The sequence below is a fragment of the Chromobacterium sp. Ag138 genome (assembly GCF_055181315.1).
Genome location: NZ_JBUPWA010000001.1, coordinates 1620614 through 1674243, shown reverse-complemented (window position 1 = coordinate 1674243; position 53630 = coordinate 1620614). Strand labels below are relative to the sequence as shown.

Annotated in this window: 59 protein-coding genes (1 of these 59 cut by a window edge); 19 read left to right on the top strand and 40 right to left on the bottom strand. The window is 65.6% G+C overall.

Annotated features, from left to right (window positions below):
- Positions 1 to 365: the 3' portion of a transcription elongation factor GreB gene (gene greB / locus ACY3GB_RS07485; protein ID WP_463088203.1), read on the top strand. The gene continues 190 nt to the left of window position 1, outside the view; the window shows 365 of its 555 coding nt (coding positions 191-555); its start codon lies beyond the left edge, outside the window; its stop codon occupies positions 363 to 365.
- Between the two features lie 69 nt (positions 366 to 434).
- Here the strand turns inward: greB and ACY3GB_RS07480 are convergent, their stop codons facing one another.
- The 10 genes from ACY3GB_RS07480 to minC all read right to left on the bottom strand — a co-directional run bounded on the left by ACY3GB_RS07480 (position 435) and on the right by minC (position 9833).
- Entirely contained in the window at positions 435 to 893 is a 459-nt protein-coding gene (locus ACY3GB_RS07480) for a MarR family winged helix-turn-helix transcriptional regulator (protein WP_463088202.1), read from the bottom strand.
- A 56-nt stretch (positions 894 to 949) separates the two neighbouring features.
- Positions 950 to 1582, bottom strand: a complete 633-nt coding sequence (locus ACY3GB_RS07475) for a hypothetical protein (protein ID WP_463088201.1) — start codon at positions 1580 to 1582, stop codon at positions 950 to 952.
- A gap of 233 nt (positions 1583 to 1815) precedes the next feature.
- Entirely contained in the window at positions 1816 to 3831 is a 2016-nt protein-coding gene (locus tag ACY3GB_RS07470) for a M3 family metallopeptidase (protein WP_463088200.1), read from the bottom strand.
- Positions 3832 to 3867: 36 nt separating this feature from the next.
- On the bottom strand, positions 3868 to 4455 hold the full coding sequence (locus tag ACY3GB_RS07465; protein ID WP_463088199.1) for a pyridoxamine 5'-phosphate oxidase family protein: 588 nt from the start codon (positions 4453 to 4455) through the stop codon (positions 3868 to 3870).
- A gap of 74 nt (positions 4456 to 4529) precedes the next feature.
- Positions 4530 to 6554 (bottom strand): M3 family metallopeptidase, encoded by a 2025-nt coding sequence (locus ACY3GB_RS07460; protein WP_463088198.1) that lies wholly within the window; start codon positions 6552 to 6554, stop codon positions 4530 to 4532.
- An 86-nt stretch (positions 6555 to 6640) separates the two neighbouring features.
- Complete coding sequence (locus tag ACY3GB_RS07455; protein ID WP_463088197.1) at positions 6641 to 7006, bottom strand: VOC family protein; 366 nt, start codon at positions 7004 to 7006, stop codon at positions 6641 to 6643.
- A 71-nt stretch (positions 7007 to 7077) separates the two neighbouring features.
- A complete protein-coding gene (locus ACY3GB_RS07450) occupies positions 7078 to 8016 on the bottom strand; it encodes a LysR substrate-binding domain-containing protein (protein WP_021478630.1) in 939 nt (312 codons plus the stop codon).
- 3 nt (positions 8017 to 8019) lie between these two features.
- Complete coding sequence (gene minE, locus ACY3GB_RS07445; protein WP_011136924.1) at positions 8020 to 8277, bottom strand: cell division topological specificity factor MinE; 258 nt, start codon at positions 8275 to 8277, stop codon at positions 8020 to 8022.
- A 3-nt stretch (positions 8278 to 8280) separates the two neighbouring features.
- The gene (gene minD / locus ACY3GB_RS07440) at positions 8281 to 9093 is read right to left on the bottom strand and encodes a septum site-determining protein MinD (RefSeq protein ID WP_463088196.1); all 813 of its coding nucleotides are present in this window, start codon (positions 9091 to 9093) and stop codon (positions 8281 to 8283) included.
- Between the two features lie 20 nt (positions 9094 to 9113).
- Entirely contained in the window at positions 9114 to 9833 is a 720-nt protein-coding gene (gene minC, locus ACY3GB_RS07435; RefSeq protein WP_231161896.1) for a septum site-determining protein MinC, read from the bottom strand.
- A gap of 410 nt (positions 9834 to 10243) precedes the next feature.
- Here minC and ACY3GB_RS07430 point away from each other — a divergent pair, with 410 nt between their 5' ends.
- Entirely contained in the window at positions 10244 to 10816 is a 573-nt protein-coding gene (locus tag ACY3GB_RS07430) for a phasin family protein (RefSeq protein ID WP_463088195.1), read from the top strand.
- A gap of 52 nt (positions 10817 to 10868) precedes the next feature.
- Here the strand turns inward: ACY3GB_RS07430 and ACY3GB_RS07425 are convergent, their stop codons facing one another.
- Together ACY3GB_RS07425 and ppa are read right to left on the bottom strand one after the other, a co-directional pair.
- On the bottom strand, positions 10869 to 11591 hold the full coding sequence (locus tag ACY3GB_RS07425; RefSeq protein WP_463088194.1) for a hypothetical protein: 723 nt from the start codon (positions 11589 to 11591) through the stop codon (positions 10869 to 10871).
- 165 nt (positions 11592 to 11756) lie between these two features.
- Positions 11757 to 12284 (bottom strand): inorganic diphosphatase, encoded by a 528-nt coding sequence (gene ppa, locus ACY3GB_RS07420; RefSeq protein ID WP_463088193.1) that lies wholly within the window; start codon positions 12282 to 12284, stop codon positions 11757 to 11759.
- Between the two features lie 127 nt (positions 12285 to 12411).
- Between ppa and coq7 the strand changes: the two genes are divergently transcribed.
- The 7 genes from coq7 to ACY3GB_RS07385 all read left to right on the top strand — a co-directional run bounded on the left by coq7 (position 12412) and on the right by ACY3GB_RS07385 (position 18144).
- Positions 12412 to 13032 carry a 2-polyprenyl-3-methyl-6-methoxy-1,4-benzoquinone monooxygenase gene (gene coq7, locus ACY3GB_RS07415; protein WP_463088192.1) on the top strand — a complete coding sequence of 207 codons (621 nt, stop codon included), beginning with the start codon at positions 12412 to 12414 and terminating at the stop codon, positions 13030 to 13032.
- 189 nt (positions 13033 to 13221) lie between these two features.
- Entirely contained in the window at positions 13222 to 14997 is a 1776-nt protein-coding gene (gene frdA, locus ACY3GB_RS07410; RefSeq protein ID WP_463088191.1) for a fumarate reductase (quinol) flavoprotein subunit, read from the top strand.
- Positions 14994 to 15740, top strand: coding sequence for a succinate dehydrogenase/fumarate reductase iron-sulfur subunit (locus ACY3GB_RS07405; protein ID WP_463088190.1), 747 nt, complete (start codon positions 14994 to 14996; stop codon positions 15738 to 15740). The genes frdA and ACY3GB_RS07405 overlap by 4 nt, the downstream gene beginning before the upstream one ends.
- Positions 15737 to 16135 carry a fumarate reductase subunit C gene (locus tag ACY3GB_RS07400; protein ID WP_463088189.1) on the top strand — a complete coding sequence of 133 codons (399 nt, stop codon included), beginning with the start codon at positions 15737 to 15739 and terminating at the stop codon, positions 16133 to 16135. Before ACY3GB_RS07405 ends, ACY3GB_RS07400 begins: the two co-directional genes overlap by 4 nt.
- Positions 16132 to 16494 (top strand): fumarate reductase subunit FrdD, encoded by a 363-nt coding sequence (gene frdD, locus ACY3GB_RS07395; protein ID WP_463088188.1) that lies wholly within the window; start codon positions 16132 to 16134, stop codon positions 16492 to 16494. The genes ACY3GB_RS07400 and frdD overlap by 4 nt, the downstream gene beginning before the upstream one ends.
- A 191-nt stretch (positions 16495 to 16685) precedes the next feature.
- The gene (locus ACY3GB_RS07390) at positions 16686 to 17309 is read left to right on the top strand and encodes a hypothetical protein (protein WP_463088187.1); all 624 of its coding nucleotides are present in this window, start codon (positions 16686 to 16688) and stop codon (positions 17307 to 17309) included.
- A gap of 175 nt (positions 17310 to 17484) precedes the next feature.
- Positions 17485 to 18144, top strand: coding sequence for a hypothetical protein (locus tag ACY3GB_RS07385; protein ID WP_463088186.1), 660 nt, complete (start codon positions 17485 to 17487; stop codon positions 18142 to 18144).
- An 84-nt stretch (positions 18145 to 18228) separates the two neighbouring features.
- Here the strand turns inward: ACY3GB_RS07385 and ACY3GB_RS07380 are convergent, their stop codons facing one another.
- From ACY3GB_RS07380 to ACY3GB_RS07370, 3 genes are all read right to left on the bottom strand, one after another.
- Entirely contained in the window at positions 18229 to 19257 is a 1029-nt protein-coding gene (locus tag ACY3GB_RS07380; protein WP_463088185.1) for a DUF475 domain-containing protein, read from the bottom strand.
- A 109-nt stretch (positions 19258 to 19366) separates the two neighbouring features.
- Positions 19367 to 20575, bottom strand: a complete 1209-nt coding sequence (locus ACY3GB_RS07375; RefSeq protein WP_463088184.1) for a DUF1615 domain-containing protein — start codon at positions 20573 to 20575, stop codon at positions 19367 to 19369.
- A 101-nt stretch (positions 20576 to 20676) separates the two neighbouring features.
- Complete coding sequence (locus ACY3GB_RS07370; RefSeq protein WP_463088183.1) at positions 20677 to 21321, bottom strand: M23 family metallopeptidase; 645 nt, start codon at positions 21319 to 21321, stop codon at positions 20677 to 20679.
- A gap of 174 nt (positions 21322 to 21495) precedes the next feature.
- Between ACY3GB_RS07370 and ACY3GB_RS07365 the strand changes: the two genes are divergently transcribed.
- Entirely contained in the window at positions 21496 to 22149 is a 654-nt protein-coding gene (locus ACY3GB_RS07365; protein WP_463088182.1) for a substrate-binding periplasmic protein, read from the top strand.
- Positions 22150 to 22197: 48 nt separating this feature from the next.
- Here the strand turns inward: ACY3GB_RS07365 and ettA are convergent, their stop codons facing one another.
- The 9 genes from ettA to gpmI all read right to left on the bottom strand — a co-directional run bounded on the left by ettA (position 22198) and on the right by gpmI (position 33350).
- Complete coding sequence (gene ettA, locus ACY3GB_RS07360) at positions 22198 to 23865, bottom strand: energy-dependent translational throttle protein EttA (protein WP_463090922.1); 1668 nt, start codon at positions 23863 to 23865, stop codon at positions 22198 to 22200.
- Between the two features lie 99 nt (positions 23866 to 23964).
- A complete protein-coding gene (locus ACY3GB_RS07355; RefSeq protein ID WP_463088181.1) occupies positions 23965 to 24390 on the bottom strand; it encodes a BLUF domain-containing protein in 426 nt (141 codons plus the stop codon).
- Between the two features lie 108 nt (positions 24391 to 24498).
- Positions 24499 to 24978, bottom strand: a complete 480-nt coding sequence (locus ACY3GB_RS07350; RefSeq protein WP_463088180.1) for a DUF456 domain-containing protein — start codon at positions 24976 to 24978, stop codon at positions 24499 to 24501.
- 4 nt (positions 24979 to 24982) lie between these two features.
- Complete coding sequence (gene ppk1 / locus ACY3GB_RS07345; protein ID WP_463088179.1) at positions 24983 to 27061, bottom strand: polyphosphate kinase 1; 2079 nt, start codon at positions 27059 to 27061, stop codon at positions 24983 to 24985.
- 69 nt (positions 27062 to 27130) lie between these two features.
- Positions 27131 to 27403 (bottom strand): oxidative damage protection protein, encoded by a 273-nt coding sequence (locus ACY3GB_RS07340; protein WP_021475089.1) that lies wholly within the window; start codon positions 27401 to 27403, stop codon positions 27131 to 27133.
- Between the two features lie 98 nt (positions 27404 to 27501).
- A complete protein-coding gene (gene argA / locus ACY3GB_RS07335; RefSeq protein ID WP_463088178.1) occupies positions 27502 to 28809 on the bottom strand; it encodes an amino-acid N-acetyltransferase in 1308 nt (435 codons plus the stop codon).
- Positions 28810 to 28954: 145 nt separating this feature from the next.
- Positions 28955 to 30370: a S41 family peptidase gene (locus tag ACY3GB_RS07330; RefSeq protein WP_463088177.1), complete on the bottom strand. Its 1416-nt coding sequence runs from the start codon at positions 30368 to 30370 to the stop codon at positions 28955 to 28957.
- A 43-nt stretch (positions 30371 to 30413) separates the two neighbouring features.
- Entirely contained in the window at positions 30414 to 31754 is a 1341-nt protein-coding gene (locus ACY3GB_RS07325; RefSeq protein ID WP_463088176.1) for a murein hydrolase activator EnvC family protein, read from the bottom strand.
- A gap of 72 nt (positions 31755 to 31826) precedes the next feature.
- The gene (gpmI, locus tag ACY3GB_RS07320) at positions 31827 to 33350 is read right to left on the bottom strand and encodes a 2,3-bisphosphoglycerate-independent phosphoglycerate mutase (RefSeq protein WP_463088175.1); all 1524 of its coding nucleotides are present in this window, start codon (positions 33348 to 33350) and stop codon (positions 31827 to 31829) included.
- Between the two features lie 108 nt (positions 33351 to 33458).
- On the opposite strand from gpmI, the gene ACY3GB_RS07315 reads away from it, so the two are divergent.
- Complete coding sequence (locus ACY3GB_RS07315; RefSeq protein WP_021475094.1) at positions 33459 to 33755, top strand: ArsR/SmtB family transcription factor; 297 nt, start codon at positions 33459 to 33461, stop codon at positions 33753 to 33755.
- A 65-nt stretch (positions 33756 to 33820) separates the two neighbouring features.
- On the opposite strand, the gene ACY3GB_RS07310 is transcribed toward ACY3GB_RS07315, so the two are convergent.
- Positions 33821 to 34279: a DUF4442 domain-containing protein gene (locus ACY3GB_RS07310; RefSeq protein WP_463088174.1), complete on the bottom strand. Its 459-nt coding sequence runs from the start codon at positions 34277 to 34279 to the stop codon at positions 33821 to 33823.
- Between the two features lie 277 nt (positions 34280 to 34556).
- On the opposite strand from ACY3GB_RS07310, the gene ACY3GB_RS07305 reads away from it, so the two are divergent.
- The 7 genes from ACY3GB_RS07305 to trhA all read left to right on the top strand — a co-directional run bounded on the left by ACY3GB_RS07305 (position 34557) and on the right by trhA (position 39043).
- The gene (locus tag ACY3GB_RS07305; protein ID WP_463088173.1) at positions 34557 to 35171 is read left to right on the top strand and encodes a MotA/TolQ/ExbB proton channel family protein; all 615 of its coding nucleotides are present in this window, start codon (positions 34557 to 34559) and stop codon (positions 35169 to 35171) included.
- A gap of 2 nt (positions 35172 to 35173) precedes the next feature.
- On the top strand, positions 35174 to 35590 hold the full coding sequence (locus ACY3GB_RS07300; RefSeq protein ID WP_021475097.1) for an ExbD/TolR family protein: 417 nt from the start codon (positions 35174 to 35176) through the stop codon (positions 35588 to 35590).
- Positions 35591 to 35603: 13 nt separating this feature from the next.
- Positions 35604 to 36623: a tetraacyldisaccharide 4'-kinase gene (gene lpxK, locus ACY3GB_RS07295; protein ID WP_463088172.1), complete on the top strand. Its 1020-nt coding sequence runs from the start codon at positions 35604 to 35606 to the stop codon at positions 36621 to 36623.
- Entirely contained in the window at positions 36613 to 36795 is a 183-nt protein-coding gene (locus ACY3GB_RS07290) for a Trm112 family protein (RefSeq protein WP_046155690.1), read from the top strand. The genes lpxK and ACY3GB_RS07290 overlap by 11 nt, the downstream gene beginning before the upstream one ends.
- On the top strand, positions 36792 to 37547 hold the full coding sequence (kdsB, locus tag ACY3GB_RS07285) for a 3-deoxy-manno-octulosonate cytidylyltransferase (RefSeq protein ID WP_463088171.1): 756 nt from the start codon (positions 36792 to 36794) through the stop codon (positions 37545 to 37547). Before ACY3GB_RS07290 ends, kdsB begins: the two co-directional genes overlap by 4 nt.
- Before the next feature lie 58 nt (positions 37548 to 37605).
- On the top strand, positions 37606 to 38262 hold the full coding sequence (gene adk / locus ACY3GB_RS07280) for an adenylate kinase (protein WP_463088170.1): 657 nt from the start codon (positions 37606 to 37608) through the stop codon (positions 38260 to 38262).
- 163 nt (positions 38263 to 38425) lie between these two features.
- Positions 38426 to 39043 (top strand): PAQR family membrane homeostasis protein TrhA, encoded by a 618-nt coding sequence (gene trhA, locus ACY3GB_RS07275; RefSeq protein ID WP_463088169.1) that lies wholly within the window; start codon positions 38426 to 38428, stop codon positions 39041 to 39043.
- 61 nt (positions 39044 to 39104) lie between these two features.
- Here the strand turns inward: trhA and ACY3GB_RS07270 are convergent, their stop codons facing one another.
- The 15 genes from ACY3GB_RS07270 to ACY3GB_RS07200 form a co-directional block, all read right to left on the bottom strand.
- Positions 39105 to 40697: a DUF3369 domain-containing protein gene (locus ACY3GB_RS07270; protein WP_463088168.1), complete on the bottom strand. Its 1593-nt coding sequence runs from the start codon at positions 40695 to 40697 to the stop codon at positions 39105 to 39107.
- On the bottom strand, positions 40694 to 42205 hold the full coding sequence (locus ACY3GB_RS07265) for a sensor histidine kinase (protein WP_346561807.1): 1512 nt from the start codon (positions 42203 to 42205) through the stop codon (positions 40694 to 40696). Before ACY3GB_RS07265 ends, ACY3GB_RS07270 begins: the two co-directional genes overlap by 4 nt.
- A gap of 138 nt (positions 42206 to 42343) precedes the next feature.
- Positions 42344 to 43267, bottom strand: a complete 924-nt coding sequence (locus tag ACY3GB_RS07260) for a DMT family transporter (protein ID WP_463088167.1) — start codon at positions 43265 to 43267, stop codon at positions 42344 to 42346.
- A 68-nt stretch (positions 43268 to 43335) separates the two neighbouring features.
- Positions 43336 to 44802 carry an NAD(P)H-hydrate dehydratase gene (locus ACY3GB_RS07255; RefSeq protein ID WP_463088166.1) on the bottom strand — a complete coding sequence of 489 codons (1467 nt, stop codon included), beginning with the start codon at positions 44800 to 44802 and terminating at the stop codon, positions 43336 to 43338.
- 2 nt (positions 44803 to 44804) lie between these two features.
- A complete protein-coding gene (locus ACY3GB_RS07250; RefSeq protein ID WP_463088165.1) occupies positions 44805 to 45410 on the bottom strand; it encodes a flavin prenyltransferase UbiX in 606 nt (201 codons plus the stop codon).
- A 54-nt stretch (positions 45411 to 45464) separates the two neighbouring features.
- Positions 45465 to 46307, bottom strand: a complete 843-nt coding sequence (gene rapZ / locus ACY3GB_RS07245) for an RNase adapter RapZ (RefSeq protein WP_463088164.1) — start codon at positions 46305 to 46307, stop codon at positions 45465 to 45467.
- Entirely contained in the window at positions 46288 to 47244 is a 957-nt protein-coding gene (gene hprK, locus ACY3GB_RS07240; RefSeq protein WP_021476575.1) for an HPr(Ser) kinase/phosphatase, read from the bottom strand. The genes rapZ and hprK overlap by 20 nt, the downstream gene beginning before the upstream one ends.
- Complete coding sequence (gene ptsN, locus ACY3GB_RS07235) at positions 47237 to 47698, bottom strand: PTS IIA-like nitrogen regulatory protein PtsN (protein ID WP_231152062.1); 462 nt, start codon at positions 47696 to 47698, stop codon at positions 47237 to 47239. The genes hprK and ptsN overlap by 8 nt, the downstream gene beginning before the upstream one ends.
- A gap of 124 nt (positions 47699 to 47822) precedes the next feature.
- Positions 47823 to 48155: a ribosome hibernation-promoting factor, HPF/YfiA family gene (gene hpf, locus ACY3GB_RS07230; protein ID WP_463088163.1), complete on the bottom strand. Its 333-nt coding sequence runs from the start codon at positions 48153 to 48155 to the stop codon at positions 47823 to 47825.
- A 67-nt stretch (positions 48156 to 48222) separates the two neighbouring features.
- A complete protein-coding gene (locus ACY3GB_RS07225; RefSeq protein ID WP_463088162.1) occupies positions 48223 to 49623 on the bottom strand; it encodes an RNA polymerase factor sigma-54 in 1401 nt (466 codons plus the stop codon).
- A gap of 3 nt (positions 49624 to 49626) precedes the next feature.
- Positions 49627 to 50355, bottom strand: coding sequence for an LPS export ABC transporter ATP-binding protein (lptB, locus tag ACY3GB_RS07220; RefSeq protein ID WP_046155702.1), 729 nt, complete (start codon positions 50353 to 50355; stop codon positions 49627 to 49629).
- Positions 50352 to 50909, bottom strand: coding sequence for a lipopolysaccharide transport periplasmic protein LptA (gene lptA, locus ACY3GB_RS07215; protein ID WP_463088161.1), 558 nt, complete (start codon positions 50907 to 50909; stop codon positions 50352 to 50354). Before lptA ends, lptB begins: the two co-directional genes overlap by 4 nt.
- Positions 50899 to 51468 (bottom strand): LPS export ABC transporter periplasmic protein LptC, encoded by a 570-nt coding sequence (gene lptC, locus ACY3GB_RS07210; RefSeq protein ID WP_463088160.1) that lies wholly within the window; start codon positions 51466 to 51468, stop codon positions 50899 to 50901. The genes lptA and lptC overlap by 11 nt, the downstream gene beginning before the upstream one ends.
- A complete protein-coding gene (locus tag ACY3GB_RS07205) occupies positions 51465 to 51989 on the bottom strand; it encodes a KdsC family phosphatase (RefSeq protein ID WP_463088159.1) in 525 nt (174 codons plus the stop codon). Before ACY3GB_RS07205 ends, lptC begins: the two co-directional genes overlap by 4 nt.
- A 46-nt stretch (positions 51990 to 52035) precedes the next feature.
- A complete protein-coding gene (locus tag ACY3GB_RS07200; protein ID WP_463088158.1) occupies positions 52036 to 53013 on the bottom strand; it encodes a KpsF/GutQ family sugar-phosphate isomerase in 978 nt (325 codons plus the stop codon).
- 110 nt (positions 53014 to 53123) lie between these two features.
- Here ACY3GB_RS07200 and ACY3GB_RS07195 point away from each other — a divergent pair.
- A partial coding sequence (locus tag ACY3GB_RS07195; protein WP_463088157.1) for a cation:proton antiporter domain-containing protein occupies positions 53124 to 53630 on the top strand: 507 nt, incomplete at its 3' end.

Sequence of the window (53630 nt, the reverse complement as noted above, 5' to 3'; positions counted from 1 at the left end):
GCGACCGCTCGGAAAACGGCGATTACCTGTACGGCAAGCGCCGGCTGCGCGAGATAGACCGCCGCATCCGTTTCCTGACCAAGCGGCTGGAGATCGCCGAGGTGGTGGACCCGGAAGCGCGCGAAGCCACCGACCAGGTGTTTTTCTCCGCCACCGTGCTGATCCAGCGCGGGGACGGCAACGAGCAGCGCCTGTCCATCGTCGGCGTCGATGAGATCGATCTGGCGCGCGGCCGCATCAGCTGGATCTCGCCGATCGCGCGGGCGCTGCTGAAGTCGCGCGAGGGCGACACCGTGCTGTTCCGCGGGCCTGACGGCGACGAGGATATCGAAGTGCTGGAGGTCAGTTACGTTCGCCTGGACTGAGGCGGAAGGCGGATGAAAAACAGCGGCCCGGAATATTCCGGGCCGTTTCTGTTTGGGCGGCGGGCGGGATCAGGGCTGCATATGTTCGGACAGCTTGCCGTTGATCATGAACCAGTCGCGGGTGGCCTTGTCGCCGCAATCGTCGAAAGCGTTCTGCAGCACCCTCTGCTGCTCGCGGTGGAGGGTTTCCTCCAGCCTGAGGCCTTCCTCGCTCAGCGTCAGCTGCTTGACGCGCTTGTCGTGCGGCGCCGGCTGGCTGAGGACCAGCTCCATTTCCATCAGCTGGCGCAGCGGGATGTTGATCGCCTGCTTGGTGACGCCGAGGAAGGACAACAGGTCCTTGACCGACAATTTGGGATAGCGCGCGACGAAGAACAGGATGCGGTGGTGGACGCGGGCCAGGCCGCGCCGGGCCAGCATTTCGTCCGGTTTGGCGGTCAATGCCTTGTACGCGTAGTAGAAAATCTCGATCGCTGCCCGGGTGTCCAGACCGGTTTCCGCCTCCTTGCTTGCAACAGACTGGCTCATGTCGTGTCCTGTTCAGGTTGATGGGCGCCGGCGGCCGCCGGCATGGATAAGTGGCTTCAGCGCTGGCGAATCACCACGTTGACGCTGGAAAGCGGGTGGGAGCTGATTTCGCCGACCGCGACGGATACCCAGGTGTCGTCCTTGTGCGCGACCAGGTAGCGGTCGGTCTTGTGATAGACGATGAAGGACGAGTTTTGGGCGGTCTGCCACAGGTTGGGATCGTTGGCGCAGGGCTTGTCGCAGACGAAATCCAGCGTGTAGCTGCTCTGGCGCAGCTGGCTCTGGTAGGCGGCCCACACCTGCATCGTGCTCTGGGTGTCCGGGTGTTCGTAAAGATCCTTGTAGACCTGGCCGCGCAGCAGCTCTGACTTGACGACGCGGATCGAGCCGTCGTTGTTCAGGTTGGGGCGGCTCAGGAATACGGTCTGTTCGTCCAGCTCCTTGTAGCTGTGGCGGTATTCATCCAGCTTGGCGGGCAGCGGCGACGCGACCGGCGACGGCTGGCTCAGACGCAGCCTGGGCGTGGTGGACTGGTCGCCGGTCTGGTTGGAGCCGATGGCGCCGCCGACGCTTTTGACCGTGTCGACGGCCTGGTTGACCGAATTGAGCACCGAACCCAGGTCGAAGGCCTGGGCCTGGCTAGAGGATAAAGCTGAAAGAGCGAGGCAGGCTGCGGCAAAGCGGCGCATGCGTGTCTCCATCGAGTAGGTTGGTCATGGATGCGTCAGTATCCTGGCAGCGCCTGAATAGATCAATGACATTTTCATTTCCATGCCGCAGGGAGGGGGATGAGTGTTGCGGCGCGGCTGCGGGACTGGGCTTGTTAGCGCTAATCCTGGCGTCGCGCCCTCCGGCGAGGCCGATTCAAGGCGGGATGCCGGACTGGCGCAAGCTTCCTGGCGCCAGTCCGGCTGCGCGCGCCCTAGCTTGCCAGCCCTCTTTTTTTCAGCATGGCCTGCGCCGATGGTTCCCGTCCGCTGAAAGCCTGGAAGGCCTGCTTGGGATCGCGGGCGTTGCCGGCGCTGTAGATGTGGCGGCGCAGCGCGTCGGCTAGCCCGGCGTCGAACAGGTCGCCGCTTTCCTCGAAGCGGGCGAAGGCCTCGGCCTCCAGCACTTCCGCCCACAGGTAGACGTAGTAGCCGGCCGCGTAGCCGCCGTTGAACAGGTGATTGAAGTGGGGCAGGGAATGGGCAAGCCCGGCTTCAGCCGGCAGGCCGTAATGCTGGCACAGCTCGGCTTCGAAGGCGGCAGGGTCGTCGACGCCGTCGGCTTCCTGGTGCAGCGCCAGGTCCAGCAAGGCCGATATCGTGTAGCGCACGGTGGCGTAGCCCTGCTGGAAGTTTTGCGCGGCCAATATCTTGGCTGCCAGCGCCGGCGGGATGGCCGCGCCGGTTTCCGCGTGGCGGGCGTGTTTGTCCAATATCTCCGGCGCCAGCGCCCAGTTCTCCATCAACTGCGACGGCAACTCCACGTAGTCGCGCGGCACCTGGGTGCCGGACAGGCGCTGGTAGTCGACGTCCGACAGCAGGCCGTGCAGCGCGTGGCCGAATTCGTGGAACAGCGTGCGCACATCGTCCAGACCCAGCAGGGTCGGCTCGCCCCGCGAGAAATTGGTGTTGTTGACCACGATGGGCAGCGAGACGCCGCTATGGCGGCCCTGGGCGCGGTAGACGCTCATCCAGGCGCCGCCCTTCTTGCCGGGGCGCGCGAAGTTGTCACTGAGGAACACGCCGATGACGGTGCCGTCGCGAAGCACCTCCCAGCCGCGGACATCCGGGTGGTAGCGCGGCAGATCTCCGCGCTCGGCGAAGCTCAGGCCGAACAGACGGCCGGCGGCGTCGAACATCGCGGCGATCATGTTGTCCAGGCTGAAGTAGGGCTTGATCTCGGCATCGTCCAGCGCGTAGCGCTCCAGCCTGACCTTCTCCGCTAGATGCCGCCAGTCCCAAGGCGCGATGTCGCCGGGCAGGCCTTCGCGCCTGGCCGTTTCCTGCAGCAGCGCCTTCTCCCGCGCGAACTGGCTGAGCGCTGCCTCCCAGGTTGGCTCCAGCAGCCGGTACACCGCTTGCGGCGCGCCGGCCATGCGGTCGCTCAGCGCGTAATCGGCGTAGTTGGCGTAGCCGAGCAGGCGGGCCTGGCGCTGGCGCAGTCGCAGGATGCGGCTGATCAGCGGACGGTTGTCTTGCGCCGGCGTCGTGCCGCGCGAAGTCCAGGCGCGCCACAGCGCCTCGCGCAGGTCGGCGCGGCTGGAATGGGTGAGAAAGGCGACCGCGCTGGAGCGCGCCAGCGTGATGGCATGGCCGTCCAGGCCGCGCTCGCGCGCGGCAAGTGCCGATGCGTCGCGCAGCCAGCCGGGCAGGCCGGCGAGATCGTCCTCGTTTCGCAGCGGGAGCGCGTATTCCATTTCATCTGCCAGCACATTCTGGCCGAATTCGGCCGACAGCGACGCCAGCTCGGCGACGCAATCGGCGAATTCGCGCCGCGCTTCGCCTTGCAGCCGGGCGCCGGCCAGCGTGAAGTCCAGATGCCAGCGCTGCAGCAGTCGGCGCTGTTCCTCGCTCAACTCCCAGCCTGGAGCCGCGCGCATCGCCTCGTCCAGTCGGGAGAACAGTTGCGTGCCCAGGAAAATGGCGCTGTGGTGGGCGGCCAGCCGCGGCGCCAGCTCGCGCTCGACTGCGCGCAGTTCCGGGCTGGAGTGCGAACTGCACAGATTGTGCAGCACCAGCGTCACGCGTTTCAGCGGCAGCGCCGCGGCGTCGATCGCCTCCGCGGTGTTGGCGAAGCTGACGGGGCCGGTCTGCGCAGCGATGGCGGAGATGGCCCGCCGGTGTTCCGCCATCAATTGCTCCAACGCCGGCGCGAAATGCTCGGCGCGGATAAGGTCGAACGGGGGCAGCTGGTACGGCGTGCGCCAGTCCTGCAGCAGCGGGTTGCTCATGATGGATCCTCTATTGTTTTTGTCGGCGGGGCGGGCTCACGGTACCAGAATGGTTTCGGTCCAACTTCCGTTTTCCCATCGGTGCAAGCGCCGGTCGTGCAGCCGATCGGCTGGAGATGCCCGGCAGATTTCCAGCAGCTTGGGTTTTAGCAGCAAGCAGGATACGGCGGGCGGGGCTGCGGCATCGTTTTCCAGCTCAGCATCCAGCGCGGCGAGTTCATCCAACAGCGTCTGCCGCGACGGCAGCGGGGCGCTTTGCGGCCGCACGCGCTGGTGGTAGAGATCGGCCAGACGGCTGGAGCGGGGCTTGGCCAGCCAATCCCGCCGCACGGCCTCGGTTTGCTCCAGTTCGGCGTCGCCGCGCAGCCGGTATTGAACCATGCTGGTCGGCCAGAAGCCGGACAACTCCCATTTGCCGTTCATCCGCCAGTGGCGGATCTTGGGGCTGTCGGCGTTGACCAGCAGAGCGATGCCGTTCGCATCCAGGCTGCGCAGCGTGACGATGCGCGAGGCTGGCTGGCCTTCTTCATCCATCGTGATCAGCGTGGCGAAATGGGCGCAAGGGTCGTTTTGCTCGATAGCGGTTTTATGCAGCGCATCGAGCCGGTCAATAGGAGTGGTCATGGCGATGTCTGTCATGGCGGGCGAGAAGAGAAAAGGCCAGCCCGGGAAAGGGGGCTGGCCGGGGCATGGCTGGCTTACAGCAGGCCGCGGTTTTTCAGCATCGCTTCCGCTTGCGGGTCGCGGCCGCGGAAGGCGCGGAAAGCCGCGCGCTGCTCGCGGGCGTCGCCGGCGCTGTAGATGTGGCGGTACAGCTTGTCCGCCAGCGCCGGATCGAACGGGTCGCCGGCTTCCTCGAACGCGGCGAAGGCTTCGGCTTCCAGCACTTCCGCCCACATATAGACGTAGTAGCCGGCGGCGTAGGCGTCGTCGGAGAAGATGTGGCCGAAGTGCGGCGGGCGGTGGTTCATGCCGGCCGCCGGCGGGACGCCGAGGCGCTCGCGCTCGTCAGCCTCGAAAGCGGCGATGTCGACGCCCTCGGCGTCGGCGCGCTCGTGCAGCGCCAGGTCGATCAGCGTCGACGCCGCGTAGCGCACCGTCTCGAAGCCCTGGTTGAAGTGGCGCGCCGCCTTGATCTTGGCGACTAGTTCCGCCGGGATGGCCGCGCCGGTTTCCGCGTGGATGGCGTGCTTTTCCAGCACTTCCGGCACCAGCGCCCAGTTTTCCATCAATTGCGACGGAAGCTCCACGTAGTCCCATGGGCAGTTGGGGCTGGCCAGCAGCCGGTATTCCACATTGGACAGCAGGCCGTGCAGGCCGTGGCCGAACTCGTGGAACAGCGTGCGCACGTCGTCGAAGCTCAGCAGGGTCTGGCCGTGGCCGGCCTTGGCGAAGTTGTTGTTGTTGACGACGATGGGCAGCGCCTCGCCGCCGTTGCGGGCCTGGTAGCGATAGACGCTCATCCAAGCGCCGCCGCGCTTGCTCTGGCGGGCGTAGTTGTCGCCTAGGAACAGGCCGATCACCTTGCCGCCGCGGCTGACGTCCCAGGCGCGCACGTCCGGGTGATAGAGCTTGAGATCATGGCGCTCGGCGAAGCTGAGGCCGAACAGGCGGCCGGCGACGTCGAACATCGCGGCGACCATATTGTCCAGGCCGAAGTAGGGCTTGATCTCGGCGTCGTCCAGCGCGTAGCGGGCGATGCGCACCTTCTCCGCCAGGTAAAACCAGTCCCAGGGCTGGATGTCGGCCGGCTCGCCGAGCTTGGCGGCCTCTTCGCGCAGCATCGCTTTTTCCGCTTCGAAGCGGGCCTTGGCCGGCTCCCACACCTGGTCCATCAGCGCGTGCACCGCGGCCGGCGTGCCGGCCATGCGGTTGGCGATCGCGTAGTCGGCGAAGCTGGCGTAGCCCAGCAGCTTGGCCTGTTCGACGCGCAGGGCCAGGATCTGCTTGGCCAGCGGCCGGTTGTCGCGCTCGGCGTGCTCGCCGCGGCCGGTCCAGGCGTGCCAGGCGGTTTCGCGCAGGTCGCGGCGGGCGGAGAAGGTGAGGAAGGGCACGATGGACGAGCGCGACAGCGTGATGGCCCAGCCTGGCAGCTTGCGCGCTTCGGCCGCGGCGCGGGCGGCGTCCAGCAGGAAGGGCGGCAGGCCGGCGAGGTCCGCCTCGCCCAATTGCAGCGCGTATTCGCTTTCGTCGGCCAGCACGTTCTGGCTGAAGGCGGTGGTCAGCTCGGCCAGCCGGGATACGATTTCGGCGTAGCGGCCGCGGTCATCGCCCTGCAGTTTGGCGCCGGCGCGGACGAAGTTGCGGTGGATCAGGTCCAGCAGACGGCCTTGCTCTTCGCTGAGGCCGAGGCTGTCGCGCTGGGCGTGGACCTGGTCCAGCCGGGCGAAAAAGCCCTCGTGCATGTAGACGCGGCTGTGGTGGTCGGCCAGCTTCGGCGCCATGCGGCGCTCCACTTCCTGCAGTTCGGCCGAGGTTTCCGACGCGGTCTGGTTGTCCAGCAGCAACTGGGCGCGTTCCAGCTTCAGACCGCTGCGGTCGAAGGCGGCGGCGGTGTTGTCGAAGCTTGCCGGCTCGGCCAGCGCCGCCAGCGCGTCGATCTGGGACAGGTGCTCGGCGAACAGGCTATCGAATGCCGGTTCGAAATGCTCGGGGCGGATCTGTTCGAACGGGGGCAGCTGGTGCGGGGTGGTCCAGTCTTGCAGCAGGGGATTGGCGTTCATAGCGCTCTTCTCGCTTGGGTTGGCGTTGGGTCCATGACTTTAGCATTGTTTCTGGTCGGAACAAACCAGTCCATGCCGGCGGAATGTCACAGGTTCTGCGCGATGCGCCACTGCACGCCGGATGGATCGGTCAGGCTGAATTCCAGCATTCGCCATGATTGCTGCTGCAGGTCTCCCATTTCGATCCGGTATTGCTCGGCGATGCCGCGGCGCTTCAGCTCCGCATGCCAGGCCAAAGCGTCTTCGACCAGCAGATGCATCATGCAATTGGCGGCGAATGCCGGATGGCGGCAGTCCTGCAGCAGGAAGCTGCAATCGCCGTGGGCGAAGTAGGCGATGCCGTCGCCGACGAATTTCCTCTCGAAGCCGATGTCCTGGTAGAAGGCCTGGGACAGGGCGAAATCGCGGCTGGGGATGAAGGCTTTCAGTTCGACGGCATTCAGGTTCCGCACGCAACGCTCCCGATATGAAAAACCCGCCTCGGCGGCGCCGGGCGGGTCATCGGGCAACGGCAATGGCGGGCTCAAGCCAGCTTGGGCTCGCCTTCCAGCATCACCACGTCGGGCAGGCCGGAGCGGAACACCGCCTGCCGCAGCGTCTCTATCGCCTTCTTGCGGAAGAACTGCTTGCGGGTCACCAGCAGCACGCGGCGCTGTGGAGCCGGCGCGTCGAAGGGGACGATGGACAGCAGCGATTCGTCGCCGGCGCCGACCGAGGTGGCCGGCATCACGGTGACGCCCATGCCGCTGGCCACCATGTGGCGTATGGTGTTCAGCGAGCTGCCCTGCAGCGCGCTGGCCAGGTTGTTGCCGTGGTTCTGCCGGCTGGACAGTTCGCTGCAGGTTTGCAGAACTTGGTCGCGGAAGCAATTGCCCTGGGTCAGCAGCAACACGCTTTCCTCGGCCAGCTGGCAGGGGTCGATGACCTGCTGCTTTTCCCAGGGATGGCCTTTGGGCGTGGCGACGACGAAGGGCTCGTCGTACAGCGGCCAGGCTTCGATGCCGGTTTCCTCGAAAGGATCGGCGACGATGATGGCGTCGACCTCGCCGCGCTTGAGCATTTCCGCCAGCCGGGAGGTGTAGTTCTCCTCCAGGATCAGCGGCATGTCGGGCGCCAGGATGCGCAGCGCCGGAATTAGCTTGGGCAGCAGATAGGGGCTGATCGTGAAGATCACGCCCAGCTTCAGCGGTCCGGCCAGCTCGTTCTGGTGCTCGCCGGCCAGGCGCTTGACTGCCTCGGCCTCTTCCAGCACGCGCTGGGACTGCTCGATGATGCGTTCGCCTATTTCGGTGACGGCCACTTCCTGGCCGCCGCGTTCAAACAGGGTGATGCCCAGCTCGTCTTCCAGCTTCTTGATGGCGATCGACAGCGTCGGCTGGCTGACGAAGCAGCTCTGGGCCGCGCGGCCGAAGTGGCGCTCGCGCGCCACCGCCACGATATAGCGCAGTTCGGTCAGCGTCATGGCTTAGCGTTGGTGTTCCGGCAGCACGATGTTGACCTCCAGGACTTCGTAGTCGTCCTGGCGCTCCACCTGCACCTTGATGTCTTCCAGGTTGACGGACACGTACTTGGAGATCACTTCCATCAGCTCGCGCTGCAGCGCGGGGAGGTAGTCGGGCGCGTGGCGGCCGTTGCGCTCGTGCGCGAGGATGATCTGCAGGCGTTCGCGGGCGATGGCGGCGGATTTCTGGCGCTTGCCGAAAATCATATCGATCAATGACATGGCTTAACCTCCGAACAGGCGCTTGAGGATGCCCACCTTGGGGGTATCCAGGAAGCGCATCGGGCGTTCTTCGCCCAGGAAGCGCGAGATCACGTCGCCGTAGGCTTCGGCCACGTCGCTGCCTTTCAGGTGGATGGCGGGGGTGCCGGAGTTGGACGCCTGCAGCACGCTTTGCGACTCGGGAATGACGCCGATCAGCGGCACGCGCAGGATCTCCTTCACGTCGTCGACCGACAGCATCTCGCCCTTGTCGACGCGGCCCGGCGAATAGCGGGTGATCAGCAGGTGCTCCTTGACCGGCTCGCGGCCTTCCTCGGCGCGCTTGGATTTGGACGACAGGATGCCGAGGATGCGATCGGAGTCGCGCACCGACGACACTTCCGGGTTGGTGACGATCAGCGCCTCGTCGGCGAAGTAGAGCGACATCAGCGCGCCCTTCTCGATGCCGGCCGGGGAGTCGCAGACGATGTAGTCGAAGCCGGCTTCTTCCAGCTCCTTCAGCACTTTTTCCACGCCCTCCAGCGTCAGCGCGTCCTTGTCGCGGGTTTGCGAGGCGGGGAGGATGTAGAGGTTGTCGCAGTGCTTGTCCTTGATCAGCGTCTGGTTCAGGGTGGACTCGCCGTTGACCACGTTGATCAGGTCGTACACCACGCGGCGTTCGCAACCCATGATCAGGTCCAGGTTGCGCAGGCCGACGTCGAAGTCGATCACGGCAGTCTTGTGGCCGCGCAGTGCCAGGCCGGAGGCGAAGCTCGCGCTGGTGGTGGTTTTGCCTACGCCACCCTTGCCGGATGTCACAACGATGATTTTTGCCACGGGGCTTTCCTTTGGATGTGTTACTCGCCGAGCGCGGTCATCACCAGCCGCTCGTTCTCAAGATAGATTTGGGTGGGCTTGCCCAGAATGCTGTCCGGCAAGGCCTGCTCGATCGTGCGGTACACGCCGGCGATGGACACTAGTTCGGCTTCCATGCTGCGGGCGAAGATGCGGGCGGCGTGGTTGCCGCGCGCGCCTGCCAGGGCGCGGCCGCGCAAAGGTGCATAAACGTGTATGTTGCCGTCGGCGATGACTTCGGCGCCGGCGCTGACCATCGCCAGCACCACCAGATCACCGCCCTTGGCGTAGATCTGCTGGCCGGCGCGCACCGGGCGGTCGACGATCATGGTCGCGGCGGCGGGCGGCGCAACTGTTTCGACGGCCGGCTTGGCCGCCGGTTCCGCGGCGGCCTGCGCCGAGCGCGGCTGGGCGGCGCTGTTGGCGAAGGCGAGGCCGAAACGGCTGGCCATGGCGGCCAGCGCGTTGTCCGGATGGCGCAGCGCCACCGCGCGGATGCCGCGGCGGCTGAGCAGAGGCAGCAGGCGGCCCAAGTCCAGCTCGGCCGGGTTGGGCAGCGCCTCCACGTCGAGGACGAAGGCCTCGGCGGGGGCGTCGCTGGTGTCGCCGAAACGCGCGTCCAGCGCCTGGCTCAGTTCGTCCAGGTTGTCGGTGCGCAGCAAGAGCGCCAGCAAGTCCAGGCTGGCGGATTTAATGTCGAAGGCGTTGGCCACGGGGCTCATTGGGCTAGCTTTAATTTTGGTAGATAGATTTCTTCTATGGCGCGAGTGTACTGGCTTGGGCGCGGCCTTTCAATGGCGGCGATCCTCTGGCGGGCGATGTCGTGGCGGAGGCCAGACAGGGGCGGGCCGGCGTTTGGTCCGGGATGCGGCCATGGCTGTTGCGGCGCGAAAATTCCGCGATGGAGTCTTGCCTCGGCGGACAGGTGTTGCCTTGTCATGAATATGGAATAATCGCGTGATAAAACCGTGGCGAAATAGCCATTTAGTGTATTGTGCGTTGCGTCAAATTCTTGACTGGGCGAGTTGTCCGGCGTTAAAGTGGAATTGTTGCAATGCAGCATTCGCGGAACAGCGGTGTTGTCGCTGCCGTACCGAGTCGTTGTCTATCCGACATACTAGGAGCCGATCACATGTTTACCACTACGCAGGAACTCTCCGCCCTCGGCCAGTCGCAGTTCGACAAGGCCGTTCGTCTGTCCTCCATCGTCCTGGCCGGCGCCGAGCGTTTCGCCAGCCTGCAGCTGGACCTGTCCCGCAAGCTGCTGAACGACAATGCCGAGACCTTCAAGGCGCTGAGCGAAGTGAAGGACGCCAAGGCGCTGGGCGAACTGCAGACCAGCCTGGCGCAGCCGGCGCTGGACCAGGCCTTCTCGGCCGCCCGCAACGTCTACGACGCCGCGCTGACCACCCAGAACGAGCTGAGCAGCTTCGTCGAAGAGCAGATCGCCGAAAACAGCAAGGCGCTGCAATCCGGCCTGGATCGCCTGTCCAAGAACGCGCCGGCAGGCTCCGACATCGCCGTCGCCGCGCTGAAGACGCTGCTGAACACCTCTACCGCCGCGTTTGAGAGCGTGTCCAAGACCGCGAAGAAAGTGGGCGCGGAAATCGCCGAAGCCGGCGTGGAAGCCGCCACCAATTCCGCGAAGGCCGCCAGCGCCGCCGTTTCCCGCAGCAGCAAGAAGACCACCACTAGCGCCGTCTGATTCCGCGCTCTGGTCAAGTCCCTCCCGCCGACGGCATGCCGCGGCGGGTTTTTCATTTCCGGGCGTGGTCCCGGTTTTGCCCGTGGGCGGCGAGTTTATCTTGCAACTCGGCCCAGTCGCTGCCGTTCGGCAGCGCCAGCAGGATGGTCCTGGCCAGGTTGGAGGCGTAATGGACTGCGGTCTCGGGGAGAGGGTCGGAGTAGGGCGGTAGCAGGCCGACGCGTTCGGCCAGATAGGCTTCCGCCAATTCGCGCAGCTTGCCCGCCAGCGCCCACTGCTTTTGCAATATCGTTTCCCATTCCAGCGTGCGCGGCTGGCTGTCTGGTTCGGATATGGAGGCGAGCCCGGCATGCATCAGGCCGTCGAAGGCGCGTTGGCAGAAGCGCGCGCTGTGCACGGGGCCGCTGGACAGCCAGCAGCCGGGTTGGGGCGCCAGCGCGTCGAGCGCCAGGCGGGCGGCGCTGTCAGGGAGCGGCGGGTCGCCCACCAGCAGGATGAAGCCGAATTCGGCGCCTGCCGGCGCCCAGCAGCCGGCCAGCTCCACGAAGGAAAGACCGGCATCGCGGCAGCGGGCGGCGCGCTGCGCCAGCGCCTGGTCGCCATCGCGGCCCAGATCCAGCCAGCAGTCGGCGAACTCCAGGCCCGCCCAGTCGGCGGGCAGCCGGCCGGATTGATCGCCTTCCGGCGCAGCCGCCAGTCCTTGCGCGGCGAGGCGGCGCAAGAACCAGGGAAGATGGGGGGCTTGTCCCCCGATGCGGTAGGAAACGGCCATCATTCGGATACCACGGACCACCATGAAGCGAGGTTGCATGGGAAGCGTGGCAGATAACACGGGCCACGGCAAACCATTATCCCGTGGAAGATGAATGTTGTGCAATGCAGCATCCGTCGGGCGATAAAAAAACCGGCCATGAGGCCGGTTTGTTCCGCGGGGAACGGCTTACTTGCCGAAGCGCTCGATGCCTTCGACCAGCTCGGTCTTGGCGTCTTCCAGCGTGCCCCAGCCCTGGATCTTGACCCATTTGCCCTTTTCCAGATCTTTGTAGTGCTCGAAGAAGTGCACCATCTGCGCGCGCAGCAGTTCCGGCAGGTCTTCCAGTTTCTGGATGGATTTGTACATCGGGCACAGCTTTTCGACCGGAACGGCGACCAGCTTGGCGTCCACGCCGCCGTCGTCTTCCATCTTGATCAGGCCCAGCGCGCGACAGCGCACCACCACGCCCGGCGGCAGCGGGAACGGCGTCACCACCAGCACGTCGACCGGATCGCCGTCGCCGGCCAGGGTTTGCGGCACGAAGCCGTAGTTGGCCGGATACATCATGGAGGTGCCCATGAAGCGGTCAACCACCAGCGTGTTCCAGTCCTTGTCGAATTCGTACTTGATCGGAGCGGCGTTGGCGGAAATTTCGATGACGACGTTGAAGTCGCCCGGCATGTCCTTGCCCGGGCCGATGCTTGCGAGGTTCATTGCGCGCAATCCTTCGTGTTGAGTAATAAATGGGTTTAACCGGCCGATTATATCAGCTGCTGCCGGAGCTGTGCCCGCGAGGTATAATCGTCCGTTTGACGCCATTCACGCGAGGAAGAACGCGCCGATGCTGGACAAGCTGATCACCGAACTGGACAAGGGCCTGCGCACATTGTGCGCGCCGGCGCATAGCGCCCGCGCGCATCCGGACCAGGGCGTCGACGAGGCCGAGCTTTCCGCCGCCGAGAAGCGCCACGCGCTCGGGCTGATGCGGGTCAACCATTGCGGCGAAGTGTGCGCGCAGGCCCTGTATCAGGGCCAGGCGCTGACGGCGCGCGATCCGTCCGCGCGCGAGGCGCTGAGGCAGGCCGCGCAGGAAGAGGTGGAGCACCTAGCCTGGACCGAGCGCCGCATCCGCGAACTCGGCGGCCGCCCCAGCCTGCTCAACCCGCTGTGGTATACCGGCTCGCTGGCGCTGGGCGTGGCGGCCGGCGTCCTGGGCGACAAGTGGAACCTGGGCTTTCTGCAGGAAACCGAGCGCCAGGTCGGCGCGCATCTGGACAGCCACCTGAGCGCCTTGCCGGAGGACGACGCCAGGAGCCGCGCCATCGTCAGCCAGATGCGTGACGACGAGCTGCAGCATGCCGAGATGGCGCATGAGCTGGGGGCCGCCGAGCTGCCGGCGCCCTTGAAGGCGGCGATGAGGCTGTCGGCCAAGGTGATGACCGGCAGCAGCTACCGCATCTGATCCACCCCGGTTTCCCTCCCAAACCCGCGGCCATCCGGCGCGGGTTTTGTTTTGCCACTTGTTGACCGGAGTCATGGCGCGGGCGCGCCGCCAGGCCGCGTGTCGCAGTCGCTTGACCAAGGTCTAGGGCTTATCTTTCATCCTCGCCTAGCCTGCTGGAAACGTTTTGATTCCAGCAGGAGGCAGCAGATGAAAACCTATCAGGCCGACATCGCGATCGTCGGCGCCGGCGGAGCCGGATTGCGGGCGGCGATCGCCGCGGCGCAGGCCGATCCCGGGCTCAAGATCGCGCTGGTGTCCAAGGTGTACCCGATGCGCAGCCACACGGTGGCGGCCGAGGGCGGCTCGGCGGCGGTCAAGCAGGACCATGACAGCTTCGACGCACATTTCCACGACACGGTAGCCGGCGGCGACTGGCTGTGCGAGCAGGACGTGGTGGAGTATTTCGTCCGCCAGTGTCCGCAGGAAATGGTGCAGCTGGAGCACTGGGGCTGTCCATGGAGCCGCAAGGACGACGGCAGCGTCAATGTGCGGGCCTTCGGCGGCATGAAGATAGAACGCACCTGGTTCGCCGCCGACAAGACCGGCTTCCACATGCTGCACACCTTGTTCCAGACCTCCATCCAGTTTCCCAACATCCAGCGTTTCGACGAATACTTCTGCGCCGACCTGATCGTCGAGGACGGCCAGGCGCGCGGCGTGCTGGCCATCGAGATCGCCAGCGGCGAAAGCCTGCTGATCGAGGCCGGCGCGGTGGTGATGGCCACCGGCGGCGCCGGGCGAGTGTTCCGCGAAAACACCAACGGCGGCATCGTCACCGGCGACGGCATGGCGCTGGCCTATCGCCACGGCGTGCCGCTCAGGGACATGGAATTCGTGCAATACCACCCCACCTGCATGCCGCGCACCGGCCTGTTGTTCACCGAAGCCTGCCGCGGAGAGGGCGGCCTCCTGGTCAACAAGGACGGCTACCGCTATCTGCAGGACTATGGCCTGGGGCCGGCCGAGGACAAGCCGCGCAACAAGTTCATGGAGCTGGGCCCGCGCGACCGTCTGAGCCAGGCCTTCTGGTACGAGCAGCAGAAGGGCCGCACCGTGGAGGGGCCGTGGGGCTCGGTGGTGTATCTGGACCTGCGCCATCTGGGCCACGCCAAGCTGCGCGAGCGCTTGCCGCAAATCTGCGAGCTGGCCGAGGAATTCCTCGGCATCGATCCGGCCAAGGAGCCGATCCCGGTGCGTCCGGCGGTCCACTACACGATGGGCGGCATTCTGGTGGATGGCCATTGCGCCGCGCCGCTGCCAGGGCTGTACGCGGCCGGCGAGTGTTCCAGCGTCGGCATCCACGGCGCCAACCGGCTGGGCTCCAACTCTTTGGCCGAGCTGTCGGTGTTCGGCAAGGTGGCTGGCGTCGAGGCCGCCCGTTTCGCCCGCGGCAGCAAGCCGGCCAGCCGCGAGCGGTTGCTGAAACAGGCGGAAGCGGCCGAAGCGCGGCTGCACGCGCTGCGCGCCAGGCAAGGCGCCGAACGCATCGCCGATTTGCGGCGCGAAATGGCGGAAACCATGGAGGCCGGTTGCGGCATCTACCGGATGGAAGACAGCATGCGCGCCACCTGCGACAAGCTGGCCGAACTCAAGCAGCGCTTTAACAACGTCAATGTGGAAGACAAGTCCAGCGTGTGGAACAGCGACTGGCTGCTGGCCATCGAGCTGGGCTACCAGCTGGACGTGGCGGAGGCGATGGCGCATTCGGCGCTTAACCGCAAAGAGTCGCGCGGCGCCCACCAGCGGCTGGACGGCTACGAGCAACGCGACGACGCCAACTTCCTCAAGCATAGCTTGGCGGTTTATCAGCCGGACGCCGCGCCGCGCATCGAATACGGCGCAGTGAGGATCACCGCCTCCCAGCCCGGCGTGCGCGCTTACGGCGCGGCGGGCGAAGCCGCGGAAAAAGGAGAGCGGGCATGACGGACCAGACGATCAAGATCGAGGTGATGCGCTATCGGCCCGAGCAGGACAAGGAGCCGTGGCTGCAAAGCTTCGAGGTGCCGTACAGCGACGACATGTCGGTGCTGCAGGGCTTGCAACACATCCGCGATTATCTGGACGGCAGCCTGGCGTTCAGATGGTCGTGCCGCCAGGCCATCTGCGGCAGCTGCGGCATGATGGTGGACGGCGTGCCTAAGCTCGCCTGCAAGACCTTCCTGCGCGACTACCCGGGCAAAGTGAGGATAGAGGCCCTGAACCACTTCCCGATCGAGCGCGATCTGGTGGTGGTGCTGGACGACTTCATCGAGAAACTCGAAAGCATCACGCCCTACATCGTGCCCAAGGAAGACAAGCCGCTGTCCGAGGGCGAGTACCAACAGACGCCGGCGCAGATGGATTGGTACGCCCAGTTCAGCGGCTGCATCAACTGCCTGCTGTGCTACGCCGCCTGTCCGCAATACGGCCTGAACTCTGACTTCCTCGGCCCAGGCGCCATCGCGCTCTTGCACCGCTACAACCAGGACAGCCGCGACGGCGCGTCCGAGCGGCGCATGGCGCTGCTGGCGGCGCAGGAGGGCGTGTTCAACTGCACTGCGGTGGGCTACTGCTCGGAAGTCTGTCCCAAGGCGGTGGACCCGGCCAATGCGGTGAACCTGAACAAGACGGCGGTGGCCAAGGATTATTTCCTGCGCTTCGTCCGTCCCAAGGGAGGTTGCAAATGAGCAAGCGCAAGCCTTATGTCCGGCCCATGGACGGCTGGTGGAAGCAGAACCCTTACTTCATTGAGTACATGGTCCACGAGGGCACGGCGCTGTTCGTCGCCGCCTACGCCTTCGTGTTGCTGTTTGGCTTGTGGCGGCTGAGCCAGGGCGAGGCGGCGTGGCACGGCTTCGTCGCGGCGTTGCAAAGCCCGCCGGCGCTGCTGTTCCACCTGATCCTGCTCGCGATGATCGGCTATCACGGCTACACCTGGTTCAAGATCATGCCGCGCACTTTGCCGCCGGTGATTGTCGGCGGCAAGCGGGTGTCCTCGGCGGCCATCACCGCCGGCGGTTTCGCCGCCGCTTTGCTGGCCAGTCTGGCCTTGCTGGGCGTGGTGTGGGGGATTTCGCAATGAAAAACCGGCAATTGAAACGTTCCCATGCGCCCATTTTCTGGGGCTTGTTCGGCGCCGGCGGCATGCTGGCGGCGCTGTTCGGGCCGATGCTGGTTTTGCTCACCGGTTTCGCCGCGCCGCTGGGCTGGCTGCCGGCCAGGGCGGCCAGTTACCAGGGCATGCTGGCGTTGGCGCAGAACCTGATCGGCAAGGCTGTGCTGTGGGGGCTGATCAGTCTGCTGCTGTGGCATGCGGCGCACCGCATTTACCACAGCCTGCACGATGTTGGCGTCCATGGCGGCCCGCTGGCCAAGGCGCTGACCTACGGGGTGGCGGCAGCGGGCACGCTGGCGGCGCTGGCATTGCTGGCGCGGATTTGATCGAGGCGCAGGGATTAAGTAGCAATACTTAACTGACCGGGTTGAGGCGGCCTGCCTACCATCCTGTGTTTATAGTGAAGCAAGGTATATGTATTCATCATTTATAATATACTGGTGCTTCCTATTTCCGGATGGCGGCGCGGCTTTGTCGGCCGGAACGAGGGCATGGCACTGGTTGAGAGGAGAGTGCCATGTCCATCAGCGCCATCAGCAACCCCTTCTCGTCCATTGGCTACGCGCCTGCGATCAATCCGCTGTCCCCTCCGCTGGCCCAAAATGGCGCTGATGCGTCCCCGACCGTTGGCGCTTCTGCCAGGGACGGCCAATCTGGCGGCGGCTTCGGCCAAAGCGTCATGCTCGCTTTGCAAATGAGCGGGATCAAGGTGTCGGCCTCGAGCGCCGCGGGAGAGTCCGGGCCCGGCGCGGTAGGCGGGGCATCCGGTGAAACCCTGGCCGGCGCGGCCCAGCAGGCGCTTCATACTTTTGTCCACGCGGTATACCAGGCGGTGCAGGCCGAGAGTTTTTCCAGCGGCGATTCCGGCGGAGGGCTGGGCTCGCCATCCGACGGGTATGGCGCGTTTCAGGACAACCTGCAGAAGCTGCTGCAGGATGTCGGCAACGGCGTGCAGAGCAGCGCCACGCAGAACCTGGCTGCCGCGTTTCGCGATCTGCAGCATTCGCTGGGCGGCTCGGCCGCCACCTCCATGTCGCGGCAGGGCTCATTGCATGACTTCCTGCAAAATCTGGTCACCCTGCAAAACAGTCCGCTGAACACGTCGGGAGCCTTGGGTTCTCTGGTCAATACTTCTGTCTGAGTTTGGCGGTGGCGGGAGCGATGCGGATCAAGCTTTCGCAATGGATATCTTTATGTTTTCCTTTAATTAACAAAGATTTGCACTTTGATGCTGTGCGTCGGCCTGGATGCCGATATACCGATATCAGCGCAGGCTGGGCGTGGACCATCCGGTTCTTCCTTGGAAGGAGAGCGTCATGTCAGTTAGTTCTCTCGGCAATAGCTCCATTTCTTTGCAGTACACGCAAGTGGACATACAGGAAAGCTTCTCTTCGGATTCGGGACAGTCGGCGGGCGGCGGCGCCGTCCAGGGCGGCGGCCATCATCACCGGGGAGGCGGCGGCCAGTTCGCGCAGAGCGTGCTGCAGGCCTTGCAGCAGTCGGGCTTGCTGCAGCAGGCGCCGGCCAGCGCCTCCAGCGATGGCAGCGGAGCATCCGACAGCGGCAGCGAGGGCGCTGCGGGCGCGGCCGGCGGTAGCCAGCAGGCGATACATACCTTCATGCATTCCTTGTTCCAGGCCTTGCAGCAGGAGGGGGCGTCCGCTTCTGGCGGAGCCTCTGCCAGCAGCGACGGCGCGGACAGCAGCGGGCAGGATCAGGTGACCGAGGGATACGGCGGCTTGCAGAACAATTTGCAGCAACTGCTGAAAGACTTCGCCAACGGCACGCAAAACAACGCCACCTCGGGCATCCAGTCCGCGTTCCAGAGCTTGCAGCAGGCGCTGGGGCTGACCGCGGGGCAGTCTGGGCAGTCGTCTTCGTTGCAGGCCTTCCTGCAAAACCTGGCCAAGGATCTGCAGCAGAATCAGCCCGGTGCCAATGCCGGCGTCGGCGCTTTGCTGAGCACTTCTGCCTGACCAGGTTGCCCCGCGCGGGGCGCCGGGTCGGGATGGAAAAAGGCCGGGGGAAGCCCCGGCCTTTTTCCTGTCCGCCTCAGCGGCTCAGCGCTTGTTGCGCGAAGGCAGGCTGGTCAGCACGCCCAAGCCGATGATGGCGACGCTGATCAGACCGGTGGCCACTTCGCCCAGCTCCACGCGCAGGGCGGCGGCGAACATGATGGCCACCAGTGCGGCGATCGCCCAGAACGCCGAAACTTCCAGGTATTTGAACTGGCCCATCACGTCGCGCTCCACCAGGTAGAGGGTCAGCGAGCGCACGAACATCGCGCCTATCCCCAGGCCGGCGGCGATCAGCCAGAAATCGTTGGTGATGGCGAAGGCGGCGATCACGCCGTCCATCGAGAAGCTGGCGTCCAGTACTTCCAGGTAGACGAAGCCGATCAGGCCGTTTTTGGCCGCGGCGGTCTGGATGTCGACGCCGCCGAACAGCTGCTTGAACATGTGCAGCACCATGAACGCCACATAGCCCCAGAAGCAGCTGCTGATGAAAGCCATCCGTTGGCCGGCCGGCAGCAGCGCGGCGATGGCGGCCACCGCGACGATGGTCACCAGAGACTGGGCATTCTCCACGCTGCCCAGCTTGGCCAGCAGCGGCTCGATGCCGGGCAGCCAGTGCTCGTCCTTCTCGTGCTTGACGAAATATTCGATCACCACCATCAGCAGGAAGGTGGCGCCGAAGCCCATGATCATCAGGTGGCTGTCGTGCATGATCTGCTGGTAGCGCTCCGGCTGCTCGGTGGCCACTGCGAAGGCCTCGGCCAGCGACACGCCGCCGGCGGTGGAGACGATCAGCAGCGGGAACAGCACGCGCATGCCGAACACGGCCACCGCGATGCCGACAGTCATGAAGATCCGCCGCCAGCGATGGCTCATCGCCTTGAGCACGGTGGCGTTGACCACCGCGTTGTCGAAGGAGACGCTGGTTTCCAGCACCGCCAGCACCGCGGCGGTCAGCAGGAAGGCGCCGGCCTGCTCGATGCCGCCGCGCGCGTGGCCGTACCAGGCGACGGCGGCCAGCACGACAATGCCGAAGAGCAGCGAGCCGCGAAAATAGGAAAAAGTGGAACGCATGGGGTTAACCTGAGCAAGTGCGGGGTCGCCGCTATTTTTTTGAATGTATGAACGGCCGGAAGGACCGGCCGTTGCGTGGGCATTATATGACGACGTCAGCGCTTGCGCATCAGCGCGCGCCGGCCGCGCGGGCCAGGCATTGGCGGTAGCGGCCGTCCACCCGTTTGGCGAACCATTCCGTGGTCAGCTTGCGGCTGATCTTGGGGCTTTTCAGGTCGATCTGCGGCATCCGCTCGCGCGGCAGCGCGCGGCCGGCCTGCCTGTCCGCCTGGGCGAACACCTGCCGGTAAAGCGGGGTTTGCCCGAAGCCGGCGGTCTTTTCCAGCCGCAGGTCGCGCTGGATGGCGGCGTCGCCCATGCCCAGCCGGCCGGACAGCGACAGAGCCGCCTGCTGGCTGCCGGAGGCGGCCTTGCCTTGGTAGTTCAACAAGTCACCGTCCAGCGCCAGCTTGCGGCCTGAAAGCTGGGACAGCGCGGCCTGGAAGGCGGCGTTGCGGCTGCTGTAGCGGCCGGCGTTGAAGTCGGCGAAGCGGTACAGCATGTCCTGGTAAGGGGCCGGATACTGCAGCAGGATGGCCGCGCCGAAATAGACGCCGCCGCGGCGGCTGAACACCTCGTGGCGTATGCTGCCCTGCACCGGATAGGGATAGGGCCAGACCCTGGCGTGGCCCTCGGCGAACTCCACGCTGACCTGCATCGGGCCCCCGGTGCGTATCGGATTCTTCATGTCCAGCGGCAGGCCCAGCTTCTGCGCTTCGCGCGACATGTCCTCGTACAGCAGGTTCATCTCGCGCTCGGTGCGCAGATTGTCTATCCGCGTCTTGTAGCTCTGGCCATTGGGCGAGGTCTTCAGCAGCGCGCCCTTCACCACGGTCAGCGGCACCAGGTAGCGGTGGGCGCGTTCCTCGATCTTGCCCCAGACGATCTTGGGCAGGCCCGGCACCACCGGATCGGCCTGCCAGCTGGACTCCTGCTCGATCACCGCCGCCAGCGCGCAGGCATGGTCGGCGGTGGCGGGGATCTGCAGATGGCGGAATGCGCCGTCGATGTCGGCGATCCAGCCCTGGCGGTCGCGCGCGTTGCTTGGCACGGCGGCGGCGATGAAGGCGCGCGAGGCCGGCTGCGGCTTGGACGGATTGGCCGGAGGCGGCGTCGCGGGCGCGGCGGGAGGCGGTTCGACGGCTGGCGCTTGGGGGGGAGGCTCGGCGGCGGGCGGCGCGGTTTCGGACAAGGGCGCCGGCGCGGAGGATGGAAGAGGGCGCGTGCCGGCGCAAGCGGCCAGCAGCGCGCACAACAGCATCAGGCTGAATGTTCTCATTGTATTTGGAGCAAGGGTGCGACAGCGGCGAGCTTAGGCCATGCCGCCGCCGCGGGCAAGCGAAGCCGGGCGGGCCATTGGCGCTTGGCCCGCGCGGGCGGTCAGCGAGGGGGCAGGTAGGCGGCCGGATCCACCACCCGGGTGCCCAGCCGCAGCTCGAAGTGCAGCATCACCCGGCTGGCGCCGGAGTCGCCCATGGTGGCGATCTGCTGGCCGGCGCTCACCTGCTGGCCTTCCTGCGCCAGCAGCTTCTGGTTGTGGGCATAGACCGTCAGCGTGTTTTCATTGTGCTTGACGATCAGCAGATTGCCGTAGGCGCGTATGCCCTTGCCGGCGTACACCACTTTGCCGGCGGCGGCGGCGCGCACCGGGTCGCCTGCCTTGCCTGCCAGATCCAGCCCCTTGTTGCGGTTGCCGTCGAAGCCGGAGATCACCGCGCCATCGGCCGGCCATTGCAGCTTGACGTCCAGCTTCGCCGGCGGCGGCGCCGGCCTGGCTTCCGCCGGCTTCGATGCCGAGGGCTTGCCTGCGCCGGATGGCGCCGGCTTGGCCGCGCCGGCGGGAGGCTGAACCCGCAGCAGCTGTCCGGCCTGGATGCTGGAGCGGTCTGCGAGCTGGTTCCAGCGCGCCAGGTTGGCGACGCTCTGCTTGTTCTGGCGGGCGATGCGGTACAGCGTGTCGCCCGGCTGCACGCGGTAATAGCCCGCCGGCGCCGGCGAGTTGGGCGTGGCGCAGGCTGCCAGCAATAAGCTGCTACAAAGAATAAGAGTACGCAAGGACATGGTTTGGGATTCTATCACTGTCCGCCGTCCGGACTATGGTCCTGGCGCGCGGTCGAACGGGGCTTGGCGATGAGGAAATGGTTTTGGCTTGGCTTGTGCTGGATAGGTTCCCTTTGCCGGGCGGAGCCATCGATCAACTTGTATACCGTAGATTACCCGCCCTTCGTGATCCGGGAAGGCGCCGACCGTCCTCCCCGTGGCATCGCCGTCGAGCTGTTGGCGCAGGCGCTGGCGCGCAGCGGAGTGCGCGCGCAATATGTCGATCTGCCCTGGAAGCGGGCGCAGATGCAGGTGCAGGCTGAGGGAAACGGCTGCCTGCTGCCGCTGACCCGCTCGCCCAAGCGCGAAGATACCTACCGCTGGGTGGGGCTGATCGACGAAAGCAGCCAATCGCTGTTCGTGGCGGCCGGCAGCAAGCTGCAGCTTCGCGGCGTGGCGGATCTGAAGGGCTTGCGCGTGGTGGCGCTGCTCGGCTCGTCGATGGTGGACTGGCTGCGGCAGCATCAGGTGGCGTTTTCCGAGCTGCCGACTACCGAGGACGCCTACCGCGAGCTCAGCAGCGGCGTGGCCGCAGCTTGGGCGGTGCACAGTCCGGTGGCGCGCTACATGGTGAAGAAGCAGGGCAGCGGCGGCGTGCCGATACGCGAGGCCCTGAAATTGCAGAGCACCGGCATCTACCTGGCCTGCAGCCGGAATATGCCGGAAGACGTGGCGCAAAAGCTGGGCGCCGCGCTCAAGCAACTGCGCGACGAGGGCGCCAGCGCCCGCATCGTGGCCCGCTATCTGGACTGAGGACGGCAAAAAGCCCCCGCGGACGGGGGCTTGGCGGCGCGCGGCGGATCAGCGGCTGATCGGCTTGTAGCGGATGCGCTTGGGCTTGGCGCCTTCTTCGCCCAGGCGTTTCTTCTTGTCGGCTTCGTATTCCTGATAGTTGCCGTCGAAGAAGGTCCATTGCGATTCGCCTTCCGCCGCCAGAATGTGGGTGGCGATGCGGTCCAGGAACCAGCGGTCGTGGGAAATCACGAACACGGTGCCGGCGTATTCCAGCAGCGCGTCTTCCAGCGCGCGCAGGGTTTCCACGTCGAGGTCGTTCGACGGTTCGTCAAGCAGCAGCACGTTGCCGCCCTTCAGCAGGGTCTTGGCCAGGTGCAGGCGGCCGCGCTCGCCGCCGGACAGCATGCCTACCTTCTTCTGCTGGTCGGCGCCCTTGAAGTTGAAGCGGCCCAAGTAGGCGCGGCTGGACATCTCGAAGCGGCCGACGGTGAGGATGTCGGCGCCGGCGGCCACGTCCTCGAACACGGTCTTGTCGCCGTCCAGGCCTTCGCGGCTCTGTTCGACGAAGGCCATCTGCACGGTCTGGCCGATCTTCACTTCGCCGCTGTCCGGCTGTTCCTTGCCGGCGATCATCTTGAACAGCGTCGACTTGCCGGCGCCGTTGGGGCCGATGATGCCGACGATGGCGCCCGGCGGGGCCTTGAAGCTTAGATTGTCGATCAGCAGGCGGTCGCCGAAGCCCTTGGACACGCCGTCGAACTCGATCACCTCGTTGCCCAGGCGCTCGGCCACCGGGATGAAGATTTCCTGGGTCTCGTTGCGCTTTTGGGTTTCAAAGCTGGACAGTTCCTCGAAGCGGGCGATACGCGCCTTGGACTTGGCCTGGCGGCCCTTGGGGTTCTGGCGCACCCATTCCAGCTCCTGCTTCATCGCCTTCATGCGGGCGCCTTCGCTCTTGGCTTCCTGCGCCAGGCGCGCTTCCTTTTGCTCCAGCCAGGACGAATAGTTGCCCTTCCACGGAATGCCTTCGCCGCGGTCCAGCTCCAGGATCCATTCGGCGGCGTTGTCGAGGAAGTAGCGATCGTGGGTGACGGCCACCACGGTGCCGGGGAAGCGCACCAGGAACTGCTCCAGCCACTCCACTGACTCGGCGTCCAGGTGGTTGGTCGGCTCGTCCAGCAGCAGCATGTCCGGCTTGGACAGCAAGAGCTTGCACAGCGCCACGCGGCGCTTCTCGCCGCCGGACAGCGGGCCGATCTTGGCGTCCCATGGCGGCAGGCGCAGCGCGTCGGCGGCCAGCTCCAGCTGCAGGGCCACGTTGTCGCCGGCGCCGGCGGAGATGATGGCTTCCAGCTTGGCCTGCTCTTCGGCCAGCGCGTCGAAGTCCGCGTCCGGTTCGGCGTAGGCGGCGTACACTTCCTCCAGGCGCTTTTGCGCGCCCATCACGTCGCCCATGCCGCTTTCCACTTCCTCGCGCACGGTCTTGTCATTGTCCAGCTTCGGCTCTTGTTCCAGGTAGCCGATCTTGACGCCGGCCAGGTGCTGCACCTCGCCGTCGTATTCCTTGTCCACGTTGGCCATGATGCGCAGCACGGTGGATTTGCCCGCGCCGTTCAGGCCCAAGAGGCCGATCTTGGCGCCGGGGAAGAAACTGAGGGAAATATCCTTGATGATTTGCCGCTTGGGCGGGACGATCTTGCTCACGCGGAGCATCGACATCACGTATTGGGCCATGAGTGCGTTCACATTGGTTGGATGGGACTAATCGGCGATTATAACGAAATCCTCTCGGGTCCAGCGGTCTGGATGCGCGCCGGCGGGCCGGGACGGCGGTCAGCGGCAATTTGCGCGGAAGCTCAGCAGGATGTTCATCGCCAGCGTCGGGCGCTCCGCCAGGCGCTGGGGCAGGAAATCCGGGCCGTAGACGTCGATGAAGCCAGGCTGATTGCGGATGGCGTCGTCGTCCAGCCGGGTGAAGCCCATGCGCCAGTTGGCGAAGCTGCGCCGCTCGATATCCTCGAGCAGGATTTCTATCAGATTGTAGTGGCGGGGATCGTCCAGAATGCGCTGGTAGGTTTCCGCGACCGCCTCGGCTTCGCCTTCCAGCACCTGGATGAAGTTGCCGGGGCCATACAGCAGCACGCCGCTGATGTCGTTGCGCAGGTTATGGCGCACGCAGGATTCAAGCAGCGTTTCCAGTTCCGCGTTGTTCAGCTCCCGGCGGGCGGTGCTGACGTAGATCAGATGCTGCAGTGCCATGGCGGATGTCCTCGGCTGAAGAGGGGGCTCTCGATCGCAGCAGCATAGCAAAATATTCGTCCCCGGTGCCGGGATGGCCGCGCCGGCCATCCGCTTGGCCAGGGGAGCTTACAGCGCCAGCGCCAGCGCGGCGGTGGCCAGCATCGCGAAGGCGCAGGCCACCTTGGCCACCGCGCCGACGATGAAGCCGATGAAGGTGCCGACGCCGACCTTGCCGGCCTGGAAGGCGTCCTTGCGGGCGATGAACTCCCCGATGACGGCGCCGACCAGCGGGCCGAGAATGACGCCGGCGATGCCGAAGAACATGCCGACCAAGCTGCCGATGAAGGCGCCCCACAGCGCCTGGCGGCTGGCGCCGGTGGCCTTGGCGCCGAGCAGTCCGGCGACGAAGTCTATCAGCAGGCCCAGCGCGGCCAGCACCGCGAGCACGGTGAGGCTGACGGCGCCGAGGTGGTTGAAGCCGTCCAGCCAGGAGGCCAGCAACAGGCCGCCGAACATCAGCGGCAGGCCGGGAATGGCGGGCAGGATGGTGCCGGCGAGGCCGGCCAGCACCATCAGTGCGGCCGCGATATAGCCGAGTATTTCCATGCGCTTACTCCGCCTCGGGGTTGCCGGTGTAGGAGGCCAGCAGCTCGCGCTGCGCGCAGTGCGGCTTGCCGCGGCTGGAGCGGCGCTTGTAGCCGCCGTCGGGCAGCATTTCCCAGCTGTTGACGTTGTCTTCCAGATACAGGCGCAGCGCCTCCTTGATGATGCGGCGCTTGAGCTTGCTGTCCAGGATCGGCGCGCAGGTCTCGATGCGGCGGAAGAAGTTGCGGCTCATCCAGTCGGCGCTGGACATCAGCAGGTCTTCCTTGTGGTCGTTGTAGAAATAGAAGATGCGCGGATGTTCGAGGAAGCGGCCGACGATGGAGCGGACCGAGATGTTGTCCGACAGGCCGGGCACGCCGGGGCGCAGCGCGCACACGCCGCGGACGATCAGCTGCACCTTCACGCCGGCCTGGCTGGCGCGGTACAGCGCGTGGATCACCTGCGGCTCGAGCAGCGAGTTCATCTTGGCGATGATCTGCGCCGGCTTGCCGGCTTGCGCGTGCTCGGTTTCGCGCTGGATCGCCTCCATGATCATGCTGTGCAGCGTGAACGGGCTTTGATACAGCCGCTTCAGGCTGCCGGCGCGGCCCAGGCCGGTCAGCTGGATGAAGATGTCGTTGACGTCGCTGGCGATTTCCTCGTTGCAGGTCAGCAGGCCGAAGTCGGTGTACAGCCGCGCGGTGCGCGGGTGGTAGTTGCCGGTGCCCAGGTGCACGTAACGGTGCAGGCCGGGGCCTTCGCGGCGCACCACCATCAGCATCTTGGCGTGCACCTTGTAGCCGATGACGCCGTACACGACGTGGGCGCCGGCGTCTTCCAGCCGGCTGGCCCAGCCGATGTTGGCCTCCTCGTCGAAGCGGGCCATCAGCTCCACCACCACCGTCACCTGCTTGCCGGCGCGGGCGGCGGCGATCAGCGACTCCATCAGCACCGAGTCGGTGCCGGTGCGGTACACCGTCATCTTGATCGCCACCACGTGCGGATCGGTCGCCGCCTGGGTCAGGAAGTCGATCACCGGCTGGAAGCTCTGGTACGGATGGTGCAGCAGCACGTCGCTCTTGCGGATGACGTCGAACAGCGAAGACTTCGACTTCTTCTGCAGGTTGGCGGGCAGCGTGGGCGTGAAGGGCGCGAACTTGAGATCGGCGCGGTCCACCAGGTCGGGCACCTGCATCAGCCGCACCAGGTTCACCGGGCCGTTGACGCGGTAGACGTCGCGCGGCTGCAGATTGAACTGGGTCAGCAGGAAGGATTCCATGTGCTGCGGGCAGGTGTCGGCGATCTCCAGCCGCACCGCGTCGCCGAACTGGCGCTGCCGCAATTCGCCCTGCAGCGCGGTGCGCAGGTTCTTGAAGTCGTCGTCGTCGACCGACAGCTCGCTGTCGCGGGTGACGCGGAACTGGTAGCAGCCCTTGACCGTCATGCCTGGGAACAGCTCGTGCACGTGCGAGTGCAGGATGGATGACAGGAAGACGAAGCAATGCGGGCGGCCTTCGCAGGCGTCGGCCGGCAGCTTGATCACCCGCGGCAGGATGCGCGGCGCCTGCACGATGGCGGTGCCGGACGCGCGGCCGAAGGCGTCGCGGCCTTCCAGCTCCACCGCGAAGTTCAGCGACTTGTTCAGCACCTTGGGGAAGGGGTGGGACGGATCGAGCCCGATCGGCGTCAGGATGGGCATCAGCTCGCGGAAGAAATAGTTTTTCACCCATTCTTGCTGCTGCTCGGTCCATTCGCTGCGGCGCAGGAAGACGATGCCTTGCTCCCGCAGCGCCGGGAACAGCACTTCGCTCATCACCGCGTATTGATCGCGCACCAGCTGGTGGCTGGCGCGGGCCACCTTGACCAGCGCCTGCTCCGGCGTGGAGCCATCGGCCAGGATGCGGTCCGGCGTGGCGTGGGCCGCGTCCTGTAGCCAGGCGACGCGGACCTCGAAGAATTCGTCGAGATTGGAGGAGACGATGCAGAGGAACTTCAGGCGCTCCAGCAGCGGCAGGTCCGGGTCTTCCGCCTGGGCCAGCACCCGGCGGTTGAATTCTATCAGTCCCAGTTCACGGTTCAGCAGCAGGTCTTGCGGTTGTGACATACGGTAGCGAGCCAAAATAACGGTGATCGGAAACAATAAAGCCCTCGCTTGGAGGGCTTGTTCACGGCTTTAGTTCTGCGGCGGCGTGTAGCCCGCCGGCGCGTCGGCGCCCTGGCCGAAGAAGTAGGCGTCCAGCTGGCTGGCCAGATACTGGCGAGCGCGGGCGTCGGCCAGGCTGAGACGGTTCTCGTTGATCAGCATGGTCTGGTAGCGCAGCCAGCCTTGCCAAGCTTCCTTGGACACGCTTTCGTAAACGCGCTTGCCCAGTTCGCCCGGCAGCGGGGGAAAGTCGAGGCCCTCGGCTTCGCGGCCCAGCTTGATGCAGTTAACGGTTCGGCTCATCGCTTGAAATCCTTGCTTGAAATCGGATTGAAACAACAGGCTATTGTGTCACAGAGCCCGCGTCGTTCCAACCGTGGCGGCATCATCGCCGTTAATTGTTACAGCTTCTTTACGAATACCTTGGAACGGCGCTGGTAATTGTAAAACTGCTGGCGGGCCAGCGGCAGCGAGCTCTTGTCGGCCTCGGCGAAGCCGCGCTCGACGAACCAGTGTGAGGTCTGGGTGGTCAGCACGAACAGCGACTGCAGGCCGCGGGTGCGCGCCTGGTATTCGACATGCTTGAGCAGCATTTCGCCGAAGCCGCCGTCGCGTTTCTCCTGCGATACGGCGAGGCAGGCCAGCTCGGCGGTCTCGGCCTCCGGGAACGGGTGCATCGCCACGCAGCCGTAGATCTTGCCGTCGTGCTCCAGCACCGAGTATTCGCCGATCTCCACTTCCAGCCGCTCGCGGCTGCGCCGCACCAGGATGCCTTGCTCCTCCAGCGGCCGGATCAGGCCCAGGATGTCGCCGACGTCCTCGATGCTGGCGTTGCGCACCCGCACCAGCGGGTCGCGGGCGATCATGGTGCCGTTGCCGCCGCGGGTGAAGTGCTCCAGCAGCAGCGCGCCGTCCTGATGGCGGCTGACCAAGTGGGCGCGGGGGATGCCGTCGCGGGTGGCGCGGATGCAGTAGGGCAGGTAGGTGGCGACGTCATCGGGCAGGCTGCCCGATTGCAGCATCTCTTCTGCCTGATGGGCGGTCAGCGAGCTGACCAGCTGGCCGTCGTGCTCGACGACGCCGCGGCCCTCGACCACGTAGATCAGCTTTTCCGCTTTCAGCGCGATGGCGGCGTGGGCGGCCAGCTCCTCCATGGTCAGATTGAAGCTTTCGCCGGTCAGCGAATAGCCTACCGGGGTCAGCAGCACCAGCTCGCCGGCGTCCAGGCGCAGGCGGATGGCGGCGGCGTCCACCCGCCGCACCTGGCCGGTGTATTGCATGTCCATGCCGTCCAGCACGCCCAGCGGCTGCGCGGTGACGAAATTGCCGCCGGCCACCCGTAGCTGGGAGCCGTGCATCGGCGAGTGGGGCATGCCCATCGACAGCCGCGCCTCCACATCGTGGCGGGTGGCGCCGGCCGCCTGCTTGACGATGTCCATGGTGGCGGCGTCGGTGACGCGTCGGCCAAGGTGGAACTGGGGAGCGATGCTTTGGCGCTGCAGCAGGGTTTCGATCTGAGGCCGGATGCCGTGGACCAGCACGATGCGCACGCCCAGGCTGACCAGCAGGTTGATGTCCTGCGCCATGCTGGAGAAGTCGCCGTCGAGCAGGCTTTCGCCGCCCATGGCCAGCACGAAGGTCTTGCCGCGGTAGGCGTTGATGTAGGGCGCGGCTTCGCGGAAAGTGTGGACGAACTCGCGGGTCAGCATGCGGCGGGCTCCGGCCGGTGGAAGGGATGGATAACCATCAAGAATATCAGGATTGCCGCGGCATTGTGTTTCGGAAAGTAAGCGCGGCGGCATGAAAAATGCCGCCCGGCGGGACCGGGCGGCATCGTGTCGGGAACCGGAAGGGTCAGTTCTCGTTTTTCTGCAGGATCTGTTGCACCTTGAGCACGTTCAGCGCTTGCGACAGCTGGTAGTCGTTCTTCGGATTCGGCATCCGCTGTCCGCCCTGGGCGTCCGGCGCGGCCGGCTCCTTGTCCTTGCTCTCCGGCGCGGGGGCTGGCGGCGGCACCGGCTTGGCGGCGGGTTTGGCCGTCTTGGCCGGCTTGTCGTCGCCGTTGGGATTGGCCAGATGGTTTTCCAGATCCGCCTCGCGCACGCGCAGCGCCTGGTCGGCGGCGGTCAGCGTCGCGTCCTCGGCCACCACGTCCGGGGTGATGCCCTTGGCCTGGATCGAGCGGCCGTTAGGGGTGAAGTAGCGGGCGGTGGTCAGCTTGATGCCGCCCTGGCTGCCCAGCGGCAGGATGGACTGCACCGAGCCCTTGCCGAAAGTCTGCGTGCCGACCAGCACCGCGCGCTTGTGGTCCTGCAGCGCGCCTGCGACGATTTCCGACGCCGAGGCGGAGCCGCCGTTGACCAGCACGGCCAGCGGCACGCTGCGCACCGCCACCGGCAGCTTGGCCAGCGGGTCGCTGCCGTTCTGGCGGGCGTAGTTCTGCAAGGTGGCGGTCAGGCGCATCTTGGCGTCCGGCGTGCGCCCCTCGGTGTAGACCACCAGCTTGTCCTTGGGCAGGAAGGCGGCGGCGACGCCGACGGCGCCGTTCAGCAGGCCGCCCGGGTCGTCGCGCAGGTCGAGCACCAGCCCCTTCAGCGGCTGCTTGTTTTCCTGATACAGCTTCTGCAGGCTGGCGGCCAGGTCTTCCGCGGTATGTTCCTGGAACTGGGCGATGCGCACGTAGCCGTAGCCCGATTCCAGCATCTTGTACTTGACGCTCTTGGTCTTGATCACCGCGCGCGCCAGCGTGAACACCAGCGGCTTGGCTTCGTTCTTGCGGGCGATGGTCAGCGTGACCTTGCTGCCCGGCTTGCCGCGCATCTTCTTCACCGCGTCGTTCAGCGACAGGCCGCGCACCGGCGTGTCGTCGATCTTGATGATCAGGTCGCCGCTCTTGATGCCGGCCTTCTGCGCGGGCGTGTCCTCTATCGGGGACACCACCTTGACTAGGCCGTCTTCGGCGCCGATTTCGATGCCCAGGCCGCCGAATTCGCCCTGCGTGCCTTCGCGCAGCTCCTTGAATTCCTCGGCGTCCATGTAGTCGGAATGCGGATCCAGGCCGGTCAGCATGCCCTTGATGGCTTCGTCGATCAGCTTCTTGTCCGTCACCGGCTCGACGTAGCTTTGCTTGATCACGCTGAACACCTCGGCGAAGGTGCGCAGTTCGTTCAGCGGCAGCGGCGAGGCTTCCTTGTCGGCCAGGGCCTGCATGCTGAGGGTCAGTACGCCACCGGCCATGGCGCCTGCCACCAACCATGCGATTTTCTTCATTTTTTGGCTGCTCATGCTTTGCTGATTCTCCGTGTCCGGCACCTTAGCGTGTCCAGGCTTGCGGGTTGAGGGTGCGGCCCAGGTGCCGGATTTCAAAGTACAGTCCGGATTCCCCGTTGTCCAGCGATCCAGTGTTGCCGAGTGTTTCCCCGGCCTTGACGCTGCCGCCGGACGATTTGGCGATGGCGGACAGATTGGTGTACACCGTCATGTAATTGCCGCCATGGTCTATGATCACCGCCTTGCCGAATCCGCGCAACTCGTCGGCATAGACGACGGTGCCGTCGGCGACGCTGCGCACCGGCTGGCCGGCGGCGGCGCGGATGAACACGCCCTTCCAGGTGGTGCCTTCCTTGCGCGGCTTGCCGTAGGCGCCGCCGATCTGGCCGGCCACCGGCATCTTCATCTTGCCCTGCAGGCTGGCGAAGGCGCGGCCGGAGGCGCTGTCGTCGGCGACCTCGTCCACCTTCTGCGCCGGCTCTTCCTTGACGATCACCGGCTTCTTCGCCTCTTCCGGCACCGGCTTGCCCTGTTTCTTGGCTTGCTCGGCCAGCTTGCGGCGGCGCTCGTTTTCCTTGCGCGCGGCTTCGCGGGCGGCGGCCAGCTTGGCCTTGCGCGCCTCGGCGGCCTTGCGCGCGGCTTCCGCCTTGCGGCGCTGGATTTCGCGGTTGATCTGAGCGATCACGTTGGCCAGGTGCTTCTCATCCTCCTGCAGCTGGGTCAGCTTGCTCTGGCCTTGCTTGATCTCGCCGGCCACCTTGTTCAGCTGCTGTACCTGCTGGGTCTTGTCCTTTTCCAGATCGCTTTTTTCCTGCGACTTGCGATCGGACAGATTGTTCAGCCGCGCCAGCTCCTGTTCCAGTTGCGCGGACAGCGTTTCCAGCTGCTTTTGCTGGGCGAGCAGTTGCTGGACCAGTTGCTGCTCGGCGCGGGCGATGTGCTGGTAGTAGGTGAGGTCGCGTGCGCTCTGGTTCGGATCGTCGGCGTTCAGCATCAGCTTCATCGCGTCATGCCGGCCGTTCTTGTACTGGCGCACCAGCATCTGGCTGACGCGCTGGCGGGTGCCGGCCAGCTTGGCGCGGGTTTGCTCGATCTTGCCGCGCAGCTCGGCCAGTTGCTGTTCCGACCGGCTCTGGCGCTGTTCCAGCGTGGCCAGCGCCTGCTTGGTCTGGGAGATCGCCTGCTCAGACTCCTGGATCGCCGACTGGGCCTCTTTCTGGACGGTCTGTTTCTGTGCCAGGTCCTTCCTCAGGCTGTCGATTTCCTTGCGCACGTTTTTCAGGTCCTGCTGGTGCGGCGCGACCGACAGGCTGGTGGAGGAGGCATTGGTGTTGGCCGCTTGGGCGGCGCCGGCCAGCAAGGCCAGCAGCAGGTAAGGTTTCATGCCCTTGATGTTCTTTCGCTTGAGGCAATAACGGCGGCCATGCCGGAGCATGGCCGCCGCTCCGAGAGGCGATTATTGGAAGTCGATCAGCGATTGACCGGTCATCTCCGCCGGTTGTTCCAGCCCCATCATATTGAGCAGCGACGGCGAGATGTCGCGCAGCGAGCCGCCGGCGCGAATCTTGGCCGGGCGGCCGATATACAGGAAAGGCACCTGGTTGGTGGTGTGCTGGGTGTGCGGCTGGTGGTGCTCGCCGTCGTACATCTGCTCGCAGTTGCCGTGGTCGGCGGTGATCAGCACCTCGCCGCCGGCGGCCAGCATCGCGTCCACGCAGCGCTCGATGCAGCCGTCCAGCGCCTCCACCGCCTTGACCGCGGCATCGAACACGCCGCTGTGGCCGACCATGTCGCCGTTGGCGTAATTGCAGAATATGGCCTGGTACTGGCCGGACTGGATCGCCGCGACGATCTTGTCGGTGACTTCGCCGGCGCTCATTTCCGGCTGCAGGTCATAGGTGGCCACCTTGGGCGACGGCACCAGGATGCGGTCCTCGCCCGGATAGACCTGCTCCTCGCCGCCGTTGAAGAAGTAGGTGACGTGCGGGTATTTCTCGGTTTCGGCGATCCGCAGCTGTTTCAGGCCCTGCGACGACAGGTATTCGCCCATGCCGTTGTGGATCTTCTGCGGCGCGTAGGCGGTCGGCAGCGCCGAGTAAGCCTCGCCGTAGGAAGTCAGGGTGGCGTAGCAGCCGAACTTGGGCTGACGCGCCTTGAAGCCGTCGAAGGCCGGGTCGGTCAGCGCGGTGGTCAGCTGCCGGGCGCGGTCGGCGCGGAAGTTCATGAAGATCAGCGCGTCGCCGTCCTGCATTTTCACCGGCGCGCCGATGGCGGTGGCTTTGACGAACTCGTCGTTCTCGTCGCGGGCGTAGGCGGCGGCCAGCGCCTCCAGGCCGGTTTCGGCGTGGAACAGGCCTTCGCCGTCCACCAGCAGGCGATAGGCGGGCTCGACGCGCTCCCAGCGCTTGTCGCGGTCCATCGCCCAGTAGCGGCCGGTGACGGAGGCCAGGCGCGCGTTCGGGCACTCGGCCAGCACGGCGTCCAGCCGTTCCAGATAGGTTTTCGCGCTGCGCGGCGGCGTGTCGCGGCCGTCGAGGAAGGCGTGGACATAGATCTTGGGCACGCCGGCGGCCTGGGCGGCGCGGATCAGCGCGTGGATGTGGTTCTCGTGGCTGTGAACGCCGCCATCGGACAGCAGGCCCAGGATATGCAGGGCCGAGCCTTGAGCTTTGCTCATGGCTTGCTGCAGCGTGTCATTGTCGGCGAAGCGGCCATCCTCGATGTCGCAGTCGATGCGGCTGATGTCCTGCTGGACGATGCGGCCGGCGCCGATGTTCAGGTGGCCGACCTCGGAGTTGCCGAACTGGCCGGAAGGCAGGCCGACGAAGTTTTCCGAGGCGTTTATTGTTCCGTATGCGTACTGTTCGCGTAAGCGGTTCCATACCGGCATTCTGGCGTGCAGGATGGCATTGTCATCGCCTTCCGTGCGGTGGCCGAAACCGTCGAGGATCAATAACAACACTGGCTTGATGGATTTCATGGCATTCGCATTCAGAATATTAGAAAACCTTGATAGTATCTGGTTTTGTGGATACTATTGTACCGCAGTCAAATCAAAAAAATGTCAGGCTACATTAGGAGAAAAGCTTTGCTGTTCAACGACGACCAGATCGAACAGACATCGCGGGCGATGAAGGCCATGTCGCATCCGCTGCGTCTGAAGATCATATCGGTGCTGGAAGACAGGGAGGTGAGCGTGCAAGACATCGTCGAGCAGGTCGGCACTTCCCAGAGCAATATTTCCCAGCACTTGGCCATTATGCGGGACAAGGGCGTTTTGCGCACGCGCAAGGACGCCAACCGGGTCTACTACCGGGTGGGCGACATTCGCACGCTGGACGTGCTCAGGATGATGCGCGAAGTGTTCTGTGGTTTCGGGGAGTAAGCGCTTTCCGGAGCCCATGTAGAAAAAGCCGCTCGATGCGGCTTTTTCTACATGGGCTCCGCCCGTCAGCGACGGTCCGGCTTCTTGCGCACGTACAGCGTCTTGTGTACCAAGGCCACCAGCTCGTCGTCGGCGTCGCGGATTTCCACGGTCATCTCTGGCAGATGCTTTTCGCCGCCGGCGGTGCGCTCGCGGATGTCGGCCAGCTGTTGGTCGGAGAGATCGAACCGCGCGCGCACCGTGCCGCGGCCCGGCTTCAGATAGTCTATGCTGCCGGTCTTGTCCCATACGTAGTAGTCGCCGCCCAGCTGGCGCAGCAGCATCAGCATGTAGAACGGGTCCGTCATCGCGTACAGGCTGCCGCCGAAGTGGGTGCCGACGTAGTTGCGGTTGCCCAGGCCCAGCTTGAGCCTGACTTCGGCCTGGCGGAAGTCGGGAGACAGCTTGTGCACGCGGATGCCGGCGCCGAGGAAGGGCGGCCACAGATTGAACAGCAGCTTGATCAGCCAAATGGGCAGGTTCATTTTATTCAAACGGTCGTTTGGATATTTCCATCGTCGGCAATGTCTTGATCGATGTCAATGCCGGGGCGGGGATATCCGTCCAATCGCTTGTCGATTTATCCACAGTAATCGCGGAATAACCTTGTGGATAAGTTGCGCGGCAAGCCGGTGGCAACGGCTTTTGACAGTGCTTGCCCAAAAAAGTGGCAGGCGGCGTGAAATTTATTCCCGCGAGGTTGCCTGAACCCGGCTGTAGGGAATAAAGTCTGGCGTTTGTACTGATGACGGAGAATGCTTCGTGTGGGCTATCGTTGAAGCGGCCGGCTGGCCGATCTGGACCATCATCGCCGCGTCGGTGGTGTCGCTGGCCATCATTCTGGAACGCCTGTACACGCTGCGGCGCGGCGCGGTGGTGCCGCAGGGGCTGTTGGCGCAGACCTTGCAGGAATACCGGCGCATAGGCGACAAGGATGAGTTGCTGCAGCGCCTGCAGGGCCATTCGCCGCTGGGCCGCCTGTTCGCCGCCGGCCTGCGCAATGTGCATGGCAGCCGCGAAGTGATGAAGGAGGCGATCGAGGACGAGGGGCGGCAGGTCGCCTATCTGCTGGAACGCCTGCTGACCACGCTGGGCACCATCGCCGCGATGGCGCCGCTGCTGGGCCTGCTGGGCACGGTGATCGGCATGATCGAAATCTTCGGTTCGCAGAACGCGAGCGGGGCGAATCCGCAGCAGCTGGCGCACGGTATTTCCGTCGCGCTGTACAACACCGCCTTCGGCCTGATCGTCGCGATTCCCAGCATGATGTTCTACCGCTACTTCCGCTCCAAGGTGGACGGCCTGTTGGTGGAGATGGAGGCGCAGGCGATCAAGCTGGTGGAAGTGGCGCACGGCGAGCGCAAGAACGGGAGCTGAGCATGGATTTTCGTCGCGGCAGAGCCCGGGAAGAGCCGGAGATCAATTTCATCCCGCTGATCGACGTGTTGCTGGTGATCCTGATCTTCCTGATGGTCACCACCACGTACTCGCATTTTTCCGAATTGAAGATCAACTTGCCGACCGCGCAGGGCGAGCAGCAACAGAGCAAGACCGTCGAGATCAAGGTGGCGGTGGCCGCCGACGGCGCGATGGCCGTCAACGACGCCAAGCTGCCCGGCGGCGACAAGGCCGCGCTGCTGGCCAGCTTGAAGGCCGCCGCGGCCGGCAAGCGCGACGTGGTGGTGGTGGTCAACGCCGACGCCAGGTCCACCCACCAGTCGGTGATCGCCGTGATGGAAGCGGCCCGCGAGGCCGGCCTGTCGCAACTGACGTTCGCCACCCAGAACCTGAAGTGAAGCCTGGAACGGCATGCGTTTGATAGAACAACATTGGTACCGGCCGCGAGGCTGGCTGACAGCCCTTCTGGCTCCGCTGGAAGGGCTTTTTGCCCTGCTGGCCGCCTTGCGGCGGCAAGCGTTCCGCCGCGGCTGGAAAACCAGCGAAAGGCTCGCGGTTCCGGTGGTGGTGATCGGCAACATCAACGTCGGCGGCGTCGGCAAGACGCCGTTGACGCTGGCCCTGCTGCGCGATTTCGCCGCGCGGGGCGTCAAGGCCGGGGTGATCAGCCGCGGCTATGGCGGCGCGGCGGCGACGCCGACCGAAGTGAGGCCGGACAGCGATCCGGCCCTGGTCGGCGACGAGCCATTGCTGCTGGCCGCCGCCGGCGCGCCGGTGGTGGTGGGGCGCGACCGCGTCGCGGCCGGCCGCCATCTGCTGGCGCTGCATCCGGACGTCGAGCTGATCCTCAGTGACGATGGCCTCCAGCATTACCGGCTGGCGCGCGATCTGGAGATCGCGGTGTTGGACGGCAGGCGCGGCCTCGGCAACGGCAGGCTGCTGCCCAACGGTCCGTTGCGCGAGCCGCCGTCGCGGCTGGAGACGGTGGACGCCGTGGTGGTCAACGGCGCGGGCGGGACGCTGGCCTTGCCGGCGGCGCTGCCGCGCTTCGCCATGTCGCTGCATCCAGGGCCCTGCCATGCGCTGGATGACGCGTCGCGCACGCGGGACGCGGCCGGTTTTGCCGGGCTGAAGGCGGCGGCGCTGGCCGGCATCGGCCATCCCGAGCGGTTTTTCGACACGCTGGCGGGGCAGGGCATCGCCGTTGATCGGCGGCTGTCCTTCCCTGACCACCACGCGTTCGCGCCCGGCGACATTCCAGCCGACGCCGACGCGGTGATCGTCACCAGCAAGGATGCGGTCAAGCTCGCGCGCGCGCTTCATGATGCGGCGCAGCGTGCTAGACTATGGGTTTTGCCGGTTCAGGCCACGCTGGCGCCTGATCTGTGTGAATGGATACTAGCCCGCTTGAAGACGAAACATGGACGCTAAATTTCTGGAAATCCTGGTGTGCCCGCTGTGCAAGGGTCCGCTGGTGTTCGACAAAAGCAAGGAAGAGCTGATCTGCAAGGGCGACCGCCTGGCGTTCCCGATCAAGGACGGCATTCCGATGATGCTGGAGAGCGAGGCGCGCGAGCTGCCGCCGGAAGAAGAAGTCAAATGAACGGTTTCGTCGTGGTGATTCCGGCGCGGATGGCGTCCAGCCGCCTGCCGGGCAAACCGCTGGCCGACATCGCAGGCAAGCCGATGGTGGCACGCGTGGCCGAGCAGGCGGCGAAGAGCCGCGCTTCCCGCGTCGTCGTCGCCACCGACCACGCCGACATCCTGGCCGCCTGCGCCGCCCACGGCGTCGAGGCGGTGCTGACGCGCGAAGACCACGCCAGCGGCACCGACCGCCTGGCCGAGGTGGCCGCCAAGCTGTCGCTGCCGGCCGACGCGCTGGTGATCAACGTGCAGGGCGACGAGCCGCTGATCCAGCCTGAGCTGATCGACCAGCTGGCCGAGCTGCTGGCCGCCGCCGACGCGCCGGTGGCGACGCTGGCGCACGCGCTGCACGACGCGGCCGACCATTTCAATCCCAATGTGGTGAAAGTGGCGCTCGACAAGAACGGCCGCGCGCTCTATTTCAGCCGCGCGCCCATTCCCTACGCCCGCGACGCCTACGCCGCCGACCGTTCGGCGCTGCCGGCCGGGCTGCCGGTCTACCGCCATATCGGCATGTACGGCTACCGCGCCGGCTTCCTCGCCGCCTACGCCGGACTGGAGCCGGCACCGCTGGAGCAATATGAGGCGCTGGAACAATTGCGCGTGCTCTGGCATGGTTACAGCATCGCGGTGGCATTGGCGGACGAGGCGCCGGCCGCCGGAGTGGACACGCCGGAAGACCTGGAGCGGGTGCGACGGCTGTTCGCTTGAGAGGGGCTGTAGGCGCTCCACAAAGAATTCATAAATCAAACAGACTGGAGTCACATAAATGCGATTGATCCTGTTGGGCGCTCCGGGCGCCGGCAAAGGCACCCAGGCCAACTACATCCGCGAGAAGTTCGGCATCCCGCAAATCTCCACCGGCGACATGCTGCGCGCCGCGGTCAAGGCCGGCACCCCGCTGGGTCTGGAAGCCAAGGCCATCATGGACGCCGGCGGCCTGGTCCGCGACGACATCATCATCGGCCTGGTCAAGGAACGCATCGCCCAGGACGACTGTGGCAACGGTTTCCTGTTCGATGGCTTCCCGCGCACCATTCCGCAGGCCGAGGCGATGATCGCCGCCGGCGTGGATATCGACTACGTGGTTGAGATCGACGTGCCGGACGCCGCCATCGTCGAGCGCATGGCCGGCCGCCGCGTGCACCTGGCCTCGGGCCGCACCTACCATATCGCCTTCAACCCGCCGAAAGTGGCCGGCAAGGACGATGTGACCGGCGAGGAGCTGGTTCAGCGCGACGACGACAAGGAAGAAACCGTCAAGAAGCGCCTGTCCGTCTACCACGAACAGACCGCCGTGCTGGTGGGCTTCTACGGCAAGCTGGCCGAAAGCGGCAGCGCCAAGGCGCCGAAGTACGTGAAGATCGACGGCACCCGCGCGGTGGAAACCGTGCGCGACGAGGTGCTGAAGGCGCTGGGCGCCTGATTCCGGTGGTTGTCGGGAAACAAGCGGGCCTCGGCCCGCTTTTTGTTTGAGCAAACCGCTGGTCTTGGACCGTCGGACGGGGGACAATGGAACCCTGCGGAGCGAATAAGACTCCAAATTTGTTTGAACGGCCGGCCGGATGCCGGCATCGAGGAAGAACAATATGTATCGCGGCGAACGCTTCAACGGCTATTCGCATCTTGCCGGCACCCTGCTGGCGATAGCCGGTCTGGTGGTGCTGGTGGTCGAGGCGGCCATGCAGCGCGATCCGTGGAAAATCGTCAGCTTCAGCCTCTACGGCGGGACGCTGGTCACGCTGTATCTGATCTCGACGCTGTACCACAGCCTCAGGGGGCGGGCGAAGGCCATTCTGCAAAAGTGCGACCATTCGGCGATCTACCTGCTGATCGCCGGCAGCTACACGCCGTTCGCGCTGGTGACGCTGCGCGGCGCCTGGGGCTGGACGCTGTTCGGCATCAGCTGGGGGTTGGCGCTGTTCGGCATCGTTCAGGAATTGACCCTGGGCCGGCGCACCCGGGTGCTGTCGATGATCCTGTACGTGGCGATGGGCTGGCTGGTGCTGATCGCCGTCAAGCCGCTGATCGAGGCGCTGGAGCCCGGCGGGCTGTTCTGGCTGGCGCTGGGCGGCCTGCTGTACAGCGCGGGCATCTACTGGTTTCTGAACGACGAGAAGATACGCCACGGCCACGGCATCTGGCACTTGTTCGTGCTGGGCGGCAGCGTTTGTCAGTATCTGTGCGTGTTGAACTACGTGGCCTGAGCCTATCGCTTGGCAACGAAAAACGGCAGCGCTTCGCTGCCGTTTTTCGTTGCGGACGGGCTCAGTCGCCGAACTGCACCGGCAGCCTGTCCTCGCTCACCAGCCGGCTCAGCGCCGTCACCACATGCGGATCGAACTGAGTGCCGGCGCGGCCGTTGATGTACTTCATCGTGTCTTCCATGCTCCACGGCTCCTTGTAGGGGCGCTTGTTGAGCAGCGCGTCGAACACGTCCACCACCGCGACGATGCGGGCGGACAGGGGAATGTCCTGTCCTTTCAGCTTGTTGGGGTAGCCGTTGCCGTCGAAGTGCTCGTGGTGGCCGCCGGCGATTTCCGAACCCAGCGACAGATAGCTGGCACCCTCCACTAATTGGGCGGATTTGGCCAGGATTTGCGCGCCTATCGTCGCGTGCTGCTCCATGATGGCGCGTTCTTCCGGATCCAGCTTGCCGGGTTTCAGCAGGATGTTGTCGGGCGTCGCCACCTTGCCGATGTCGTGCAGGATGCTGGCCATGCCCACCATGTCCATGAATTCCCGGGTCATCAGTTCAGGGTAGCGGTTGTCGCTGGCCATTTCCGCGGCGATGGCGTCGGTCAGCTTCTGCACCCGCAGCACGTGGTCGCCAGTGTCGGTGTCGCGGAATTCGGCCAGGTCGGCAAGCGCCACCACCGTGGCTTCCTGCGCGCTGCGCAGCTGGTTGTACAGGTAGAGGTTGTCGTAGGCGGCCGAGATGCGCTGGCAGAACACGTCCAGCAAGTCGCGCTCCACGGCGTCCAGCGGCCATTGCGGCATGAAGTGGACGGCGAATTCGCGGCGGTTGCGCGAGGAAATGTACAGCACGTCGTAGGGGTGCTGGTAAATGCTGCGCTTTTCCTTGAACACCTGCTGGAACACCGCTTCCAGGTGCGGCTCGTTGGACAGGTCGCCGGATTCGGCCAGATATTCGTAGGCGCCGGACACCGCCAGGATTTCCAGTTCCGGCCGGCCGACCATATTGTCGTTGCGCACGCACAGGATGCCGTCGGTGCCGATGTCCAGCAGCGCGCTGATCTGGCGCAGCACGCCGGACGCGAACTCCCGCAGCGAGTGCAGCTGGTACAGATCGGACGCGCTTTCCAGGATCTTGGCCAGGCCCTGGCGGTTCTTTTCCAGCGATACCAGGTTTTCGTAGGCGCGCAGCGAGGCGATGGTGGTGGTGAACAGCTTCTGCGTGGTGAGTTCGGTCTTGGTCTTGTAGTCGTTGATGTCGTAATTGAGGATGACCTCCTGCTCGGGGGCCTGCCCGGGCTGGCCTGTGCGCAGCACGATGCGCACCACGCCGTTGTCTAGCTCCTCGCGGATGCGGTGCACCAGCCTCAGGCCGGCGTCCTCGCTTTCCATCACCACGTCCAGCATGATCAGCGCGATGTCCGCATGCTGCTGCAGCATCTGGAAGGCCTCCGCGCCGCTGTAGGCGCTCAGCAGCTCCAGCGGGCGTTCCTTGTAGCTGATGCCGCGCAGCGCGATGCGGGTGGCGGTGTGCACGTCCTTTTCGTCATCGACGATCAGCACTTTCCAGGGCTTGCGCACTTCGGACGGACGGGGCGCTTCCTCGCCGTCATTGTCGTCCAGCAGCCAGTTGTCGTCGTCTGGAAGGGATGCTTGTTGGCTCATGCCACATTCTCCTTATGCTGGACGGTGGGGGCGATGCAGGGCATGTCCAGCGTGAATCGGGTGCCCTGTCCAACCTCGCTGTGAACCTCGATGTTGCCGCCCAGTCGCTGCCGCACGATGTTGTAGACGATGTTGAGGCCGAGGCCGCTGCCGCCGCTGCCGCGGCGGGTGGTGAAGAAGGGTTCGAATACCCGGCTCAGGTTTTCCTGCGTGATGCCCTTGCCGTTGTCGCTGATGGTCATGGAGACATGCTGGGCGGCGTTGCGGTGGGCTTCGATGAGGATGGTGCCGGCGGCTTCGCCACTCTCGTAGCCGTGTATCAGCGCGTTGACTACCAGATTGGTCAGCACCTGGGCCAGCGCGCCGGGATAGCTGTCCAGCAGGATGTCCTCTTCGCACTGGATGTCTATCGTGACCTTGGTGTGCTTGAAGCGGGGTTTCAGGCTGGTGATCACTTCGTTCAGGTAATCGTGCAGGTGGAAGCTGCGCCTGGCCTCGCTGGTCTGGTCCACCGCCACCTGCTTGAAGCTGTGGATCAGGTTGGCGGCGCGCTCGGAGTTGGCCAGGATCAGCTCGCAGCATTCCTGCGCGGTCTCGAGATAGCTCTGAAAGTCGCTTTTCTTGATGTTGCCGCTGTCGAGCTTGCCGGTGATGTGCGAGGTGGCGGTGCCGAGGTGGGAAGCGGCGGTCAGGGTGATGCCGACCGGAGTGTTGATCTCGTGGGCGACGCCGGCCACCAGGCTGCCCAGCGAGGCCATCTTTTCCGCTTCCACCAGCGTTTCCTGCGTCGCCATCAGCTGGCTGTAGGCCTGCTGCGCCTTTTCCTTTTCCTCGCGCGCGATCGCCTCGGCCGCGGTCCGTTTCACCAGGTCGGCGGCGGTGCGGGCGACGATGCGGTTGAAGCCGTTGACGATGCCGCCGATCTCGTCGTCGGCCAGGTGGGTGATCTGCGCGCCGCTGGCGTCCGGCGCGCGGATCGCGGTGTTCAGCGCCTGCTGCAGCTTGGCCAGCGGCTGGAAGATGAAGCGCTGCAGATTGAACGACATGATGAAGAAGATCAGGCCGTCCAGCAGCACGATCTGGGCGACGATGGTGATCAGGTGCTGGTCTTCGCGCGCGCGCAGCGCGTCGTGCGACAGGTAGACGGTGGCGGTGCCCAGGTGTTCCTTGCCCTGGTAGATGATGGGAATGCTGAGGGTGTCGTCGACCTTGGGCTGCTCGTTGGGCAGCATGTCCCGCAGATTGCCGTTGGCGTCGCGGGTGCGGCCGAGGTTGAGGCCGCTCTCGCCCTTGACGTTGATGGCGATCACCGAGGGCCAGCTCAGCTCGCTGTCCAGCGCCAGACGGACATTCTCGTCGTCGAGTTGCCAGATGCCGTGCGGAAGGGACAGGGACAGCCGAGACTGCACGGCGGCGCGCTGGGTCTGGAAGTCATTCTGGTCGATATTGTAGTCATGGATGTAGAAATACAGTCCGGTCGTCCCCAGAATGGTGGTGATCCATGCCATCAGCCATAACATTAACCTTGTCTTGATGCTTTTCATAGTGCCTGTTTACCCGTGCCCTCAGAATGAATCGTAGGCAGAGGGCGAGGGAATTGCCATGCCGGATCGAGAACGGCTCCTTGCCCGCGCGCGGGCCCCAGGTCAGGACGGCGGTGCGGCCAGCGGCTGCGTTTGCGCGCGGCGCAGAGGCAGTTTCTGCGCCAGCAGCCCGCCCAGGATCAGCGCCAGGCCCAACAGCGTCGACGGCAGGATGGCCTCGCCGACGATCAGGTGGATCAGCAGCAGCGACGCCATCGGCGCCAGGAAGATCAGATTGGCGATGCTGGCGGTGCTGCGCGTCAGCTTCATCGCCGACAGCCACAGCACGAAGGTGAAGCCCATTTCCAGCGCGCCGACATAGGCGGCGCCGGCCAGCCCTTGCCAGGCGGGGAGCGCCAGTTGGCCGTGCCAGGCGCACCAGGCCAGGCTCAGCGGCAGGCTGCAGGCGAAATTCAGCGTCAGGCCCAGCACCGGCTCGCGCGTGTCGCGGGTGTTGAAGATCCAGTAGCCGGCCCACAGCAGCGTCGAGGCGAGCGCCAGCAGCACGCCCAGCTGGTTGGAGAAGTGCAGCTCGAGCAAGCGCCCCCGGGTGCCGATCACCAGCACGCCCAGATAGCAGATCAGCGCGGCGGCGGCGTCCCGGGCGCGCAGCTTCTGTTTCAGCAGCGGCACGGCCAGCAGGGTCATCGTCAGCGCCCAGGTGTAGTTGATCGCCTGCGCTTCCTGGGCCGGCAGCAGCGAGTAGGCCTGGAACAGCACCAGATAGTAGATGAAGGGGTTGACCGCGCCGAACAGCAGCGAGCTTTTCCAGTGGCGGCGGAAGGCGGCGGCCAGCTCGGGCAGGCGGCGCTGCCAGGCCAGGATGGACAGCAGCGACAGCAGGGAGGCGGCGCTGGCGTACAGCACCAGTTGCATCGGACTGAGGTGCTGCAGGCTGAGCTTGAAGGCGCTGGCGACGGTGGACCAGGCCAGCACGGCGCCGAGGCCGAAGGCGTAGGCTTTTTTCTGGTTGTGGACGGACGACAATACGGCTCTCCGGTATGGTGGCTTGCCGATTGATGTTAACCACAAACCGCCGTCATCGGCAAAGCGCTTCAGCCCCCGGCCAGCAGGCGGTTGAGAGCGCGGCTGAGGCGCGGAATGGTGGCGGAGGCGGCGAGGCCGATCGGTCCTCCGTTTTCGGCGCGGTAGCCGTCGCCGGCCAGTCCGTGCAGCCGGACCGCCAGCGAGGCGGCGCCGAACGCGTCCATGCCCTGGGCCAGCAGCGCGGCGATGAGGCCGGTCAACACATCGCCCTGGCCGGCGGCGGCCAGCTCCGGGCCGCCGCTGTCGTTGACGCGGTAATAGCCGTCCGGCCGCGCGATCAGGCTGCCGGCGCCTTTCAGCACGACGACGCTGTCGAGGCCCGCGGCCAGCTCGCGGGCGCGCGTCACGCGATCGGCCTGAATCTCATGGGCGCCCAGCCGCAGCAGCCTGGCGGCTTCGGCGGGGTGGGGAGTCAGCACGGTGGGGGCGCGGCGTTCGGCGACGCGGGCGGCCAGATCGCGGCGGACCGCCAGCAGATTCAGCGCGTCGGCATCCAGCACCAGCGGAACCGGGCGGGCGATGGCCAGTTCCAGCAGCCGCTCCGCCAGTTCCTGCTGTCCCAGGCCGGGGCCGACCGCCAGCACGTCGGCGACGGGCAGGTCCGCCGCTTCGTCCGCCGGGCGCACCATCAGTTCCGGCGCGGCCGGATCGACCGGCAGCCTATCGTCCAGCGGGCACAGATAGACCTTGCCGGCGCCGCCTGCCAGCGCGCTGCGCCCGGCGAGCAGCGCCGCGCCCAGCATGCCGGGCGCGCCGCCGATGACGGACACGGAGCCGTAGCTGCCCTTGTGGCTGTCCCGGTTGCGGGCGAGCGCCGCGGCCGGCGGGCGGTTGAGCTCGCCTTCGGCCTCCGGATACAGGCCGGCGGGGCAGTCCAGCGTCGCCAGCTCGACCTGGCCGGCGAGGTCGGCGCCGTGGCCGCCGAACAGTCCCGGCTTGTGGCAGAGGAAGGTCAGGGTGTGGTCGGCGCGAATGGCCGCGCCTTGCGGCTGCCCGGTATAGGCGTCCAGCCCGCTGGGGCAGTCCAGCGCCAGCTTGCGGCAGTCGAGGCGGTTCAGCCGATGGATCAGGTCGTGCCAGGCCGGGTCCAGCGGGCGGGACAGGCCGATGCCGAACAGGCCGTCTATCAGCAGCGCCGGAGGCGGCGCACCATCAGGCAACTCGGCCAAGATGGCGAGGCCGGCTTTTTCCGCCTGCCGGCGCGCGGCGCGGCATTCGTCGCTGGCCGGCGCGACGGGTTGCAGGACGGTCAGCGGATGGCCGCGTTTGCGCAGCGCCAGCGCCGCGTGCAGCGCGTCGCCGCCGTTGTTGCCGGGGCCGGCGCAGACCAGCAGAGGCGACGCGGGCGGGCAATGGCGGGTGACCCAGTCCGCGGCGGCCAGCGCGGCGCGGCGCATCAAGTTCAGTCCATGGCCGGCGGCGGCCTGCTCCAGCCGGCGCAGCGCCTCCAGGCTCAGGATCGGACCGCCGTCCATGCTCATTCTCCCCAGCGCGGCGTCAAGGTTTGCTCGACGCCCAGTTGATCGAGGATGCGGGAGACGACGAAGTCCACCATGTCGTCCACGCTCTTGGGGTGGGTGTAGAAGCCGGGAGCGGGGGGCAGGATCACCACCCCCAGGCGCGCCAGGTCCAGCATGTTTTCCAGGTGGATGGCGGACAGCGGCGTCTCGCGCGGCACCAGCACCAGCTTGCGCTGCTCCTTGATGCAGACGTCGGCCGCGCGTTCGATCAGGTTATCGCTCATGCCGTGGCGGATGGCGGCCAGCGTGCCCATCGAGCATGGGCATACCACCATCGCGTCCGGCGGATTGGAGCCGGACGCGGCCGGCGCGAACCATTCCTCGCGGCCGTACACTTCCAGCTGGCCGTCGCCGGCGGGATAGCGCGCCTGCAGCCAGGCTTTCATCTCGGCCGGGCGGGAGGGCAGGGTCAGGTGCATTTCCTGCTTGGCCACCACCTGGGCGGCTTGGGAGTACAGCACCCACACCCGCGCGCCGGCGGCGAGCAGGGCCTCGATCAGGCGCAGGCCGTAAGGCAGGCCGGAGGCACCGGTGAGGGCGACGGTGATGATCTTGCGGGGCATCGGCTTCTTTCTCCAGCCGGGCTGGACAGGCAGGGCGGCGGGCCCCGCCGAGGGTCAGTGTTCGCGGTACAGCTGGCGGTGGCGGACCAATACCTGGCGGTCGGGGAAGGCGCGCGCCAGGTTCTCGATGATGTACACCGAACGGTGCTGGCCGCCGGTGCAGCCGACGGCCACCGTCAGGTAGCTGCGGTTTTCCTTGCCGTAGCAGGGCAGCCACTTGGCGATCATCGCCTGGATGTCGGCTATCATCTCGGCCACTTCCTGGCGGCCGGCGAAGAAGTCGATGATGGGTTGGTCGCAGCCGGTGAACGGGCGCAGTTGCGGATCGTAATAAGGATTGGGCAGGCAGCGGGCGTCGAAGACGAAATCGGCGTCCTGCGGCACGCCGTGCTTGAAGCCGAACGATTCGAAGATCAGCGTCAGCTGGCTGCTGTCGGCGTCTACCAGCTCGCGCACCCAGCTTCTGAGGGCGTTGGCGGACAGCTCGCTGGTATCGATGCGGGTGCCCAGCTCCAGCACCTCGGCCAGCATCTCCTGCTCCAGCAATATGCTTTCCTCCACCGTGATGCCGGTGTCGGACAGGGGGTGGCGGCGGCGGGTTTCGGAAAAACGCTTGACCAGCGTCTCCGGCTTGGCCTCCAGGAACAGCAGCCGCACATCCATGCCTTGGGACTTCAGGGACTCCACCACCTTGGGCAGCGCGCCCAGGGTGGGGCCGGAGCGGGTGTCCACGCTGATGGCGATGTCCTTGTAGCCGAAGTCGGCGTACATCGCCATCGCTTCCGGCAGCATGGTGGCGGGCAGATTGTCCACGCAGTAGAAACCGGAATCCTCCAGCGCGCGCAGCGCCACCGACTTGCCGGAGCCGGACAGGCCGCTAATCAATATCAGGCGCATTTTCCTGATCTCGCAAGAAATTGGTGTGGCGTTCGATGAATTCGCGGGTGCTGTCGATGCCGCGCAGCTGCAGGATGTAGTTGCGCACGGCGGCCTCCACCAGCACCGCCAGGTTGCGGCCGGCGGCCACGGGCAGCACCACCTTGCGCACGGTGACGCCGATGATGTCCTGGGTTTCCGACTGGATGTTCAGCCGGTCCAGCGCCTGCATCGCCTGATCGTTGGCTTTGACCAGATGGATGATCAGCTTCAGCACCTTCTTGGGGCGGACCGCGGTCTCGCCGAAGATGGTGCGGATGTTGAGGATGCCGAGGCCGCGCACTTCCAAGAAGTCGCGCAGCAGCGGCGGACAGCGGCCTTCCAGCGTGTCCGGGCCGATGCGGTACAGCTCGACGGCGTCGTCGGCCACCATGCCGTGGCCGCGCGAGATCAATTCCAGCGCCAGCTCGCTTTTTCCCATCGCGGAGTCGCCCATGATCAGCACGCCGATCTCGAACACGTCGAGGAACACGCCGTGCAGCACGGTGGACACCGCCAGCGCGCGGGCCAGATAGATCCGCAGCACATCCATCAGGTACGGGCTTTCCAGCGTGCTGCACATCAGGGGCACGTTGTGGCTGTGGCAGTAGTCGCGCAGCAGCCGGGGCACCGGCTGGTTGTTGGTGACCATCACCACCGACATGCTCTTGTGGAACAGCTGGTCCAGCGCGGTTTTGGCCGCCGACTGCTCCAGCTTGTTCAGGTAGTCGACCTCGGCGAGGCCGAGCACCTGCACCCGGTTGGGGTGGATGAAGTTGAGGTGGCCGACCAGGGCCAGCGTCGGGCGCTGGTCGTCGTTGCCGATCACGTTGTCGGAGCCGCCGGTGCCGGCGACCCAAGTCAGATTCAGCTTCTGCTGGTTTTCCTGATACAGCCGGCGCACGGTGATGCTAGGCATGGGGCGTCCATTCGCAAAGCAGCTTGTACAGTTCGTCGCGGGCGCAGGCACCCAGCATCTGCTCGCGCATCTGGCGGCTGGAGAACAGTTGCGCCAGCTCCGACAGCACCTGCAGGTGCAGGTCGGTGGCGTGCTCGGGGACCAGCAGCACGAACAGGCATTGCACCGGCTTGCCGTCCGGCGCGTCGAAGGGAATGGGCGCCTTCAGGCGGATGAACACGCCGGTGGCTTCCTTGAGGCCGCGCGCGCGGCCGTGGGGAATGGCCACGCCCTGGCCGAGTCCGGTGGAGCCCAGTTTTTCACGGCTGAACAGGCTGTCGAAAACCTCGCTGCGGGCGATGCCGCGGGTGTTTTCCACGAGCAGTCCCACTTGTTCGAACACCCGCTTCTTGCTGGCGACGTCCAGATCCAGCAGGATATGGTCCGGGGTCAGGATCTTGCCGATGAGAGTCATGTTGGAGTATGCATGCGGCTCTTGGGGTGAAACTGTGAATTCTACGTTGCCTTGATAGTACTGAAAACCGGCAAGCGCAAAGAAAAACGGGAACCGTGAGGCTCCCGTTGTCTTCAGTCCGGCCTTACAGCGAGGCCTGGGCCTGAGACGCTTCGCCCGAGCCCACCGCGCGGTGCTCGGTCAGCTTTTCCTTGTACTTCAGGACTTGGCGGTCCAGCTTGTCCATCAGGACGTCGATGGCGGCGTAGAGGTCGGCCTCGGAAGCTTCGATGTGGATGTCCTTGCCGGACAGGTGCACATTGACTTCAGCCTTCTGGACCAGCTTGTCCACCGACAGGGTGACGGAGATGTCGATCACGTGGTCGACATGGCGGGTAATGCGCTCGAGCTTGTTCTCGATGTATTCGCGCAGCGACGGGGTGACTTCCAGGTGCAGGCCAGTTACTTTGAGGTTCATACCCTAGCTCCTTCTGGTGTTGACCACCCGGTCGGGTTGCCGGGCGGCATTGTATTCTTGAGGCCCCTTACAGCGCCTTGCGCAGATTCACCGCCGGAATCTGCATGGCTTCACGATACTTGGCTACGGTGCGTCTGGCAACCTGTATTCCCTGCTTGGCCAGCGCGTCGGCGATGGCGCTGTCGGACAGCGGCTTCGCGCGGTCCTCGGCGTCTATCATGCCGCGGATGTGGGCCTTGATCGCGGTGGCGGAGCACTCTCCGCCGCTTTCAGTTTCCAGCGAACTGCCGAAGAAATACTTGAGCTCGAACAAGCCTCGCGAACAAAGCAGGTATTTCTGGCTGGTGGATCGGGAAACGGTGGATTCGTGCAGGCCCAGCTCTTCCGCGATGTCCCGCAGGATCAGCGGGCGCATCGCCACTTCGCCGTGCTCAAAGAACGATTGCTGGCGCTCAACGATAGCTTCCGCCACTTTGAGTATGGTGTCAAACCGTTGCTGGATGTTCTTGACCAGCCAGCGGGCCTCCTGCAGCCGGCCCGACATTTCGCCGCCGGCGCGCTGGTCGGCCAGCATGCGCTCGTAGAGCCGGTTGACGCGCAGGCGGGGCATCGCGGCGCGGTTGAGCTCGGCCGCCCAGCGGCCGCGCAGCTTGCGCACGCTGATGTCGGGAATCACGTAATGGGTTTCGCCGTGGCCGAAACCGGTGGCCGGGTGCGGGTTGAGGCGGGCGATCAGCGCCTGCGCGCCGCGCAGCGCCGCGTCGTCGCAGCGCAGCAGCTTTTTCAGCCGGGCGTAGTCGCGGCCGCCGAGCAGGGCCAGATGCTCGCGGACGATGGCCAGCGCCAGCGCGTGCTCAGGCTCGCCGCCGGGCCGGCGCTGCAGCTGCAGCGTCAGCGATTCGGCCAGCGAGCGCGCGCCGACGCCGGCGGGGTCGAACTGCTGCAGCAACCTGAGGCCCACCGCCAGCTCGTCGACTTCCAGCTCCAGCTCCAGCGGCAGGTTGCCGGCCAGTTCGTCCAGCTCCAGCGGCAGGTAGCCGTCGTCGTCCAGCTCCTCGATCAGCAGGCGCATCACCGCGCGGTCGCGGTCGGAGAGGGCGATTTCGCCCAGCTGCGTCAGCAGGTGCTCGCGCAGGCTGACCGGGCAGGGCACGTTGAGCATGGGGTCGAAGTCATTGTCGTCCCCCTTGCGGCTGCCGGCGCCCCAGTCCAGCAGTTCGCCGGCGCCGTCGTCGCGGCTGTCGGCATCCTGGGACTCGGCCGGTCCTTCCTGCTGTTCCGCGCCGTCGGGAGCGGCTTCGCCGTCGCGGGGCTCGTCGCCGCGCTCCAGCAGCGGATTGTCCAGCAGGAAGCGCTCCACCTCCGTCTGCAGATCCAGCGTGGACAGCTGCAGCAGCTTGATCGATTGCTGCAGCTGCGGCGTCAGCGTCAGCTGCTGGGATACCTTGAGCTGAAGAGCCTGTTTCATCGTTTACAGATGGAAGTGCTCGCCGAGGTAGACCTCGCGCACTCTCTCGTTGTTGACCAGTTCTTCCGGCTCGCCGGAGGCCAGCACCGAGCCGTCGCTGATGATGTAGGCGCGGTCGCAGATGCGCAGCGTCTCGCGCACGTTGTGGTCGGTGATCAGCACGCCGATGCCGCGCTCCTTCAGGAAGGAGATGATCTTCTGGATGTCGATCACCGCGATCGGGTCCACGCCGGCGAACGGCTCGTCCAGCAGGATGAAGCGGGGGCGGGTGGCCAGCACGCGGGCGATCTCCACCCGGCGGCGCTCGCCGCCGGACAGCGACAGCGCGTTGCTGTCGCGCAGATGGCCGATGTTCAGGTCGTCCAGCAGCAGATCCAGCTCTTTTTCCAGCTCTTTGCCCTTGAGGCCGGAGATTTCCAGGATGGCGGCGATGTTCTCTTCCACCGTCATGCGGCGGAAGATGGACGCTTCCTGCGGCAGGTAGCCGAGGCCGAGCTGGGCGCGCTGATGGATCGGGTAGTGGGTGATGGACGCGTCGTCGAGGCGGATGTCGCCGTCGTCGGCGCCGATCAGGCCGACGATCATGTAGAAGCTGGTGGTCTTGCCGGCGCCGTTGGGGCCGAGCAGGCCGACGACTTCGCCGCTCTCGATGCTGAGCGACACGTCCTTGACCACGGTGCGCTTCTTGAAGCGTTTTTTCAGATTGGTGACGGTGAGGATGCTGTGCTTCATGGCGCGGCGGCTCCGGCGGCGGGCTTGGCGGCCGCCGGCTGCGACGCGGTGTTCTTCGGCTGCAGGATCACGGTGGTGCGTCCGCCCTTGCCGGCGTTGGCGCCGCCGCCCATCACCTGGTAGACCTCGCTCTGGGTGTCGTAGGTGATCACGTTGCCGATCACGAGGTCGCCGTTGCGCTTGACGCGGGCGTTGCCGGTCAGCACCGCGAAGTGCTTGGCGCTGTCGTAGTCCAGTTTGCTGGACTGGCCTTCGATCCAGCCGCTGTTGTTGTCCAGCTTCTGGCGGAAGGTGACGATGCGGCCGGTGGCCTGCAGCGTCTGGTTGCCTTGCTGGTCCTGGGTGGCGACCACCTTGTCGGCGTTCAGCCGCAGCGTGCCCTGGATCACCACCACGTTGCCGGTGCAGGTGGAGACGCCCTTGGTCTGCTCCATGGTGCAGCCGTTGTCGCTGGTGATCTCGATGGGCTTGGTTTTGTCTGCCTGTTCGGCGTAAGCCAGCGCGGAGGCGGCCAGCAGCAAGCCGGCCAGCAGGATGCGAGAGTTATTTGGCATAGACGATCTTGGTCTTGGAATACAGATTGAGCAGGCCCTGCGACTCCAGATAGCTGAAGCCGATGGAGTTGGCGACCGAGTTGCCTTGGTAGATCACCGACGGCGCCTTGGAGCTGGCGAAGCGCTTGCCGGTATCGACGAACATCGCGCTGCTGACCAGCCGGGTTTCGGGCTGCTTGCTGTCTGCGGGTTTGATCAAAACGACTTTCTTGTCGAAGTAGGCCTGCTGGCTCTTGTTGTTGTAGCGGCCGGTCTCGCCGGTCACATGGTATTGCAGCACGCCCTGCTGGTACTGGTACAGGTCGGGGTTCTCGAAATAGGCGTCGGGCTTGCCCGGATACTGCCACATGCGGGTGGCGATCAGCCGGTCCATCAGCTTGCCTTGCTTGTCGTAGCGGGTGGCGATCATGTTTTCCGCCACGTACTCGGGCTTGTCCGGATCGAGTTCGCGGCGGCGGCTGTCCCAGCGCGAAATCTGGTCCAGCCATATCGTCAGCAGCGCGGTCAGTCCGATCAGCAGCACCGGGAACAGGCGGTGGGAGCGCAGCAGCTTGATCATGCCAGATACCGGGCGAGCACGCCTTCGAACGTGCCCTGGGCCTGCATGATCAGCTCGGCCAGCTCGCGCACCGCGCCATGGCCGCCGGGGTTGCCGGTCACGTAATGGCAATGCTGGCGCACCTGCGGCGGGGCCTCGGGCACCGCGACCGCCAGGCCGACCCGGGTCAGGATGGGCAGGTCGATCAGATCGTCGCCGATGAACGCGCATTGTTCGGCGGACAGGCCGGTCTTGTCCAGCAGCTCGGCCAGCGCGACTTTCTTGTCGTGGACGCCGCCGTAGTAGTGGTCGATCTTCAGCGCCTGGGCGCGGTGCTCGACGCAGCGGTCGGCGCGGCCGGAAATGATGGCCAGCTGCACGCCGGTGCTTTGCAGCAGGCGTAGGCCGAGGCCGTCCTGCACGTAGAACGATTTGCTTTCGTCGCCCTGGGCGTCGTAGTAGATGCGGCCGTCGGTCATCACGCCGTCCACATCCATGATCAGCAGTTTCACCTTGCGGGCCTGCTCGGAAATCATACGCATTGCTTGATCCTTGCCGCCGCCAGTCGCTGGGACTGGCCGGCTGGTTTTAAAACACGCCGGCGCGCAGCAGGTCGTGCATGTGCAGCACGCCGGCCAGCTTGCCCTGGGCGTCGACGACCACCAGGCTGGTGATCTGATGTTGTTTCATCAGGAAGCCGGCTTCGGCCGCCAGCTTGTCCGGCTGGATGGACCGCGGCTTGCGGCCCATCACCTCGTCTATCTTCAGGCGGTAGACGTCCACGCCCTTTTCCAGCGTGCGGCGCAGGTCGCCGTCGGTGTAGATGCCGTGGAGCGTGCCGTCGGCTTCGCTGACCGTGACCATGCCCAGCCGCTTCTGCGACATTTCCAGCAGCGCGTCCTTCAGCAGCGTGCCCGGCGCCACCCGCGGCAGATCTTCGCCGGCGTGCATCAGGTCCTTCACGTGCACCAGCAGGCGCCGGCCCAGGCTGCCGCCCGGGTGGGACAGCGCGAAATCGCTCTGGCCGAAGCCGCGCGCCTCCATCAGCGTGACGGCCAGCGCGTCGCCCAGCGCCATCTGCGCGGTGGTGCTGGTGGTGGGGGCCAGGTTCAGCGGACAGGCTTCGCGCTCGACATGCGTGTGCAGCAGGATGTCAGCGGCCTGGGACAGCGTGGATTCGGACCGACCGGTCACCGCGATCAGCTTGCCGCCCTTCAGCTTCAGCGCCGGCAGCAGCGACACCACTTCGGCCGACTCGCCGGAGTTGGACAGCGCGATCACCACGTCGTCGCCGGTGATCATGCCCAGGTCGCCGTGGGCGGCTTCGGCCGGATGCACGAAGAAGGCCGGCGTGCCGGTGCTGGCCAGCGTGGCGGCGATCTTGCGCCCCACGTGGCCCGACTTGCCCATGCCGGTGACGATCACGCGGCCCTCGCAGGACAGGATGGCCTCCACAGCGTCCAGGAAGTCGCCGTTCAGGCGTTCGGCCAGCGTGTTCAGCGCGGCCGCTTCTTCATGCAGCACTTCGCGCGCCGTTTCCAGCCGGCTGGTGTGATTTTTTTCCATAAGGCAAAAGTATATCAAAGGTTATAATCGATTGACGCGGGTGCTGGTGCAAGTTTTGCTTGGCGGTCGTGTTTTCCGTTGCCAATCGTATCCTGGAGCCCCGACCGCCGATGCATTCCATGGCCCCCATCGTCCTTGTCCTGTTGGCCGCCGTGCTGGTGGTCACCTTGTGCCGAAGCCTGAAGGTGCCGGCCATGCTCGGCTACCTGGTGGTGGGCTTCCTGACCGGCCCGGGGGTGATGAACCTGATCCCGCAGGGCAAGGAAACCGCCTTCCTCGGCGAAATCGGCATCGTGTTCATGATGTTCACCATCGGCCTGGAGTTTTCCCTGCCCAGGCTGAGGGCGATGCGGCAGCTGGTGTTCGGCGTCGGCTTCGCCCAGGTGGCGCTGACCATGCTGCTGGTGGCGATGGCCATCGCCTATCTGACAGGCAGTCCGTTGACAGGTTTCGCCGTCGGCGGCGCATTGGCGATGTCGTCCACCGCCATCGTCAGCAAGTTGCTGGCGGAACGGCTGGAGCTGAACCTGCCGCACGGCCAGCTGGCGATAGGCGTGCTGCTGTTCCAGGACATCGCCGTGGTGCCGCTGCTGATCATGCTGCCGGCCTTCGCCGGC

Excerpts from the sequence above, each read along its gene's own strand:
- ACY3GB_RS07375 (WP_463088184.1), bottom strand. The coding sequence starts at position 20,575 with ATGAGAACATTCAGCCTGATGCTGTTGTGCGCGCTGCTGGCCGCTTGC.
- ACY3GB_RS07390 (WP_463088187.1), top strand. The coding sequence starts at position 16,686 with ATGTCCATCAGCGCCATCAGCAACCCCTTCTCGTCCATTGGCTACGCG.
- frdA (WP_463088191.1), top strand. The coding sequence starts at position 13,222 with ATGAAAACCTATCAGGCCGACATCGCGATCGTCGGCGCCGGCGGAGCC.
- ppk1 (WP_463088179.1), bottom strand. The coding sequence starts at position 27,061 with ATGTCACAACCGCAAGACCTGCTGCTGAACCGTGAACTGGGACTGATA.
- ACY3GB_RS07475 (WP_463088201.1), bottom strand. The coding sequence starts at position 1,582 with ATGCGCCGCTTTGCCGCAGCCTGCCTCGCTCTTTCAGCTTTATCCTCT.
- ACY3GB_RS07400 (WP_463088189.1), top strand. The coding sequence starts at position 15,737 with ATGAGCAAGCGCAAGCCTTATGTCCGGCCCATGGACGGCTGGTGGAAG.
- ACY3GB_RS07430 (WP_463088195.1), top strand. The coding sequence starts at position 10,244 with ATGTTTACCACTACGCAGGAACTCTCCGCCCTCGGCCAGTCGCAGTTC.
- lptA (WP_463088161.1), bottom strand. The coding sequence starts at position 50,909 with ATGCCAAATAACTCTCGCATCCTGCTGGCCGGCTTGCTGCTGGCCGCC.
- ACY3GB_RS07460 (WP_463088198.1), bottom strand. The coding sequence starts at position 6,554 with ATGAACGCCAATCCCCTGCTGCAAGACTGGACCACCCCGCACCAGCTG.
- adk (WP_463088170.1), top strand. The coding sequence starts at position 37,606 with ATGCGATTGATCCTGTTGGGCGCTCCGGGCGCCGGCAAAGGCACCCAG.
- ACY3GB_RS07340 (WP_021475089.1), bottom strand. The coding sequence starts at position 27,403 with ATGAGCCGAACCGTTAACTGCATCAAGCTGGGCCGCGAAGCCGAGGGC.
- ACY3GB_RS07330 (WP_463088177.1), bottom strand. The coding sequence starts at position 30,370 with ATGAAGAAAATCGCATGGTTGGTGGCAGGCGCCATGGCCGGTGGCGTA.
- ACY3GB_RS07300 (WP_021475097.1), top strand. The coding sequence starts at position 35,174 with ATGGATTTTCGTCGCGGCAGAGCCCGGGAAGAGCCGGAGATCAATTTC.
- trhA (WP_463088169.1), top strand. The coding sequence starts at position 38,426 with ATGTATCGCGGCGAACGCTTCAACGGCTATTCGCATCTTGCCGGCACC.
- ACY3GB_RS07265 (WP_346561807.1), bottom strand. The coding sequence starts at position 42,205 with ATGGCATGGATCACCACCATTCTGGGGACGACCGGACTGTATTTCTAC.
- ACY3GB_RS07350 (WP_463088180.1), bottom strand. The coding sequence starts at position 24,978 with ATGGAAATACTCGGCTATATCGCGGCCGCACTGATGGTGCTGGCCGGC.
- ACY3GB_RS07470 (WP_463088200.1), bottom strand. The coding sequence starts at position 3,831 with ATGAGCAACCCGCTGCTGCAGGACTGGCGCACGCCGTACCAGCTGCCC.
- ACY3GB_RS07355 (WP_463088181.1), bottom strand. The coding sequence starts at position 24,390 with ATGGCACTGCAGCATCTGATCTACGTCAGCACCGCCCGCCGGGAGCTG.
- ACY3GB_RS07385 (WP_463088186.1), top strand. The coding sequence starts at position 17,485 with ATGTCAGTTAGTTCTCTCGGCAATAGCTCCATTTCTTTGCAGTACACG.
- minC (WP_231161896.1), bottom strand. The coding sequence starts at position 9,833 with ATGAGCCCCGTGGCCAACGCCTTCGACATTAAATCCGCCAGCCTGGAC.
- ACY3GB_RS07450 (WP_021478630.1), bottom strand. The coding sequence starts at position 8,016 with ATGACGCTGACCGAACTGCGCTATATCGTGGCGGTGGCGCGCGAGCGC.
- lptC (WP_463088160.1), bottom strand. The coding sequence starts at position 51,468 with ATGATCAAGCTGCTGCGCTCCCACCGCCTGTTCCCGGTGCTGCTGATC.
- lpxK (WP_463088172.1), top strand. The coding sequence starts at position 35,604 with ATGCGTTTGATAGAACAACATTGGTACCGGCCGCGAGGCTGGCTGACA.
- ACY3GB_RS07380 (WP_463088185.1), bottom strand. The coding sequence starts at position 19,257 with ATGCGTTCCACTTTTTCCTATTTTCGCGGCTCGCTGCTCTTCGGCATT.
- frdD (WP_463088188.1), top strand. The coding sequence starts at position 16,132 with ATGAAAAACCGGCAATTGAAACGTTCCCATGCGCCCATTTTCTGGGGC.
- ACY3GB_RS07290 (WP_046155690.1), top strand. The coding sequence starts at position 36,613 with ATGGACGCTAAATTTCTGGAAATCCTGGTGTGCCCGCTGTGCAAGGGT.
- ACY3GB_RS07200 (WP_463088158.1), bottom strand. The coding sequence starts at position 53,013 with ATGGAAAAAAATCACACCAGCCGGCTGGAAACGGCGCGCGAAGTGCTG.
- kdsB (WP_463088171.1), top strand. The coding sequence starts at position 36,792 with ATGAACGGTTTCGTCGTGGTGATTCCGGCGCGGATGGCGTCCAGCCGC.
- ACY3GB_RS07270 (WP_463088168.1), bottom strand. The coding sequence starts at position 40,697 with ATGAGCCAACAAGCATCCCTTCCAGACGACGACAACTGGCTGCTGGAC.
- ptsN (WP_231152062.1), bottom strand. The coding sequence starts at position 47,698 with ATGACTCTCATCGGCAAGATCCTGACCCCGGACCATATCCTGCTGGAT.
- gpmI (WP_463088175.1), bottom strand. The coding sequence starts at position 33,350 with ATGAAATCCATCAAGCCAGTGTTGTTATTGATCCTCGACGGTTTCGGC.
- ACY3GB_RS07465 (WP_463088199.1), bottom strand. The coding sequence starts at position 4,455 with ATGACCACTCCTATTGACCGGCTCGATGCGCTGCATAAAACCGCTATC.
- lptB (WP_046155702.1), bottom strand. The coding sequence starts at position 50,355 with ATGAAGCACAGCATCCTCACCGTCACCAATCTGAAAAAACGCTTCAAG.
- ettA (WP_463090922.1), bottom strand. The coding sequence starts at position 23,865 with ATGGCCCAATACGTGATGTCGATGCTCCGCGTGAGCAAGATCGTCCCG.
- coq7 (WP_463088192.1), top strand. The coding sequence starts at position 12,412 with ATGCTGGACAAGCTGATCACCGAACTGGACAAGGGCCTGCGCACATTG.
- ACY3GB_RS07325 (WP_463088176.1), bottom strand. The coding sequence starts at position 31,754 with ATGAAACCTTACCTGCTGCTGGCCTTGCTGGCCGGCGCCGCCCAAGCG.
- ACY3GB_RS07225 (WP_463088162.1), bottom strand. The coding sequence starts at position 49,623 with ATGAAACAGGCTCTTCAGCTCAAGGTATCCCAGCAGCTGACGCTGACG.
- ACY3GB_RS07255 (WP_463088166.1), bottom strand. The coding sequence starts at position 44,802 with ATGGACGGCGGTCCGATCCTGAGCCTGGAGGCGCTGCGCCGGCTGGAG.
- ACY3GB_RS07250 (WP_463088165.1), bottom strand. The coding sequence starts at position 45,410 with ATGCCCCGCAAGATCATCACCGTCGCCCTCACCGGTGCCTCCGGCCTG.
- ACY3GB_RS07310 (WP_463088174.1), bottom strand. The coding sequence starts at position 34,279 with ATGAACCTGCCCATTTGGCTGATCAAGCTGCTGTTCAATCTGTGGCCG.
- ACY3GB_RS07425 (WP_463088194.1), bottom strand. The coding sequence starts at position 11,591 with ATGATGGCCGTTTCCTACCGCATCGGGGGACAAGCCCCCCATCTTCCC.
- rapZ (WP_463088164.1), bottom strand. The coding sequence starts at position 46,307 with ATGCGCCTGATATTGATTAGCGGCCTGTCCGGCTCCGGCAAGTCGGTG.
- hprK (WP_021476575.1), bottom strand. The coding sequence starts at position 47,244 with ATGCCTAGCATCACCGTGCGCCGGCTGTATCAGGAAAACCAGCAGAAG.
- minE (WP_011136924.1), bottom strand. The coding sequence starts at position 8,277 with ATGTCATTGATCGATATGATTTTCGGCAAGCGCCAGAAATCCGCCGCC.
- hpf (WP_463088163.1), bottom strand. The coding sequence starts at position 48,155 with ATGAACCTCAAAGTAACTGGCCTGCACCTGGAAGTCACCCCGTCGCTG.
- ppa (WP_463088193.1), bottom strand. The coding sequence starts at position 12,284 with ATGAACCTCGCAAGCATCGGCCCGGGCAAGGACATGCCGGGCGACTTC.
- argA (WP_463088178.1), bottom strand. The coding sequence starts at position 28,809 with ATGCTGACCCGCGAGTTCGTCCACACTTTCCGCGAAGCCGCGCCCTAC.
- ACY3GB_RS07480 (WP_463088202.1), bottom strand. The coding sequence starts at position 893 with ATGAGCCAGTCTGTTGCAAGCAAGGAGGCGGAAACCGGTCTGGACACC.
- ACY3GB_RS07205 (WP_463088159.1), bottom strand. The coding sequence starts at position 51,989 with ATGCGTATGATTTCCGAGCAGGCCCGCAAGGTGAAACTGCTGATCATG.
- ACY3GB_RS07405 (WP_463088190.1), top strand. The coding sequence starts at position 14,994 with ATGACGGACCAGACGATCAAGATCGAGGTGATGCGCTATCGGCCCGAG.